Genomic DNA, 55,057 nt, shown 5'->3' on the forward strand with positions numbered 1-55,057 from the left:
GAACGCAGTGGCTCCAGCAGGTTGCTCTCTTCATCGATAGCACTTTCCAGCGATAAATTTTTGCTGGAGAGCGGATGTAAGCGGCGCGTATCACTGTAGCGACGAATCAGCGTGTTGCGGTCAGCATCAAGGAACAGCAACTGCGGCGAGAAGGCGTCAGGCAGGCTGCTCATCGCCTGTTCAAAAATTTCCGGTGATTCCGGCATATTACGCACATCAATACTGACGGCGGCAGAGGTCTGACGATCGGCGAGTGTCTGCGCCAGTTGCGGCAGCAGCACTACCGGCAGGTTATCGACACAATAGAAGCCCATATCTTCCAGGGCGCGCAGGGCCACGGATTTGCCTGAACCCGAACGACCACTTACGATCATCAGGACCATGAACCGTTTCTCCCCATAACGACAAAAAAGGTGTTCTTCCCGTTACGCATCGTCGCTTTCGCCTTCTGTCTGCGTGATTATCTGATACAGCTCTTCATCGTTCTGCGCACTGCGCAGGCGACGGCAAATGGTTTTATCCGCCAGCCGTTTGGCCACCAGCGAGAGCGTATGCAGATGCGTTTTGGTTTGATCGGCCGGCACCAGTAGTGCAAACAGCAGATCGACAGGCTGATTATCGATAGCGTCGAAAGCAATGGGCGTTTCGAGTTGTACAAAAACGCCGACGGCGCGCAGCGTGTCCTCTTCCAGCTTACCGTGGGGGATGGCTATACCGTTACCAATACCGGTACTGCCCATCTTCTCACGCGTAAGAATGGCTTCGAAAACGACCTGTGGCGGCAGGCCAAGCTGTTTTGCCGCCAGTTCACTGATGATTTCCAGAGCACGTTTTTTGCTCTGGCAGTGAACGCCGCTACGTGTACATTCCTGGTTAAGGACATTGCTCAGTTGAAGAGCGGAATCGTTATTCATCATAATTTCACCTAAGCGCCGTCAGAGCCACGCACCCTACCGGGTTGCGGTAGGGTGCAACGCGCCAAACGAACGCCCGGACAATTAGTGTTGTTTCAGTTTATCTTTATGTTTCGTGAGCTGCCGCGACAGTTTATCGATCAAACCGTCGATGGCAGCGTACATATCCTGTCCTTCCGCGCTGGCATGCAACTCGCCTCCATTAACATGCAGGGTTGCATCCGAGGTATGGATCACTTTCTCCACTTTCAACACAATATAGACCTGATTAATCCTTTCGAAATACTGCTCAAGCTTGGCAAATTTGCTGTTCACAAATTCACGTAAGGCATCAGTGATTTCGACGTTTTGTCCTGTGATGTTAAGCTGCATAGTGTCTTCCTTATCGGTTGGGTCACACCAGCTGTTTACGCTGGTTAGACGGCGGAATGGATAAAGACTCTCGATACTTCGCAACGGTACGCCGCGCTACCATAATTCCTTGATCGGAAAGGAGCGTCGTCAGCTTACTGTCGCTCAGTGGTTTTGCAGGGTTTTCTGCGGCGATTAATTTCTTAACCAGTGCGCGAATGGCTGTTGACGAGGCTTCGCCGCCGCCTTCCGTATTCACATGGCTGGAGAAGAAATACTTCAGTTCAAAAATGCCGCGAGGACTGTGCAGGTACTTCTGCGTTGTCACACGGGAAATCGTGGACTCGTGCATTTCGACGGCCTGAGCGATATCCGCCAGCACCATCGGTTTCATAAACTCTTCGCCCTGTTCAAAGAATGCCTGCTGCTGCTCGACGATGCAGCGGCTGACGCGCAATAGCGTGTCATTACGGCTTTCAAGGCTTTTGATCAGCCACTTCGCTTCCTGCAAATTACTGCGGATAAACTGGGTGTCGGCGTCATTGCGCGCGCCGCCGCCCATTGAAGCGTAGTGCTGGTTGATTTGCAGACGCGGAATGCTGTCGGAGTTCAGTTCTACCGTCCAGCGCCCGTTGTGCTTACGCACCAGCACATCCGGGATGACATATTCTGGTTCACCGGTCTGGATCGACTGGCCGGGGCGCGGATCCAGCGACTGGATCAGATTTACTGCTTCTTTCAGCACATCCTCTTTAAGACGTGTGACGCGCATGAGAGAGCGGAAATCATGGTTAGCGAGCAGATCAAGGTGATCGCTGATAATCAGGCGAGCCTCTTCACACCAGGGCGTATCTTTCGCGAATTGGGACAGTTGGATCAACAGGCAGTCGCGCAGATCGCGCGCAGCGACGCCAACCGGATCGAAACGCTGAACGCGCTTTAATACCGCTTCAACTTCATCGAGACCGATTTCTTCATCGCCCATGCTTTCCAGCACATCCTCAAGCGACACGGTAAGGTAGCCGGTCTCATCGACAGCATCGACAATAGAGGTTGCGATTGCGCGATCGGTATCGGAAAACGGCGTTAACTCTACCTGCCACATCAGGTAATCCTGAAGAGACTGTGTCGTTTCACCCTGATAAATCGGCAGTTCGTCATCAATATAATCGTGGCTGCTGCCGGAAGGCGTTCCGGCGGTATAAATCTCATCCCAGCTGGCGTCCAGCGGCAGCTCTTCAGGCATCTCTTTCTGTTCGAGCGCGTCTACAGTATCCAGGCCTTCATTTTCCTGGGTTTGTTGGCTATCCACTTCTTCATGAAGATCGGCTTGTTCCAGCAATGGGTTACTCTCCAGCGCTTGCTGAAGTTCCTGCTGAAGTTCTAACGTAGACAGCTGCAACAGACGGATAGCCTGTTGCAGTTGCGGCGTCATAGCTAGCTGTTGGCTAAGCCTTAATTGCAAACCTTGCTTCATATTCAGAGCAGCACTCTCCGCCAAAATACCTCAATAAACTCTACCCTATCAGAGTCTGAAGTCTTCCCCAAGATATACGCGCTTAACGTGTTCGTCTTCAAGGATTTGCTGCGGTGTACCATGAGCAATTAAATGCCCCTGGCTGACGATATAAGCACGTTCACACACCGCCAGCGTTTCGCGAACATTGTGATCAGTAATTAACACGCCTAACCCACTGTCACGTAAGTGTTCAATGATGCGTTTGATGTCGATAACCGAAATAGGATCGACGCCCGCAAAGGGTTCATCCAGCAAGATAAATTTAGGATTTGCCGCCAGTGCGCGCGCAATTTCAACGCGGCGACGTTCACCACCGGAAAGGGACTGTCCCATATTGTCGCGCAGATGCTCAATATGGAACTCTTCCATCAACTCGTTAGCGCGATCCTCGCGCTGTTCGGAAGTCAGATCGTCACGGATCTGAAGCACCGCCATCAGGTTGTCGTACACGCTCAAACGACGAAAAATAGACGCTTCCTGCGGCAAATAACCGATGCCGCGACGTGCGCGCGCATGCAGTGGCAGTAAGCTGATATCGTCGTCATCAATAATGATATTGCCCGCGTCACGCGGAACAATCCCGACCACCATATAGAAGGTGGTCGTTTTCCCTGCGCCGTTAGGGCCAAGTAGCCCAACAATTTCGCCAGAGTTAACGGTCAGGCTGACGTCTTCAACCACGCGGCGACCCTTATAGGCTTTCGCGAGATTCTTTGCAGTTAATGTTGCCATAACGAATTAGTTACTCTTCTTAGGAGCCGGGGTTTGGGTGTTGCCCTTGTCCTGCAACTGCGACGGCACCAGTACGGTGGTGACGCGTTTACCTTTGTCGCTGAACGCCTGCATTTTCTGCTCTTTCACCAGGTAGGTGATCTTGTCGCCTGTGATGTTGCTGTCCAGCTGCTCGAGATAGGCCTTACCGGTCAGCACGACAAAATCTTTTTCCAGCTCGTAGTGCATCTGTAAAGCGTGGCCTTTCACCGGTTTGCCGTTGTCCTGCATCTGATAAAACGTAGCCGGGTTGCCATAACCATCAATGATCTCTTTGCCTTGCTGGCCGCCCGGACGCGTCACCACCACTTTATCGGCGTTGATTTTAATGGTTCCCTGCGTCACCACGACATTGCCGGTGAAGGTGACAATATTGCCCTGCATATCCAGCGACTGCTGATCGGAGTCGATATGGATCGGCTGTTCGGTATCACCGGTCACGGCAAAAGCCGGAAGCGCAGCGGCAAAAAGCGTACTGGCAAGAACCAGGTTAAGGCTGAGTTTGTTTGTTTTGAATTTCATAGGAGCTTCTAACCTTTTCAATCAGCTCGGCGTTTTTGCTGCGTAAGTTGCCGCGCATTTTCAGGCCGGTGGAATTAAATGTTGTTCCGTACAATGTTACCTGATCATCGGAAGTAACATCCTGCGTTACCAGATTGATCTGGGCGTTATCCGTGGTGATTTTTCGTAGCTGTGCATCTGCTGTCAATGCGTTGACCTCAACATGTCCGTAAAGGTAAAGCATTCTGTCGCTTGTTAATTTCGCTTTATCTGACTTAATTGACCAGGTCGGTATTTTGTTCTGGTCAAAGGTTGTCAGCACCGGTTTCGCGTACCAACTCACGCCATCGACGGAGTAGTATTCGACATTTTGCGCAATCAAGCGGTAGTTGAGCGCACCTTCCGGGCTATAAACCACCGTGTCGGTGTGTTTGCTGGTGTAGGTTGGCGCTTTGTCGTCAGTTGTGGTTTGTTCAGGTTCATCCTGAGAGGTCAGGTTAATACCAATCAGTACCAAAGCGACCAGCGCCAGTAGAATAATGACCCAACGTCTGGTTTTACTCATATCGATTGCCCTTTGGCCTCATCCAGCTTGCCCTGCGCCAGCAGCAACAAATCACACACTTCACGGACTGCGCCGCGGCCTCCATTGATGCGCGTAACATAATCGGCACGCGGAAGCAGCAAGGGATGCGCATCGGCGACGGCAATGCTTAGACCAATTTCGGCCATCACCGGCCAGTCAATTAAATCATCACCCACATAGGCAACCTGCTCCGGCGTTAGCGCCAGCCTGGCCAGTAATTCATGGTAGGCCAGTAGTTTATCCGACTGTCCCTGATACAGGTGCTTAATCTTCAGGGTTTCACAACGATCTTCTACCAGTTTAGCTTTTCGACCGGTAATAATGGCGATCTCAATGCCGGAAGTTAATGCACAGCGGATCCCGTAGCCATCGCGAACGTTAAACGCTTTTAGCTCTTCCCCATTGTTGCCCATATAGATGAGGCCATCGGATAGCACGCCGTCCACATCGAGGATCAGCAGGCGAATTTTTTCCGCTTTACTCATGACTTGCGCGCTAACCGGCCCATAACAGGTTGGAAGCGACGCGCCAGCATTACTCATTCTGATGTCCTTCTTTACACTACGCCAGCGCGCAGCAAATCATGCATATGTAACACACCCAGCAACTGGTCGCCATCGGCAACCATCACCGAGGTAATGTGGCGGGACTGCATCAGGTTCAGCGCATCAACCGCAAGCGTATTAGGCCGTACGCGAATGCCGCCCGGTGTCATCACGTCAGCAATACCCATGTTGCGTACATCTCCGCCCATATCAAACACGCGACGTAAGTCGCCGTCGGTAAAAATGCCTTCGATCTTCATCAGATCGTCGCAGATCACCGTCATACCTAAATTTTTGCGTGTGATCTCCAGCAGCGCATCGCGCAAACTGGCGGCCTTGCTGACATGCGGGATCTCATCGCCGGTGTGCATGATATCGTTGACGCGCAACAACAGCTTGCGTCCCAGCGCGCCGCCAGGGTGAGAAAGGGCGAAATCCTCTGCGGTAAACCCACGCGCTTTCAATAGCGCAACCGCCAGCGCATCACCCATGACCAACGCGGCTGTGGTACTGGAAGTCGGCGCCAGGCCAAGCGGGCAGGCTTCTTTAGGCACCTTCACGCAGAGATGAATATCCGCCGCGCGCGCCATACTGCTTTCCGGGCGGCTGGTCATACAGATCAGCGAAACTTTTAGCCGTTTCAGTACCGGGATCAGCGCCAGTATTTCGTTTGATTCGCCAGAGTTAGACAGGGCGATCACCACATCCTGCGGGCTGACCATACCCAGATCGCCATGAGCCGCCTCGCCGGGATGGACAAAAAAGGAAGGGGTGCCCGTGCTGGCGAATGTGGCCGCCATTTTTCTGCCGATATGGCCGGATTTTCCCATCCCCATCACCACTACTTTGCCGGCGCAATAGAACATTTTCTCGCACGCCTGAGCGAAGTCATGGTTGATGTATTGATCAAGCTGTGCGAGGCCTTCACGTTCAATCTCGAGGACGTCTTTGCCTGCTTGTTGAAAGTCAAAACCCGGCTGCAAATCTATTTGCGACATAATGCGTATCCGATTATCCAGTCAAAAGCGGCGACAGCCAGTACAGCATCGCCAGCCATACGATAAACCCGCTAAACAGCAGCGCGCCCACGCCCTTACTGATCTGCTTACGTTTCCAGCAGGTAAGGGCAAAAATGGCGCTGACCAGTAGCATCACGCCATAATCACGCGTAAAAGCCATCGGGTTAAACGTGCCCGGCGCAATCAGCGCGGGCAAGCCAAGCACGATAGCAATATTAAAAATGTTGGAGCCAATGATATTGCCTATCGCAATATCGTCTTCCCCCTTGCGTGCTCCCGCAATGGCTGTTGCCAGTTCCGGAAGCCCGGTGCCGATGGCAATAACCGTCAGGCCAATGGTGAGTTCGCTGATCGCAAAATAGTTCGCCACCACGGTGGCGTTATCCACCACCATGCGTGTTGCCATCGGCATAATAATCAGCGCGACGCCCAGCCACAGGCAGGCGACAGAGAGCGTGCCATCGCGTGGCAATTCAGCCAGTTGCTCGCGTGTCAGGCTATCATTGCCCTGACGCTCGGCGTGGCGGGCAATTTTAACAATGAACACCAGCCATAGCACGGCTAATAACAGTAAAATAATGCCATCTACGCGCGTTAGCTGCCCATCGTAAAGCACAGCGCCAGCCAGCAAGCTGGCTAACAAGGTTAGCGGTAATTCTCGACGCAGAATATCGGAATGCACGGTAAAAGGGTGCAGCAGCGCCGCGACGCCGAGAATCAATAAGATATTGGTAATGTTGGAGCCGATGGCGGTACCGATAGCCAGATCAAGCTGGCCATGAAAGGAGGCTGCAACCGAGGTGATAATTTCTGGTAATGACGTGCCGATACTGACAACGGTCATCCCGATGATTAAAGGGGGTACGCCTAATGCCCGGCAAAGTATCGAAGCTGCGAACACCAGACGATCGGCGCTGTAGACCACCAGGAGTAAACCAATTATCAATAGCGCCGTGGCTAAAAGCATCTAACGTCCTTTCTTAAGGTATAATTCTGCCGGTTTGCAGGCCGCCATGTCGTGCGAAACCGGACGTTACGCATAGCGTAATGATTCCTAATTTTGACTTTATGCGGCTCAAAAGTAAAACAAATGCCAGCTTTCGCTAACCTCCGCGGGTAATATTCTGTAAAAATATTGGGTTTTAGATGTTAGCAAGCGTCATGCTTATATCCGATAAGGTCGAAAGGAAAAGAAAATGAGCCAGACTGTGGCGAATCTGGTCGATGTCCGTGGCGTGAGTTTTTCCCGCGGCAATCGATCCATCTTCGACAATATTTCACTGACGGTACCGCGCGGTAAGATCACCGCGATCATGGGGCCGTCGGGGATCGGCAAAACAACGCTGCTGCGCTTGATTGGCGGCCAGATCCCGCCAGACAAAGGCGAGATATTGTTTGATGGCGAGAACGTGCCGGCAATGAGCCGTTCGCGTCTTTTTACCGTACGTAAACGAATGAGCATGCTGTTCCAGTCTGGCGCGCTGTTCACGGATATGAACGTTTTTGACAACGTTGCTTATCCCTTGCGTGAGCATACGCATCTGCCCGCGCCGCTATTGCACAGCACGGTGATGATGAAGCTGGAAGCCGTCGGTTTGCGCGGCGCCGCATGGCTGATGCCTTCGGAGCTCTCTGGTGGCATGGCGCGACGTGCTGCGCTGGCGCGCGCTATCGCGCTGGAGCCGGATCTGATCATGTTCGATGAGCCGTTTGTTGGTCAGGATCCAATCACTATGGGCGTGCTGGTAAAATTAATTTCTGAACTCAATAGCGCGCTTGGCGTCACATGCATCGTGGTTTCTCATGATGTGCCTGAAGTGCTGAGCATTGCTGATTATGCCTACATCGTGGCTGACCGTAAGATCATTGCCCACGGTAGTGCGCAGGGGTTACAGGAAAATAGCGATCCTCGCGTGCGTCAGTTCCTTGATGGCATTGCCGATGGCCCGGTGCCGTTCCGCTATCCGGCTGGTGATTACCAGCTCGATTTATTAGATTCAGGGAGTTAAGACGCTCATGCTGTTAAATGCACTGGCGGCGCTAGGACATCGCGGCATCAAAACGATCGCCACATTTGGGCGTGCCGGTTTGATGTTGTTCAACGCGGTGATTGGCAAGCCAGAATTCCGTAAGCATGCGCCGTTGCTGGTTCGCCAGCTTTATAACGTCGGCGTGTTATCCATGCTCATCATTATTGTCTCCGGCGTGTTTATTGGTATGGTGCTCGGCCTGCAGGGTTATCTGGTGCTGACGACTTACAGCGCAGAAACGAGCCTTGGCATGCTGGTGGCGCTGTCGCTGCTGCGTGAATTGGGGCCGGTGGTTGCTGCACTGTTGTTTGCCGGCCGCGCGGGTTCTGCGTTGACGGCCGAGATTGGCCTGATGCGCGCTACTGAGCAGATCTCCAGCCTGGAGATGATGGCGGTTGATCCGTTACGTCGCGTGATTTCTCCCCGTTTTTGGGCTGGTGTTATCTCGCTGCCGCTGCTGACGATCATTTTTGTCGCGGTCGGGATTTGGGGCGGTTCGCTGGTTGGGGTTAACTGGAAAGGTATTGATAGCGGCTTTTTCTGGACGGCGATGCAAAACGCCGTTGAACTGCGGCGGGACCTGGTTAACTGCCTGATAAAAAGCGTGGTCTTTGCTATTACCGTAACCTGGATTGCGTTGTTTAACGGTTACGATGCAATCCCGACTTCTGCCGGGATTAGCCGTGCGACAACGCGCACCGTTGTGCACTCCTCGCTGGCCGTACTCGGTCTTGATTTTGTGCTCACCGCATTGATGTTTGGGAATTGAGTTCATGCAAACGAAAAAAAGTGAAATCTGGGTAGGTGTTTTTCTGGTGCTGGCGCTGCTGGCTGCACTCTTCATCTGCCTGAAGGCGGCGGATGTCACGTCAATGCGTACTGAACCGACCTACCGCGTTTACGCGACATTCGACAATATCGGCGGCCTGAAAGCGCGCTCGCCGGTCCGCATTGGTGGGGTAGTGATTGGTCGCGTTGCTGATATCTCCCTCGATCCTAAAACCTATCTGCCGCGCGTGGCGCTGGATATCGAAGATCGTTACAACCAGATCCCGGATACCAGTTCGCTGGCTATCCGTACGTCGGGTTTGCTGGGGGAACAGTATCTGGCGTTGAATGTCGGGTTTGACGATCCAGAAATGGGAACCTCGATGCTTAAAGATGGCAGCACAATTCAGGACACCAAGTCCGCGATAGTGCTTGAGGATCTCATCGGACAATTCCTTTACAACAGTAAAGGCGGTGACAATAAGAATTCAGGCGATGCGGTAGCGCATGGTGAAGGGAATACTCAAGCCGCACCGTCTGCTGGTCAGACGAATTAAGAGGAGAATCGAGTTATGTTTAAACGCTTATTAATGGTTGCCCTGTTAGTAGTGGCGCCGCTGGGTGCGGCAGTCGCTGCCGATCAAAGCAACCCGTATGCTGCAATGAAAGATGCGGCGCAGAAAACGTTCGATCGCCTCAAAAATGAGCAACCGCAGATCCGCGCTAACCCGGACTACTTGCGTGATGTCGTCGATCAGGAACTGCTGCCGTATGTACAGGTGAAGTATGCTGGTGCGTTGGTGCTGGGTCGTTACTATAAAGAAGCTACGCCGGCGCAGCGCGACGCGTATTTCGCCGCTTTCCGCGAGTATCTGAAACAGGCTTATGGCCAGGCGCTGGCGATGTATCACGGCCAGACTTATCAGATTGCACCGGAACAGCCGCTGGGCGATGCCACGATTGTGCCGATCCGCGTAACCATCATTGATCCGAACGGCCGTCCGCCTGTGCGACTGGATTTCCAGTGGCGTAAAAACACGCAGACCGGAAACTGGCAGGCCTTCGACATGATTGCCGAAGGGGTCAGCATGATCACCACTAAACAGAATGAGTGGAGCGATCTGCTGCGTACGAAAGGTATCGATGGTCTGACTGCGGAATTGCAGTCTATTTCCCGCCAGAAAATTACCCTGGACGAGAAGAAACAATGACGCCGCAGCTCAGCTGGTCGCGCGAGGGTGAAAGCCTGACGTTGCAGGGGGAACTGGACCAGGATGTCCTCAACCCGCTGTATAATGCACGCGTCGAGGCAATGAAAGGTGTAACGTGCATCGATTTACAGGGCGTAACTCGTGTTGATACGGCTGGTGTCGCTTTATTGATTCATCTTATCGCTGAGGGGAAAAAGCAGGGCACCGCTATTTCGTTGGCTGGTATGAGCGATAATGTCACAACGCTCGCAGCACTGTATAACCTGCCCGAGGATGTACTCCCTCGCTAATTTTTTCAAAGCGTTACTATCTAAAGCCCCATCCTTTATATTGATGGGGCTTTTTGCTTGTTTAAGACCGCGTCACTTTCCTCTAAGATGTGTGACTGTTTTCACTATCAGATGATATTTACACCCATGGAAAATCATGAAATCCAGACAGTGCTTATGAACGCACTCTCTCTCCAGGAAGCCCACGTCACTGGCGATGGCAGCCACTTTCAGGTTGTCGCTGTGGGTGAGATTTTTGACGGCATGAGCCGGGTAAAGAAACAACAAACCATCTATGGCCCGCTGATGGAATACATCGCGGATAACCGTATTCATGCCCTGTCGATCAAAGCGTATACACCGCAAGAGTGGGCTCGCGATCGCAAATTAAACGGCTTTTGAGCGTAGGTGGGGCTCGTCCCGCTGCGCGTGTGAATTCTTAACAGAGATCAGATGAATGGATAAGTTTCGTGTACAGGGGCCAACGCGTCTCCAGGGCGAAGTGATAATTTCAGGTGCGAAAAATGCCGCACTGCCGATCCTCTTTGCCGCCCTGCTGGCAGAAGAACCGGTCGAAATCCGCAACGTTCCGAAACTGAAAGATATCGACACCACCATGAAGCTGCTGAGCCAGCTGGGTACGAAGGTGGAGCGTAATGGGTCCGTATGGATCGACGCCAGCAAAGTGAATGTGTTCTGCGCGCCGTACGATCTGGTGAAAACCATGCGTGCCTCTATTTGGGCGCTGGGGCCGCTGGTTGCCCGTTTCGGCCAGGGGCAGGTTTCACTGCCAGGTGGTTGTGCAATCGGCGCGCGTCCGGTTGATTTGCACATTACCGGCCTGGAGCAGTTGGGTGCCGAGATCAAACTGGAAGAGGGTTATGTAAAAGCCTCTGTCAATGGCCGCCTGAAAGGCGCACATATTGTGATGGATAAAGTGAGCGTCGGCGCGACGGTTACGATTATGTCCGCAGCCACGCTGGCGGAAGGTACAACCATCATCGAGAATGCTGCCCGCGAGCCGGAAATTGTCGATACGGCAAACTTCCTCAACACGCTTGGTGCGAAAATCTCCGGTATGGGTACTGACCGCATTACTATCGAAGGCGTACAACGCCTTGGCGGTGGTGTTTATCGCGTGTTGCCCGACCGTATTGAAACGGGGACTTTCCTCGTTGCAGCGGCGATCTCCGGCGGCAAAATTGTCTGTCGTAATGCTCAGCCGGATACGCTGGATGCAGTGCTGGCGAAACTGCGTGATGCAGGGGCTGAAATCGAGGTCGGTGAAGACTGGATTAGCCTCGATATGCACGGCAAACGCCCGAAAGCAGTGAATGTGCGGACTGCGCCGCATCCGGGGTTCCCGACCGACATGCAGGCGCAATTTACGCTGCTGAATCTGGTCGCTGAAGGAACCGGCGTCATCACTGAAACCATTTTCGAAAACCGTTTCATGCACATTCCGGAGCTGATCCGCATGGGCGCGCATGCGGAAATCGAAAGCAATACGGCGATTTGCCACGGCGTAGAAGTTCTCTCCGGCGCTCAGGTAATGGCGACCGATCTGCGTGCTTCCGCAAGCCTGGTGCTCGCGGGGTGTATTGCTGAAGGGACAACCATCGTCGATCGTATCTATCATATCGATCGCGGCTATGAACGCATTGAAGATAAGCTCAGCGCTCTCGGTGCAAACATCGAGCGCGTTAAAGGCGAGTAAGCGACAGTTAGCGACAAAAAAGGGAGCCTCTGCTCCCTTTTTTACTGGCCGGTTTTACTTACTTATCGCCGCGCTTTTTGCGCATCAGCTTTGTTTTATCAATAAAAGCATGCGTGACGGGATCGTAATAGCGCGATGGCCATATTACCCACGGCTCTGTTCCCAGCGCCCTGGCGATAATCAACTCTCCTTTCGGCCAGGAACGGGTCAATGCATTCGCAAGGGTGGATGAGCTTAACCCGTTTTTTCGCGATTCTGCGGCCAGCGATGTCCCTTTTTTACGCAGCCCTGCAATAATATCGGCTTGATGCCAGTCGATAAATTTCGTTTCCATAACATCTCCCTGATAGAAGTTGATACCAATCCTTTTGTGATACTTACTATACTCATACAGGAATTTTTGTTCTAAAAAGTTCATGTATATTTTGTGTTTTAGGATTTTGACAAAGCAATGATGTCAGGTGATTTGAAAGGTTTTGATTTATTTATGGAAACTTACAAGAACTTTCCCGCGACAAAGCGCGGGAATCTGGAAGGATTAACGATCGCGCTGCACCGCGATATGGGCCAGGCCGATCAGTGCCTCTCTCCATGGGGTATCAGGCAGAACCTGTAGAGCAGAAATCGCTTTATCCGCTTCCTCTTCGGCGCGACGACGAGTCCACTCCAGTGAGCCGCAAGCTGCCATTGCTTCCAGTACAGGTTCCAGAAGATGCCGACCATTACCTTGCTCAATGGCTTCGCGAATCATCTGCGCCTGTTCCGGAGTACCGTGATGCATAGCATGCAACAGTGGCAACGTCGGTTTCCCCTCGTTCAGGTCATCACCGGTGTTTTTACCTAATGTCTCGCCATCAGCGCTGTAATCCAGCAAGTCGTCGATCAACTGGAACGCGGTTCCCAGATAACGGCCGTAATCCTGTAACCCTTTTTCCTCTGCTTCGTTGCAGCCGGCCAGCAGACCGGAACACTGCGCCGCCGCTTCAAACAGACGTGCGGTTTTGCTATAGATGACGCGCATGTAGTTTTCTTCGGTGATGTTCGGGTCGTTGACGTTCATCAATTGCAGCACTTCACCTTCGGCAATGACGTTCACGGCTTCTGACATCAGTTCCAGCACCCTCAGCGAACCGAGACTGGTCATCATCTGAAAAGCGCGAGTATAGATAAAATCCCCGACCAGCACGCTGGCTGCATTACCAAATGCGGCATTGGCTGTCGCTTTGCCGCGACGCATGTCAGATTCATCCACAACATCGTCATGCAGAAGTGTCGCAGTGTGAATAAATTCGATCAGCGCTGCGATCGTGATGTGTGAATTGCCTTCATATCCAACGGCGCGCGCCGCCAGTACTGCTATCATTGGGCGGATGCGTTTGCCACCGCCGCTTACGATGTAATAACCCAACTGGTTAATTAACTGAACATCCGAGTTGAGTTGTTGCAGGATCGTCGCATTCACACCCGCCATATCTTGCGCGGTTAACTCATTGATTTTTTCTAAATTCATCGCAAAAGCCGGGCTTTCAGTCCTGTTTACCACATATCAAAATGGGATAACAAAGGGTTACGGGTTAGAATAGTATTGTTGATTGTACTGTAAAAACGCGCCAGATAAACGATACCTTACAAGTTGTGTTTTTTTTCTTCGTTGAGTGACGATCTCTCTTGTCAAAGGCTCGCGATTTGCGTAATATTCGCGCCCTATTGTGAATATTTATAGCGCACTCTGATTGATCAGAATATGTGCGCGGAAGCGGAGTTTTATATGTACGCGGTTTTCCAAAGTGGTGGTAAACAACACCGAGTAAGCGAAGGTCAGACCATTCGCCTGGAAAAGCTGGACATCGCAACTGGCGAATCTGTTGAATTTGCTGAAGTTCTGATGATCGCAAACGGTGAAGAAGTCAAAATCGGCGTTCCTTTCGTTGATGGCGGCCTAATCAAAGCTGAAGTTGTTGCTCACGGTCGTGGCGAGAAAGTTAAAATCGTTAAGTTTCGTCGTCGTAAACACTATCGTAAGCAGCAGGGCCATCGTCAGTGGTTCACTGATGTGAAAATTACTGGCATCAGCGCCTAAGACCTGAGGAGTAGATTTAAATGGCACATAAAAAGGCTGGCGGCTCAACTCGTAACGGTCGCGATTCAGAAGCTAAACGTCTGGGCGTAAAACGCTTTGGCGGAGAAGCAGTTCTGGCAGGTAGCATTATCGTTCGTCAGCGTGGCACCAAGTTCCATGCTGGCCCTAACGTAGGTTGCGGCCGTGACCATACTCTGTTCGCTTTGACTGACGGTAAAGTTAAGTTCGAAGTTAAAGGCCCGAAAAACCGTAAATTTATCAGCATCGTTGCTGAATAAGTTTTTCGCGTCCCGGTAACGGAAGAAAGCCCCGCACAGGTTGCGGGGCTTTTTACATTAGAAGTCCGGTAAAATTTCTGGCAGGGAATACGGGCATGAAACAGCAGGCAGGCATAGGTATCGTCCTGGCGCTCATCACTGCGATGTGCTGGGGGGCGCTACCTATTGCGATGAAGCAGGTGCTGGAAGTGATGGAGCCGCCTACGGTGGTATTTTATCGCTTTTTAATGGCAGGGATCGGCCTCGGCCTGATTCTGGGCTACAAGAGGAAATTTCCTCCACTGCAAATGTTTCGTAAGCCGCGTTGGTTAATTTTGTTGGCTATTGCCACTGGTGGGTTGTTCGGAAACTTTATTCTGTTCAGCTCTTCCCTGCAGTATGTCAGCCCGACGGCCTCGCAGGTGATAGGTCAGCTTTCTCCCGTAGGTATGATGATTGCCAGCGTCTTTATTCTGAAAGAGAAGATGCGTGGTACTCAAGTGATTGGTGCATTGATGCTAATCAGTGGTCTGGTGATGTTTTTCAATACCAGCCTGGTGGAGATTTTTACCCGACTGACCGATTACACCTGGGGTGTTATTTTCGGGGTCGGTGCGGCAATGGTGTGGGTGAGCTACGGCGTCGCGCAAAAAATATTATTGCGTCGACTGGCGTCTCAGCAAATCCTCTTTTTGCTGTACACTTTATGTACGATAGCATTATTGCCGCTGGCAAAGCCCGGTGTACTGTTCCAGTTGAGCGAATGGCAACTCGCTTGCCTGATTTTTTGCGGGCTGAATACGCTGGTTGGGTACGGTGCGCTGGCGGAAGCAATGGCGCGCTGGCAGGCGGCGCAGGTAAGCGCATTGATTACGTTGACGCCGCTGTTTACGTTGTTATTTTCAGATGTGTTATCAATGGCCTGGCCCGATGTTTTCGCCAGACCGATGTTAAACCTGGTCGGTTATCTCGGTGCGTTTGTCGTGGTTGCGGGCGCCATGTTTTCCGCTATTGGCCATCGTCTGCTGGGACGTTGGCGCAGTCGTGAAGTGGTCGTCACTGTGCCCCGCTCAGGCGAATGAGTTACGGAGAGTAAAATGAAGTTTGTTGATGAAGCTACGATCCTTGTCGTGGCGGGCGATGGTGGTAACGGCTGTGTAAGCTTCCGCCGCGAGAAATATATTCCGAAAGGTGGCCCTGACGGCGGCGATGGCGGTGATGGTGGTGATGTCTGGCTGGAAGCGGACGAAAACCTGAACACGCTGATTGACTACCGTTTTGAAAAATCTTTCCGCGCAGAGCGTGGTCAGAACGGTCAGAGCCGTGATTGTACCGGGAAGCGCGGTAAAGACATCACCGTGAAGGTGCCTGTTGGTACGCGTGTTATCGATCAGGGCACTGGCGAAACCATGGGTGATATGACCAAACATGGTCAGCGTCTGATGGTCGCCAAAGGCGGCTGGCACGGTCTGGGCAATACCCGTTTTAAATCATCCGTTAACCGTACTCCGCGTCAGAAAACGATGGGTACACCGGGTGATAAACGCGATCTGCAACTAGAGCTGATGCTGCTGGCGGATGTGGGAATGCTGGGGATGCCGAATGCGGGTAAATCAACCTTTATTCGTGCCGTGTCTGCTGCAAAACCGAAAGTGGCGGATTATCCGTTTACTACTCTGGTTCCGAGCCTGGGCGTTGTCCGTATGGATAACGAGAAGAGCTTTGTGGTTGCTGATATTCCGGGGCTGATTGAAGGGGCTGCCGATGGCGCAGGTCTTGGTATCCGCTTCCTGAAACATCTGGAACGCTGCCGTGTGTTGCTGCATCTGATCGATATCGATCCGATCGATGGTTCCGATCCGGCTGAAAACGCGCGCGTTATCGTCGGTGAACTGGAAAAATACAGCGAAAAGCTGGCTTCTAAGCCGCGCTGGCTGGTGTTCAACAAGATTGACCTGATGGACAAAGCCGAAGCGGAAGAGAAAGCGAAAGCGATCGCTGAAGCACTGGGCTGGAAAGATAAATTCTACCTGATTTCTGCTGCCAGCCAGCAGGGCGTCAAAGAGCTGTGCTGGGACGTGATGACGTTCATCATTGAAAACCCGATCGCGCAGGCACAGGAAGAACAGCAGCCTGAGAAAGTTGAATTTATGTGGGATGATTATCATCGCCAACAACTCGAAGATGCTGAAGCGGTTGCTGAAGATGATGAAGAGTGGGATGACGACTGGGACGAAGACGACGAAGAAGGTGTCGAGTTCATCTACAAGCGTTAATACCTGAAACGCCCCGGTTTAGCGGGGCGCTGTAATCTGTGAAATGCCGGGACAGTGTGAACTACCCGGCATTTTTTATTAGTTGTTCTGGTAGATATCTTTGTACAAACGGCTCTCAAAACGAACCAACGGAATACGACGGTTTCGTTGATCCGCAGGTTCTACCGCATAGCCTGAAAGGTACTGCACAAAAGCCATCCGTTGACCGCTGGCGGTAGTAATAAATCCAGCCAGGTTATACACGCCCTGCAATGACCCGGTTTTCGCAGAAACCTTACCGTCCACGCCTGCTTCATGCAGACCCGCACGGTATTGCAGCGAACCATCATAGCCAGCCAACGGCAGCATCGAGATAAAATTAAGCTCAGTATCATGCTGCGCAATATATTGCAGTACCTGCATCATGGTTGACGGCGCCAGCAGATTATGGCGCGACAGACCTGAACCATCCGCAATAATCGTATTTCCCAAATCAACACCGGCCTGCTGGCGCAGAATCTGACGAACTGCATCTGAGCCCGCTCTCCAGGTGCCGGGCACGCCAAAACGAGCATGTCCGATCATGCGAAAGACGGTATCGGCAATCATATTGTCCGATTTCTTCAGCATGATCTTCAGCAGGTCGTGTAATGGGGCAGATTGCTTACTGGCGATCACCGTGCCTGGCTGGTTTTCCAGCGTTTGTCGCAGCAGTGTGCCAGTGTAAGTGATGCCTGCGGTTTTGAGTTCGTCTTTAATAATGGCACCAGCATAGCTGGCACCGTCCTGGATGGCGAAAGCCAGCGGGAGTGGGTCTGCTCGTTGTGGCAGGCAGCCGGTGAGTGTGAAGCGGTTTAAATCGCCGGGCACAACGTCGAGTTCACAATATTGTGCTTCTGATGAACCACGCGCGAGGGTGCGAACCTGGCTGAACATATTGACCGGGTAGTAAGAGGCGATACGGATATAGGCCAGATCGCCTGGTTTTTGCGCACTATAAAGTGATACAGAGAAGCAGTTGCGATCGATAATCGCCGCAGCCGGGGGAGCGCTAAAGCACTGCGTCATATCATTCCAGGGCCAGCCCGGGGCTTTATCGTGGCTGGCGAAAATGGAAGTATCAATCAGTACGTTACCCTCGATTTTCTGCACGCCTGACTTTTTCAGAGCGTTAATCATATTGCGAACATCCTGGCGTTTTAACGTCGGATCGCCGCCAAATCGTGCAATTAAGTCGCCTTTTAATACCCCATTCTCGACAGAACCTTTGCTTTCCAGCGTGGTTGTAAAGCGAAAGTCCGGCCCGAGTTGCAAAAGTGCCGCCAGTGCGGTGATCACCTTTTGCGTACTTGCGGGAAGCGCCATTTGCTTACCGTGGTAATCAATCTCGGGCGCCTGCGCGCCTACCTTTTGAACCATCAGTGCTAAATTCGCGCCGTCCGGAAGTTGATTAATATATTCGTCAACATTCGCGGCCTGAGCAGTCAGGGCTATACTAGTGGTCAATCCGATGATAAAGCTAGAAAATCGCATAATCTCGCGCTAACAACCTGGAAACAAGCCGTCATACTACGGCGCAACGCCCCGGAAAGTAAACGATGACCCATAGTGAACTTCCGGGTAAAATACGTATCAAATTGAAAAATTGTAGCTGACCTGGGGCTTTGTCCCCGGGTCAGTTTTCTTTTGCTCCTGCCCGGCGAGAAGCCCTGTCCGCGGGGAGACAGAGCAGACGGGGCGGGTTAACGCTCCTTACAGGAATGTTTAAGAGGTATAACAAATGCAAGCTATTCCGATGACCTTACGTGGTGCCGAAAAACTGCGCGAAGAGCTGGAGTTTCTGAAATCCGTTCGCCGCCCTGAAATCATCGCCGCTATTGCGGAAGCCCGCGAACATGGCGATCTAAAAGAGAACGCTGAATACCATGCTGCACGTGAACAGCAGGGTTTTTGCGAAGGCCGAATCAAAGACATTGAAGCGAAGCTCTCCAATGCGCAGGTTATCGATATCACGAAAATGCCGAAAAACGGCCGCGTTATTTTTGGCGCAACGGTTACTGTTTTGAATCTGGATAACGACGAAGAACAGACTTACCGCATTGTGGGTGATGATGAGGCTGACTTTAAACAGAACCTCATCTCTGTAAATTCACCGATCGCGCGTGGCCTGGTAGGCAAAGAGCAAGATGATGTTGTGGTTATCCGCACACCTGGCGGCGAAGTTGAATACGAAATCATCAAAGTGGAATACTTATGATGACAATACAGGTCACGTTTGTTGATCTATTGTAAAGAAAAGAAAAAGGCCGCATCGCGGCCTTTTATCAATACCAGGAGCGTGGCATTTTGCTCGTCTGCTGGCGGAAACCCCTCGTTTTACACAGCTTTTGTGTTCAATTCAGGATATCCTTAGCGTGGCAGCGAAATTTTACGCTCCGCGGTTGGGCGATAAAGCACCAGCGTTTTACCGATGACCTGTACATTGCAGGCGCCGGTTTCGCGAACGATAGCTTCCACAATCAAGGTCTTAGTTTCTCTGTCTTCAGAGGCGATCTTCACCTTGATAAGTTCATGGTGCTCTAACGCTTGTTCAATCTCGGCCAGTACCCCTTCGGTCAAACCATTATTGCCAAGCATAACTACCGGCTTGAGCGGATGTGCCAGACCTTTCAGGTGCTGTTTTTGTTTAGTACTCAGATTCATCGTATATTTTGCTTACGTTGGGATTGAAAACGGGTCATTCTACCGCCATCTCCTGTGTATCGCCAAATTGCGCGTCGAAATTTATCGATGTCGACGATGAACCCGGATGGAAAGTTAAATGACAGGTAAAAAGCGTTCTGCCAGCTCGAGCCGCTGGCTTCAGGAACACTTTAGCGATAAATATGTTCAACAGGCGCAGAAAAAAGGGTTGCGTTCCCGTGCCTGGTTTAAACTTGATGAAATACAGCAAAGTGACAAACTTTTTAAGCCGGGGATGACAGTTGTTGATCTCGGTGCGGCGCCTGGTGGGTGGTCGCAATATGCGGTCACGCAGATTGGCGGCAATGGTCGCATTATCGCTTGCGATCTTTTACCGATGGATCCAATCGTTGGTGTGGACTTCCTTCAGGGCGATTTTCGTGATGAATTAGTCCTGAAAGCATTACTGGAACGTGTTGGCGACAGTAAAGTCCAGGTTGTCATGTCTGATATGGCGCCGAACATGAGCGGAACGCCAGCGGTGGATATTCCCCGCTCGATGTATCTGGTTGAGTTGGCGCTGGATATGTGCCGCGATGTGCTGGCACCAGGCGGAAGTTTTTTAGTTAAGGTGTTTCAGGGCGAAGGTTTCGATGAATATCTCACGGAAATTCGTTCCATGTTTACGAAGGTAAAAGTGCGTAAACCGGACTCTTCGCGTGCGCGTTCACGCGAAGTGTATATTGTAGCGACCGGGCGAAAATGATACCCCGTTGATTTCGGCCTTTGGTTTGAAAGAAACTGGATATGTTGTATCCTGACGCTGTTTTTAACACAGTTGTAATATGAGGTTAATCCCTTGAGTGACATGGCGAAAAACCTAATACTCTGGCTGGTCATTGCCGTTGTGCTGATGTCAGTATTCCAGAGCTTTGGGCCCAGCGAGTCTAATGGCCGCAAGGTGGATTATTCTACCTTCCTGCAAGAGGTCAACCAGGACCAGGTTCGCGAAGCGCGTATCAACGGACGTGAGATCAACGTTACCAAGAAAGATAGTAACCGTTACACGACTTACATCCCGGTCAACGATCCGAAACTGCTTGATAACCTGCTGACGAAAAACGTCAAGGTTGTTGGTGAGCCGCCTGAAGAGCCGAGCCTGCTGGCTAACATCTTCATTTCCTGGTTCCCGATGCTGTTGCTGATTGGTGTCTGGATTTTCTTTATGCGCCAGATGCAGGGCGGCGGTGGCAAAGGCGCCATGTCGTTCGGTAAAAGTAAAGCGCGCATGCTCACGGAAGATCAGATCAAAACGACTTTCGCTGATGTTGCTGGCTGCGACGAAGCGAAAGAAGAAGTTGGTGAACTGGTCGAATATCTGCGTGAGCCGAGCCGGTTCCAGAAGCTGGGCGGTAAGATCCCTAAAGGCGTACTGATGGTCGGTCCTCCGGGCACTGGTAAAACGCTGCTGGCGAAAGCTATTGCGGGGGAAGCGAAGGTTCCATTCTTCACAATTTCCGGTTCTGACTTCGTTGAAATGTTTGTGGGTGTTGGTGCTTCTCGTGTGCGCGACATGTTCGAGCAGGCCAAGAAAGCGGCACCGTGCATTATCTTCATCGATGAAATCGACGCCGTTGGCCGCCAGCGTGGCGCAGGCCTCGGTGGTGGTCACGATGAACGCGAACAAACGCTGAACCAGATGCTGGTTGAGATGGATGGTTTCGAAGGTAACGAAGGTATTATCGTTATCGCTGCAACGAACCGTCCGGATGTGCTCGACCCTGCGTTACTGCGTCCTGGCCGTTTTGACCGTCAGGTTGTGGTTGGTTTGCCGGATGTTCGCGGTCGTGAACAGATCCTGAAAGTCCATATGCGTCGCGTGCCGCTGTCGCCGGATATTGATGCCGCGATTATCGCGCGCGGTACGCCGGGCTTCTCTGGTGCCGATCTGGCGAACCTGGTCAACGAAGCTGCACTGTTTGCCGCTCGCGGTAATAAACGCGTGGTTTCGATGGTCGAGTTCGAAAAAGCGAAAGACAAAATCATGATGGGTGCGGAACGCCGCTCCATGGTGATGACGGAAGCGCAGAAAGAGTCCACGGCCTACCATGAAGCAGGTCATGCGATTATCGGCCGTCTGGTGCCGGAACACGATCCGGTGCATAAAGTGACGATTATCCCGCGCGGTCGTGCATTGGGTGTGACGTTCTTCCTGCCGGAAGGTGATGCGATCAGCGCCAGCCGTCGGAAACTGGAAAGCCAGATCTCAACGCTGTACGGCGGTCGCCTGGCTGAAGAGATTATCTACGGTGTTGAACATGTTTCTACCGGCGCGTCCAACGATATTAAAGTTGCGACCAACCTGGCGCGTAACATGGTTACCCAGTGGGGCTTTTCTGACAAACTCGGTCCGTTGCTCTACGCCGAAGAAGAGGGTGAGGTTTTCCTTGGCCGTTCTGTAGCGAAAGCGAAACATATGTCCGATGAAACTGCGCGTATTATCGACCAGGAAGTGAAAGCGTTGATCGAGCGTAACTACGATCGTGCACGTCAGATCCTGAACGATAACATGGATATTCTGCATGCAATGAAGGATGCTCTGATGAAATATGAGACCATCGATGCACCGCAGATTGATGACCTGATGGCGCGCCGCGAGGTACGTCCGCCGGCAGGTTGGGAAGATCCTGGCGCGAACAACTCTGACAATAATGGTACTCCGCGTGCACCGCGTCCGGTTGATGAACCGCGTACGCCGAACCCGGGCAACACCATGTCTGAGCAACTGGGCGACAAATAAGTTATCCGTTGCTGGACCTGTTCTAACTGAAAAACCCTGGGGCATGCTCCGGGGTTTTCTTTATTGTATTAACCGCAACAACGCAGGGACTTTAAGTCATGAAACTCGACGCCCATGGCACCATACTCGATCTCTCCCACCCGCACGTGATGGGGATCCTCAACGTTACGCCGGACTCATTTTCCGATGGCGGCACGCATAATACGTTAGTTGAGGCAGTCAAACATGCCAATTTGATGATCAACGCCGGGGCGACAATTGTTGATGTTGGTGGGGAGTCCACAAGGCCGGGTGCGGCGGAAGTTAGCGTTGAAGAGGAGCTGGAGCGTGTGATCCCGGTGGTTGAGGCGATAGCCCAGCGTTTTGAGGTCTGGATCTCTGTTGATACGTCGAAGCCTGAAGTGATCCGCGAATCCGCGCGAGCAGGCGCACATATTATTAATGATATCCGCTCGTTGACGGAGCCGGGTGCAATAGACGCTGCCGCTGAGACCGGTTTACCGGTGTGTCTGATGCATATGCAGGGACAACCAAAAACAATGCAAGAAGCGCCGAAGTACGACGATGTGTTTGCTGATGTAAATCGCTTCTTTGTCGAACATATTGCCCGTTGCGAAAAGGCAGGTATCGCAAAAGAGAAATTGATACTCGACCCGGGATTCGGTTTCGGTAAGAATCTCTCGCACAATTATGCGCTGCTGGCCCGCCTGGCGGAATTTCATCACTTTGGGTTGCCGCTGCTGGTTGGGATGTCACGTAAATCCATGGTAGGACAACTGCTCAATGTCGGTCCTTCTGAGCGTTTAAGTGGGAGTCTTGCGTGTGCGGTGATTGCGGCAATGCAGGGCGCGCAGATTATTCGTGTTCACGATGTAAAAGAAACGGTAGAAGCTATGCGGGTGGTTGAAGCCACGCTGTCAGCGAAGGAAAATAAACGCTATGAGTAATCGTAAATATTTTGGCACCGATGGCATTCGTGGCCGAGTAGGCGACGCACCGATCACCCCGGATTTTGTTCTCAAGCTGGGTTGGGCTGCCGGAAAAGTACTGGCACGCCACGGTTCACGGAAGATTATTATTGGTAAGGACACCCGTATTTCCGGTTATATGCTGGAATCCGCTCTTGAAGCCGGGCTGGCGGCAGCGGGGTTGTCCGCCTCCTTTACCGGGCCGATGCCGACACCGGCTGTGGCCTATCTGACCCGCACTTTCCGTGCTGAAGCCGGTATTGTTATTTCCGCATCGCATAACCCGTTTTATGACAACGGTATCAAGTTCTTCTCAATCGATGGCACTAAATTGCCTGATGCGGTTGAAGAGGCGATTGAAGCAGAAATGGAGAAAGAACTGACCTGCGTCGATTCCGCTGAACTGGGTAAAGCAAGCCGCATTGTTGATGCTGCAGGACGTTATATTGAATTCTGCAAAGCCACATTCCCCAATGAACTGAGCCTGAATGAGCTAAAAATCGTCGTTGATTGCGCTAACGGGGCAACTTACCACATCGCACCGAATGTGTTCCGCGAGCTGGGCGCGAAAGTCATCGCCATGGGTTGTGAACCTGATGGCGTAAATATCAATGAAAAATGCGGTGCCACGGATGTCAGTGCATTGCAGCAACGCGTTCTGGCAGAGAAAGCGGATCTTGGCATCGCTTTTGATGGCGATGGCGATCGCGTCATCATGGTGGACCATGAAGGTAACAAAGTGGATGGCGACCAGATCATGTATATCATTGCGCGTGAAGGTTTGCGTCAGGGGCAATTGCGTGGCGGCGCTGTAGGCACGCTGATGAGCAATATGGGGCTGGAGCTGGCGCTCAAGCAATTGGGCATTCCTTTTGCTCGTGCCAAAGTAGGCGATCGCTATGTCCTCGAAAAAATGCAGGAAAAAGGCTGGCGCATTGGTGCAGAGAACTCCGGGCATGTGATCCTGCTGGATAAAACGACGACCGGAGATGGTATCGTTGCTGGTTTGCAGGTTGTGGCGGCAATGGTACGCAACCATATGTCACTGCACGATTTATGTAGCGGTATGAAGATGTTCCCGCAGGTGCTTGTCAACGTGCGCTTTACGGCTGGCAAAGGTGATCCCCTGGAAGATGAGCATGTAAAAACGACGACATCTGAGGTGGAAGCTACCCTGGGTAACCGTGGACGCGTGCTGTTGCGTAAGTCGGGGACCGAGCCGTTAATCCGTGTGATGGTGGAAGGCGAAGACGAAGCTCAGGTGACGGAGATGGCAAATCGCATTGCCGACGCGGTGAAAGCCGTATAATGGTGTGATAAGTGCTTAAAAAGGCGGCTATTGCTGCCTTTTAACGGGACAGAAGTTGTAGTTTTGCTGTTTTTTTCCGCACTTGATAAAATGCACTGAAATTGCCCTTGCGAAGGTCATTCGCTTTGGTTAGTATTCACACCCGCTTCAGTGGGAAAGCAGAAAACGCCCCACTTTTATTGGTTGAAGCATTTGCTGCGGCAATACCGCAAGGAACAGGTTGATTATGTACGAAGCTCTTTTAGTTGTTTTCCTTATTGTGGCACTGGCGCTTGTTGCCATGATTATGCTGCAACAAGGTAAAGGCGCTGATATGGGAGCCTCCTTTGGCGCTGGCGCGTCTGGCACGTTGTTCGGTTCAAGTGGTTCTGGCAACTTCATGACTCGCACGACTGGTATACTGGCAACCCTGTTTTTTATCATCAGCCTTGTGCTGGGTAACGTTAACAGCAATAAAACCAATAAAGGAAGCGAGTGGGAAAATCTGAGCGCACCGGCGAAGAGTGAACAAACTCAGCCTGCAGCGCCGGCGCAGCCGACAAGCGATATCCCGCATTAAGTAAGTCGTGCCGAGGTGGTGGAATTGGTAGACACGCTACCTTGAGGTGGTAGTGCCCGATTGGGCTTACGGGTTCAAGTCCCGTCCTCGGTACCAATATTCCGGAAAAAAGACATCGTAAGATGTCTTTTTTTTCGTCTGTAATCCGGAAAGAGAGACAATAAAAAAGACGCCATCAGGCGTCTTTTTTAATCCGTCAGCGATTATTTCTTCTCGCTGTTCTCCTGATTCTCTACCTGCGGCAGACCATTGCCGGAAGTGGTGGAGATCAATCCGGTTTGCACGTAATTGAAGAGTTTCTCGCGGGTATCAGTGATATCCAGGTTGCGCATAGTTAACTGCCCAATACGGTCATCCGGAGAGAACACAGACTCGCCTTTTTCCATCGTCAGGCGTTCTGCTTTGTAAGTCAGATTGTCGGATACGGTATTGAGGATCGAGTAATCATTGCCGCGACGCAGCTCCAGCGTTACCTCACCCGTGATCGCACTGGCCACCCAACGTTGTAAAGAGTCACGCAGCATCAGCGCTTGCGGATCGAACCAACGGCCCTGATACAGCAGACGACCCAATTGACGGCCATGAGCGTGATACTGCTCGATGGTATCTTCATTGTGAATACCGGTTAACAGACGTTCATATGCGATATGCAGTAGAGCCATCCCCGGTGCTTCGTAAATACCACGGCTTTTCGCTTCGATGATACGGTTTTCAATCTGGTCACTCATGCCCAGACCATGACGTCCGCCAATGCGGTTCGCTTCGAGCATCAGTTCAACGTCATCGGCAAAGGTTTTACCATTCAACGCTACCGGATGACCACGTTCAAAACGGACAGTCACTTCTTCGGCCTGAATTTTGACGCTCTCGTCCCAGAATTTAACGCCCATGATTGGGTTGACGATTTTAACGCTGGAGTTAAGGAATTCGAGATCCTTCGCTTCATGCGTCGCGCCCAGCATGTTGGAATCGGTTGAGTACGCTTTTTCTGCTGACATTTTGTAATCAAAACCGGAGGCAGTCATGAATTCAGACATTTCCTGACGACCGCCCAGTTCATCGATAAAATCAGTATCAAGCCATGGCTTGTAGATTTTCAGCTCCGCGTTGGTCAGCAGCCCGTAGCGATAGAAACGCTCAATATCGTTTCCTTTGTAGGTGCTGCCATCACCCCAGATATTCACGCCATCTTCTTTCATTGCTGCAACCAGCATGGTACCGGTAACTGCGCGGCCGAGCGGGGTGGTGTTGAAATAGGTCAAACCGCCCGTGGTATTGTGGAACGCGCCGCACTGAATGGCTGCGATGCCTTCAGCGACCAGTTGCTTGCGGCAGTCGATCAGGCGGGCATTTTCCGCACCATATTCCTTCGCGCGACGGGGAATCGCGTCATAGTCATCCTCATCCGGTTGACCCAGATTTGCGGTGTATGCATATGGAACCGCGCCTTTCTGGCGCATCCACAGCAGCGCTGCACTGGTGTCCAGGCCGCCGGAGAAAGCGATACCAATACGTTGACCTGTAGGAAGATGCTTGAGAATCGTCGTCATAAAAAAATCCCTGCTTGATAGACAGATGGTGAGAGGCTTAACAGCCACGCCATACTATTTGCCACTCATTTTGAAAATCTCAGTGAATGGTTATGCAAAATAAATGAGTTTTCATTTAATCATTTTTTGGCGATGACCGGAAGAGAAGAGTGCAATTTTCATCGGAATTATTGGTATAAGACATCTTTTATACAGGCATAATTTGCCGCAATAAAATGCATAGTCGGAAGTGTACAGGATGCACATAACATACGGTTGACAGATAGTTATATTTATCAATATAATGTAGGCCGATTTTACGTCCCGTCTTCGGTACCAAATCCCAGCATTATTTGCAAATTCGCGCTCAACCGGGTAGAATTTGCCACGTTTCAGGCGCGGGGTGGAGCAGCCTGGTAGCTCGTCGGGCTCATAACCCGAAGGTCGTCGGTTCAAATCCGGCCCCCGCAACCACTTTCCCTAAGTGTTTTTTTTCAAATATACTATGAAGACTTAACGCCTTCGTAGCTGGATTTGAGAAAAATACTCACGGAAGGTTCTCCAGGCCGCAGTTGCGGCTATAGGGTTCAGTTATTTAAAGCCCCGATTTATCGGGGTTTTTTGTTATCTGAGTACGAAATAACTGGGCTATACGCCCTTTTTTTATGTCTTGGGGGTGGACTTGTCCACATTAGAGCAAAAATTAACAGAGATGATTACGGCGCCGGTTGAAGCACTGGGCTATGAACTGGTCGGTATCGAATTTGTGCGTGGTCGCACATCTACGCTGCGCATCTATATTGATAGTGAAGATGGCATCAATGTTGATGATTGCGCTGATGTCAGCCACCAGGTCAGTGCGGTACTGGATGTTGAAGATCCGATTACCGTTGCTTACAACCTGGAAGTTTCCTCACCAGGTCTTGAGCGTCCTTTGTTTACGGCTGAGCACTATGCGCGCTTTAAGGGCGACGAAGTCTCGCTGGTGCTACGTATGGCGGTACAGAACCGCCGTAAATGGCAGGGCATCATTAAAGATGTCGATGGCGAGATGATCACCGTTACGGTCGAAGGTAAAGATGAAGTGTTCGCATTGAGTAATATTCAGAAAGCGAACCTGGTCCCCCACTTTTAACAGTCTGGATTGAGGTGAAAGGCCCCCGATGAACAAAGAAATTTTGGCTGTTGTTGAAGCTGTTTCTAACGAAAAGTCGCTTCCGCGTGAAAAAATCTTTGAAGCGCTGGAAAGTGCTTTAGCTACAGCAACCAAGAAAAAATATGAACAAGAAATCGATGTACGCGTAAGCATCGATCGTAAAAGTGGTGATTTCGATACTTTCCGTCGCTGGATGGTTGTTGAAGAGGTAACTCAACCGACGCGTGAAATCACGCTTGAAGCGGCACGCTACGAAGACGAAAGTCTGAATGTCGGCGACTACGTCGAAGATCAGATTGAATCCGTGACCTTTGACCGTATCACCACGCAAACTGCGAAGCAGGTTATCGTACAGAAAGTGCGTGAAGCTGAGCGCGCTATGGTGGTCGATCAGTTCCGTGAACACGAAGGCGAAATCATCACTGGCGTGGTGAAGAAAGTTAACCGCGATAACATCACTCTTGACCTCGGTAACAACGCTGAAGCCGTGATCCTGCGTGAGGATATGCTGCCGCGTGAAAACTTCCGTCCGGGCGACCGAATCCGTGGCGTACTGTATGCAGTGCGTCCTGAAGCGCGCGGCGCTCAACTGTTCGTCACGCGTTCCAAACCGGAAATGCTGATCGAATTGTTCCGCATCGAAGTGCCGGAAATCGGCGAAGAAGTGATTGAGATTAAAGCTGCAGCCCGCGATCCGGGTTCACGCGCCAAAATCGCTGTGAAGACCAACGATAAGCGTATCGATCCGGTCGGCGCTTGCGTTGGTATGCGTGGCGCGCGCGTTCAGGCGGTTTCAACCGAGCTGGGCGGCGAGCGTATCGATATCGTGCTGTGGGATGACAATCCGGCTCAGTTCGTGATCAACGCAATGGCGCCGGCAGATGTTGCTTCTATCGTTGTGGATGAAGACAAGCACACCATGGATATCGCCGTTGAGGCGGGTAACCTGGCGCAAGCTATCGGCCGTAATGGTCAGAACGTGCGTCTTGCGTCTCAGCTGAGCGGCTGGGAACTCAACGTTATGACCGTTGAAGATCTGCAGTCCAAGCATCAGGCTGAAGCGCATGCGGCAATTGATACCTTCACCCGTTACTTGGATATTGACGAAGATTTCGCTACCGTCCTGGTCGAAGAAGGTTTCTCTACGCTGGAAGAACTGGCCTATGTGCCAATTAAAGAGCTGCTGGAAATCGACGGTCTGGATGAAGACACCGTTGAAGCCCTGCGCGACCGTGCGAAAAATGCCCTGACTACTCTGGCATTGGCGCAGGAAGAGAGTCTCGGCAATAAAGAGCCGGCTGAAGACCTGCTGAATCTGGAAGGTCTGGATCGTGCATTGGCTTTCAAACTGGCTGCTCGTGGTGTTTGTACGCTTGAAGACCTCGCCGAGCAAGGCGTGGATGACCTGAGTGATATCGAAGGGTTAACCGACGAGAAAGCAGGTGAGCTCATCATGGCCGCACGTAATATTTGCTGGTTTGGTGACGAAGCGTAATAAACTGTAGCAGGAAGGAACAGCATGACAGATGTAACCGTAAAAACGCTGGCCGCTGAGATTCAGACCTCTGTGGACCGCCTGGTACAGCAATTTGCTGATGCAGGGATCCGCAAGTCCGCTGAAGACTCAGTGACGGCACAAGAAAAGCAGACGCTCCTGGCGCACCTGAACCGTGAACATGGTTCGTCGCCTGATAAGCTGACGCTGCAGCGCAAAACGCGCAGCACATTAAGTATCCAGGGCACCGGTGGTAAAAGTAAATCGGTGCAGATCGAAGTCCGTAAAAAACGCACCTTTGTAAAACGCGATCCACAAGAGGCTGAACGTCTCGCTGCGGAAGAAGAGGCGATGCGTGAAGCGGAAGAGAAGGCCCGTCGTGAAGCAGAGGAAGCCGCTGAGCGCGAAGCCGAGGAAAAAGCGAAGCGTGAGGCCGAAAGTCGCCTGAAACGTGAAGCTGAAGAAAAAGCTAAACGCGAACATGCTGAAAATGCAAAACGCGAGGCTGCGGAAAATAGCAAAGTGAGCAACCAACAATCTGACGAAATGACCAGGGCAGCCCAGACGGAGAAAGCCCGTCGCGAAGCTGAAGCGCAAGAACTCAAGCGCAAAGCGGAAGAAGAGGCTCGCCGCAAACTGGAAGAAAATGCGCGCCGCGTAGCGGAAGAAGCTCGTCGTATGGCGGAACAAAATGAAAATGGCTGGGTAGCCAGCAGCGATGAAGAAGAGACTGTCGGTGATTATCACGTGACCACCTCTCAGCACGCTCGTCAGGCGGAAGATGATAGCGATCGCGAAGTTGAAGGCGGTCGTGGTCGTGGTCGTACCGCTAAAGCTCCGCGTCCGAAAAAAGGTAACAAGCACGCTGAAAGCAAAGCCGACCGTGAAGAAGCGCGTGCAGCCGTACGCGGCGGTAAAGGCAACAGACAGCGTAAAGGTTCCACTCTGCAGCAGGGCTTCCAGAAGCCGGCGCAGGCGGTTAACCGTGACGTGGTAATCGGTGAAACCCTCACCGTTGGCGAACTGGCGAACAAGATGGCCGTTAAAGGCTCTCAGGTCATCAAAGCTATGATGAAACTGGGTGCGATGGCCACCATCAACCAGGTTATCGATCAGGAAACCGCGCAGCTCGTTGCTGAAGAAATGGGCCACAAAGTTATCCTGCGTCGTGAAAACGAGCTGGAAGAAGCGGTAATGAGCGACCGTGATACTGGTGCAGCGGCTGAACCGCGCGCGCCGGTCGTGACCATCATGGGTCACGTTGACCATGGTAAAACCTCTCTGCTGGACTACATTCGTTCGACGAAAGTAGCCTCCGGCGAAGCGGGCGGCATTACTCAGCACATTGGTGCATACCACGTCGAAACCGACAACGGCATGATCACCTTCCTGGATACCCCAGGTCACGCCGCGTTTACCGCAATGCGTGCCCGTGGTGCTCAGGCAACGGATATCGTTGTTCTGGTTGTTGCTGCCGATGACGGCGTCATGCCGCAAACCATCGAAGCTATCCAGCATGCGAAAGCAGCGCAGGTGCCGGTGGTGGTTGCAGTGAACAAGATTGATAAACCTGAAGCCGATCCAGATCGCGTTAAAAACGAGCTGGCTCAGTACGGCATCATCCCGGAAGAGTGGGGCGGCGAAAGCCAGTTCGTACACGTTTCCGCGAAAGCTGGTACAGGTATCGACGACCTGCTGGATGCAATCCTGCTGCAGGCCGAAGTCCTGGAGCTGAAAGCTGTCCGTAAAGGTATGGCGAGCGGTGTAGTTATCGAATCCTTCCTGGATAAAGGTCGTGGTCCGGTGGCTTCCGTTCTGGTTCGCGAAGGTACACTGCATAAAGGCGATATCGTTCTGTGCGGCTTCGAATACGGTCGTGTGCGTGCGATGCGTGACGAGCTGGGCCGTGAAGTCACTGAAGCGGGTCCGTCTATTCCGGTGGAAATCCTCGGTCTTTCCGGCGTTCCGGCTGCGGGTGATGAAGCAACCGTTGTGCGTGACGAGAAGAAAGCGCGTGAAGTTGCGCTGTATCGTCAGGGCAAATTCCGTGAAGTTAAACTGGCGCGTCAGCAGAAATCCAAACTGGAAAACATGTTTGCCAACATGACTGAAGGCGAAGTTCATGAAGTGAACATCGTACTGAAGGCTGACGTTCAGGGCTCTGTGGAAGCGATCTCCGATTCTCTGCTGAAACTCTCTACTGAAGAAGTGAAAGTGAAGATCGTGGGTTCCGGCGTAGGTGGTATCACCGAAACCGACGCGACTCTGGCTGCTGCGTCCAACGCTATTCTGGTTGGCTTTAACGTTCGTGCTGATGCTTCTGCGCGTCGTGTGATCGAAGCTGAAGGCCTGGATCTGCGTTACTACTCGGTCATCTATAACCTGATCGACGAAGTGAAAGCAGCGATGAGCGGTATGCTCTCTCCAGAACTGAAACAGCAGATCATCGGTCTGGCGGAAGTTCGTGATGTGTTCAAATCACCGAAATTCGGCGCGATCGCAGGCTGTATGGTTACTGAAGGCGTGGTTAAACGTCACAACCCGATCCGCGTCCTGCGCGACAACGTGGTTATCTATGAAGGCGAACTGGAATCCCTGCGTCGCTTCAAAGATGACGTGAACGAAGTCCGTAACGGCATGGAATGTGGTATTGGCGTGAAGAACTACAACGATGTGCGCACTGGCGATATGATCGAAGTGTTCGAGATTATCGAAATTCAGCGCACAATCGAGTAATCCGCATCGCCTTTCGGGCTGCTGCGTTGGTGGCATGTTTTGTACCCCAGTTAGAGAGGTATCTGTGCTCCTGGGGGGCACGAAGTTGCCGCACTGCTGTAACCCGCAATTCATCGTGGATACAAATATTGTAGGCCGGGTAAGCGAAGCGCCACCCGGCAGTATATCAAAAGGGGCTACGGCCCCTTTTTAGTCTGGAGAATTATTATGGCGAAAGAATTCGGTCGCCCGCAGCGCGTAGCCCAGGAACTGCAAAAAGAAATTGCGATTATCCTGCAGCGTGAAATCAAAGATCCGCGACTGGGGATGATGACCACTGTATCCGGTGTTGAAGTTTCCCGCGATCTGGCTTATGCCAAAGTGTTTGTTACCTTCCTTAACGACAAAGATGAAGCTTATGTTAAAGCGGGCATCAAAGCGCTACAGGACGCTTCCGGTTTTATTCGTACCCTGCTGGGTAAAGCGATGCGTCTGCGTATCGTGCCGGAATTGACCTTCTTCTACGACAATTCGCTGGTGGAAGGGATGCGTATGTCCAACCTGGTGACCAGCGTGGTGAAGCACGATGACGAACGTCGTGTGAATCCGGACGACAGCAAGGAGGACTGATGAGTCGTCCTCGTCGTCGTGGTCGCGACGTGCATGGCGTGCTGCTGCTTGATAAACAGCAGGGCGCGTCGAGCAATGATGTGCTGCAAAAGGTCAAACGCCTCTACAATGCTAACCGTGCCGGGCATACCGGGGCGCTGGATCCGCTGGCGACCGGTATGTTGCCGATTTGTCTGGGTGAAGCGACAAAGTTTTCCCAGTATCTGCTGGATTCTGATAAACGCTATCGGGTCATTGCGCGGCTGGGCCAGCGAACTGATACTTCTGATGCGGACGGGCAAATTGTCGAAGAGCGTCCGGTAATCTTTACCGACGAGCAATTGGCTGTGGCGCTGGAGAGTTTCCGTGGTGATACGCAGCAAGTGCCGTCAATGTATTCCGCGCTGAAATATCAGGGAAAGAAACTCTACGAGTATGCACGCCAGGGTATTGAAGTGCCGCGTGAAGCCCGGCCTATAACCGTTTATGAGCTGCTATTTATTCGTCATGAAGGTAATGAGCTGGAGCTGGAAATCCACTGTTCTAAAGGGACTTACATCCGCACCATTATTGACGATCTGGGTGAGAAGCTGGGTTGTGGCGCGCATGTTATCTATCTGCGTCGTCTGGCGGTGAGCAAATACCCGGTTGAGCGGATGGTCACCCTGGAGCACCTGCACGAGCTGGTTGCCCAGGCTGAGCAGCAGAATATTCCGGCAGCGCAGCTACTGGATCCGCTGTTGATGCCGATGGACAGTCCGGCATCCGATTTTCCTGTCGTCAATATTCCTTCTGTCGTGGCCGCGTATTTCAAAAACGGTCAGCCGGTACGTGCATCAGCCGCGCCCAAAGAGGGCCTGGTACGCGTGACGGAAGGTGATGAAGGTAAATTTATCGGTATGGGTGAGATGGATGATGATGGCCGTGTGGCGCCGCGTCGTCTGGTTGTAGAGTATCCTGCTGTATAACGGGCTTACCTTGCGAGAACCTGTCACTACGAGTAGAATATTGCCGCTTAACGTTGGGCCATGTATTTAACATTGCCCGGCGCTAAACCCTGGAGCGCTGAATTAGAGATCGGCGCCCTTTCATTTATAAATACTTTGGAGTTTTAAAATGTCTCTAAGTACTGAAGCTACAGCTAAAATCGTTTCTGAGTTTGGTCGTGATGCAAACGACACCGGTTCTACCGATGTCCAGGTTGCTCTGCTGACTGCACAGATCAACCACCTGCAGGGTCACTTTGCAGAGCACAAAAAAGATCACCACAGCCGTCGTGGTCTGCTGCGCATGGTTTCTCAGCGTCGTAAACTGCTCGACTACCTGAAACGCAAAGATGTTGCACGCTACACCTCGCTGATCGAGCGTTTGGGTCTGCGTCGCTAAGTCTGGCGAGTTTCAAGAAGGGGCCTTTATGGCCCCTTTTTTCAACCAGGCGGCAGCAATTGGCAGTAAACTAATGTATTGTTGCCATGTATGTCTTCACTGCAGAGGTTCGCGCGGCTAATGAGAGGCTTTATCCGCAATGGGGCGGGTTAGGGTTGTCATTAGTCGCGAGGATGCATGAAGATTCGGTTTAATTGTCAGCACGCCTTTGGTGTGCTGACATTCATTAAGAAAGGACAGAATTTTGCTGAATCCGATCGTTCGTAAATTCCAGTACGGTCAACATACCGTTACGCTGGAAACCGGCATGATGGCGCGTCAGGCCACCGCTGCCGTAATGGTAAGTATGGATGACACCGCGGTATTTGTGACCGTTGTTGGCCAGAAAAAAGCGAAACCAGGTCAGGACTTTTTCCCGTTGACCGTTAACTATCAGGAGCGTACCTACGCTGCTGGTAAAATCCCCGGTGGTTTCTTCCGTCGTGAAGGCCGTCCGAGCGAAGGTGAAACCCTGATTGCGCGTCTGATTGACCGCCCGGTTCGCCCGCTGTTCCCGGAAGGCTTCGTTAATGAAGTTCAGGTTATTGCCACCGTCGTTTCCGTTAACCCGCAGGTTAACCCGGATATCGTCGCGATGATCGGTGCCTCCGCAGCCCTGTCTCTGTCCGGTATCCCGTTCAATGGTCCGATCGGCGCTGCTCGCGTGGGCTATATCAACGACCAGTACGTGCTGAACCCGACCCAGGAAGAGCTGAAAGCGAGCAAGCTGGACCTGGTTGTTGCCGGTACTGAAGCGGCTGTTCTGATGGTGGAATCCGAAGCAGAACTGCTGAGCGAAGATCAAATGCTGGGCGCTGTGGTATTTGGCCACGAGCAGCAGCAAGTTGTTATCCAGAACATCAACGATCTGGTGAAAGAAGCCGGTAAACCGCGTTGGGACTGGCAGCCGGAAGCGGTAAACGAAGCGCTGAACGCGCGCGTTGCTGCTTTGGCAGAATCTCGTCTGAGCGATGCCTACCGCATCACCGACAAACAGGAACGTTACGCTCAGGTTGATGTGATCAAATCTGAAACTATCGCGACTCTGACAGCCGAAGACGAAACGCTGGACGCTAACGAGCTGGGCGAAATCCTGCACGCTATCGAGAAAAATGTCGTCCGTAGCCGCGTACTGGCTGGCGAACCGCGCATCGATGGCCGCGAAAAAGATATGATCCGTGGTCTGGACGTTCGTACCGGTGTTCTGCCGCGTACTCACGGTTCTGCACTGTTCACCCGTGGTGAAACTCAGGCGCTGGTAACGGCAACGCTGGGCACTGCGCGTGATGCTCAGATCATCGACGAGCTGATGGGCGAGCGCACTGACTCTTTCCTGTTCCACTATAACTTCCCTCCGTACTCCGTAGGGGAAACCGGGATGGTTGGTTCGCCGAAGCGTCGTGAAATCGGTCACGGTCGTCTGGCAAAACGCGGCGTGCTGGCAGTAATGCCGGATGCGGAAAAATTCCCGTACACCGTTCGTGTGGTTTCTGAAATCACCGAATCCAACGGTTCTTCTTCCATGGCTTCCGTGTGTGGCGCTTCTCTGGCGCTGATGGATGCGGGCGTGCCGGTGAAAGCAGCCGTTGCAGGTATCGCAATGGGTCTGGTGAAAGAAGGCGACAACTTTGTTGTTCTGTCTGACATCCTTGGCGATGAAGATCACCTGGGCGATATGGACTTCAAAGTAGCGGGTTCCCGCGACGGTATCTCTGCACTGCAGATGGATATCAAAATTGAAGGTATCACCAAAGAGATCATGCAGGTCGCGCTGAACCAGGCTAAAGGTGCACGTCTGCATATCCTGAGCGTGATGGAGCAGGCGATTAACGCGCCGCGTGGCGATATCTCTGAGTTCGCACCGCGTATCCACACCATTAAGATCAACCCGGACAAAATCAAAGACGTTATCGGTAAAGGCGGTTCTGTTATCCGTGCATTGACCGAAGAAACGGGCACCACTATTGAAATCGAAGACGACGGTACCGTGAAAATCGCGGCCACCGACGGTGAAAAAGCGAAATTCGCTATTCGCCGTATCGAAGAAATCACCGCTGAGATCGAAGTGGGCCGTATCTACAATGGTAAAGTGACCCGTATCGTTGACTTTGGTGCGTTTGTTGCCATCGGCGGCGGTAAAGAAGGTCTGGTACACATCTCTCAGATCGCTGATAAGCGCGTTGAGAAAGTGACCGATTATCTGCAGATGGGCCAGGAAGTTCCGGTGAAAGTTCTGGAGGTTGATCGCCAGGGCCGTATTCGTCTGAGTATCAAAGAAGCGACTGAACAAACTCAGCCTGCTGAAGCGTTAGAAGCGCCGCAAGCAGAGCAGGGCGAGTAAGGTTGCCTTTGCCCTCCGACATCAGGCGGAGGGCTTATTTGCAGGCAGGACGCCATGTTTGCAGCCGGGGGACAGGACGTTCATCCAATTGTTGTCTTCGGGAGTGGGAAATGAAGCCTTTTTTGCGCTGGTGTTTCGTTGCGACAGCTTTAACGCTGGCAGGATGCAGCAACTCTGCCTGGCGTAAGAGCGAAGTCCTCGCGGTGCCATTGCAACCGACTTTGCAGCAAGAAGTGATTCTGGCACGCATGGAACAAATTCTTGCCAGTCGGGCTTTAACCGATGACGAACGCGCACAGCTTTTATATGAGCGCGGAGTGTTGTATGATAGTCTCGGTCTGAGGGCCTTAGCGCGGAATGATTTCTCACAAGCGCTGGCAATTCGACCGGATATGCCCGAAGTATTCAACTACTTAGGCATTTATTTAACGCAGGCAGGCAATTTTGATGCTGCCTATGAAGCGTTTGATTCTGTACTTGAGCTTGATCCAACTTACAACTACGCGCACTTAAATCGCGGGATCGCATTGTATTACGGCGGTCGCGATAAGTTAGCGCAAGATGATCTGCTGGCGTTTTATCAAGACGATCCTAATGATCCTTTCCGTAGCCTGTGGCTTTACATCGTTGAGCGAAAGCTTGATGAGAAGCAGGCAAAAGAAGCACTGAAACAGCGCTTCGAAAAATCGGATAAGGAACAATGGGGATGGAATATTGTCGAGTTCTACCTCGGTGACATTAGCGAAGCAACGCTGATGGATCGCCTGAAGGCAGACGCAACGGATAACACCTCGCTCGCTGAGCATCTCAGTGAAACCAACTTCTATTTAGGTAAGTATTACCTAAGTCTGGGGGATAAGGACAGCGCCACGGCACTGTTCAAACTAACGGTTGCCAACAACGTCCATAATTTTGTTGAGCACCGTTACGCATTGTTGGAATTAGCGCTCTTGGGCCAGGAGCACGATGACCTGGCAGAATCGGACCAGCAATAGCTGACGAACATATCAGCCCGTAATCTCTTTTGATTGCCATCATCTTCGCGGGTGAGGGCTTCATTGTTCGTTAATTAACCTACTTTGAGCCGGTTCACACTTTTCAATGAAAATTGCTAATCATTTTCACGATGAGTTATGTAGACTGGCCGCCAATGACATAGAGGCACTTGTACTACATGGCTGAATTCGAAACCACTTTTGCAGATCTGGGGCTGAAGGCTCCTATCCTTGAAGCCCTGAACGATCTCGGTTACGAAAAACCATCTCCGATCCAGGCTGAGTGCATTCCGCACCTGCTGTCTGGTCGTGACGTACTGGGCATGGCCCAGACTGGTAGCGGTAAAACCGCAGCGTTTTCCCTTCCGCTGCTTCATAACATCGATCCGGACCTGCGTGCGCCGCAGATCCTTGTGCTTGCTCCGACCCGCGAACTGGCGGTTCAGGTAGCTGAAGCAATGACCGATTTTTCTAAACATATGCATGGCGTAAACGTGGTTGCTCTGTACGGCGGCCAGCGTTATGACGTGCAATTACGTGCCCTGCGCCAGGGGCCGCAGATCGTCGTCGGTACGCCGGGGCGTCTGCTGGATCACCTGAAACGCGGTACGCTGGATCTCTCTAAACTGAGCGGTCTGGTTCTGGATGAAGCCGACGAAATGCTGCGCATGGGCTTTATCGAAGACGTTGAAACGATTATGGCGCAGATCCCGGAAGGTCATCAGACCGCGCTGTTCTCTGCAACCATGCCGGAAGCGATCCGTCGCATTACCCGCCGCTTTATGAAAGAGCCGCAGGAAGTGCGCATTCAGTCCAGCGTAACCACTCGCCCGGACATCAGCCAGAGCTACTGGACGGTGTACGGCATGCGCAAAAACGAAGCGCTGGTTCGTTTCCTCGAATCGGAAGATTTTGATGCGGCGATCATCTTCGTTCGTACCAAAAACGCGACGCTGGAAGTGGCTGAAGCCCTGGAGCGCAGCGGCTATAACAGCGCTGCGCTGAACGGCGACATGAACCAGGCGCTGCGTGAGCAGACCCTGGAACGCCTGAAAGATGGTCGTCTTGATATCCTGATCGCAACAGACGTTGCGGCGCGTGGTCTGGACGTTGAGCGTATCAGCCTGGTCGTTAACTACGACATTCCGATGGATTCTGAATCCTACGTTCACCGTATCGGCCGTACCGGTCGTGCGGGTCGCGCTGGCCGCGCACTGCTGTTCGTTGAGAACCGCGAGCGTCGTCTACTGCGCAACATCGAACGTACCATGAAGCTGACCATTCCGGAAGTCGAGCTGCCGAACGCAGAACTGCTTGGCAAACGCCGTCTGGAAAAATTCGCCGCGAAAGTACAGCAGCAGCTGGAAAGCAGCGATCTGGATCAATACCGCGCGCTGCTGGCAAAAATCCAGCCTTCTTCTGAAGAAGAGATGGACATTGAAACGCTGGCCGCTGCGCTGCTGAAAATGGCACAGGGCGAACGTCCGCTGATTCTGCCGCCGGATGCGCCGATGCGTCCTAAGCGTGAATTCCGCGAGCGTGATGACCGTTTCGAACGCCGTGGCGATCGCAATGACCGCAGCCCGCGTGGCGAGCGTTCCGAGCGCGGTGGTGAAGATCGCCCGCGTCGTGAACGTCGTGACGTTGGTGAAATGGAACTGTACCGCATTGAAGTGGGCCGTGATGACGGTGTTGAAGTTCGTCATATCGTCGGCGCGATTGCTAATGAAGGCGATATCAGCAGCCGTTATATTGGTAACATCAAGCTGTTTGGTTCCCACTCCACCATTGAGCTGCCGAAAGGTATGCCGGGTGAAGTTCTGCAGCACTTCACGCGTACGCGTATTCTCAACAAACCGATGAATATGCAGTTGCTGGGCGATGCACAGCCGCGCGAGCGTAACGAACGTCGCGGTGGCGGTGCCGGTGCCGGTGAGCGCCGTGGTGGCTTCGGTGGCGAACGTCGTGAAGGCGGTCGTGGCGAAGGCCGTCGTTTCAGCGGTGAGCGTCAGGAAGGCCGTAGTTTTGCTGGCGAACGTCGTGCGCCGCGCCGCGATCGTGACGAAAGCTCCAGCCGTCGTCGCAACGACGCATAATTTTCCTTACGATCTGTAAAGAAAAAGATACAGCCCCGGTCAAAACGATCGGGGCTTTTTTTATCTGAAATGTACTCTTGTACTGGTACAATGCGGCGGCCTGAATCCAGGCTTTGAATCCACAGGAGAATATTTCAGATGTCGACACTGACAACCACACAGGCTTCCCCTTCGCTGTTCGGCGGGGTGGTAATTATCGGCGGCACCATCATTGGCGCAGGCATGTTCTCATTGCCCGTAGTGATGTCCGGCGCGTGGTTCTTTTGGTCACTGCTGGCACTGTTGTTTACCTGGTTCTGTATGCTGCACTCGGGTTTAATGATCCTTGAGGCCAACCTTAACTATCACAGCGGGGCAAGTTTCGACACCATCACCAAAGATCTGCTGGGAAAAAGCTGGAATCTGGTGAATGGCGTCTCGATTGCCTTCGTGCTCTATATTCTGACTTACGCTTACATTTCAGCGAGCGGCTCCATTCTGCATCACACCTTTGCCGAAATGTCGCTGGACGTGTCGCCGCGTCTGGCGGGATTGTGTTTTGCGTTGGGTGTTGCTTTTATCGTTTGGCTCTCCACGCACGCAGTCAGCCGCATGACGGCGATTGTGCTGGGGGCGAAAGTGATCACTTTTTTCCTCACCTTTGGCAGCCTGCTCGGGCACGTGCAGCCCGCGACGTTATTTAATGTGGCGCAAAGCGACGCATCCTATACGCCCTATTTGCTGATGACGCTGCCGTTTTGTCTTGCCTCATTTGGCTATCACGGCAACGTTCCAAGCCTGATGAAATACTACGGCAAAGATCCGCGCACCATCACCCGTTGCCTGGTCTACGGCACGTTACTGGCGCTGGGGCTGTATGTTGTCTGGCTGCTGGTGACGATGGGCAATATCCCGCGTCCGGCATTTATTGAGATTGCAGCGAAGGGCGGCAACATTGATGTACTGGTGCAGGCGCTCAGCGGTGTGTTGAACAGCCGTAGCCTGGATCTGCTGTTAGTGATTTTCTCAAACTTTGCGGTTGCCAGCTCATTCCTGGGTGTGACTTTGGGGCTGTTCGATTATCTGGCGGATCTGTTTAGGTTTGATGATTCACCGGCTGGACGTTTCAAAACGGCTTTGCTGACGTTCGTACCGCCGATTGTCGGTGGTTTACTGTGGCCGAATGGTTTTCTGTATGCCATTGGCTATGCGGGGCTGGCGGCGACGATTTGGGCGGCAATTGTTCCTGCGCTGCTGGCGAATGCGTCACGTAAACGCTTTGGCAGCCCGGCATTTCGCGTCTGGGGCGGCAAGCCAATGATTATCCTGATTCTGCTGTTTGGCGTCGGTAACGCCGCAGTACACCTGCTTTCCAGCTTTAATCTGCTGCCGGTTTATCAGTAATTTCAGTCCGGGTGGCGTTGCGCTTACCCGGCCTGCAAATCTACCGTGCCGGATAAGGCGCACGCCGTCATCCGGCACGACAAAAACTACCCGAGCAGTGCTTCTTTCACCTGCATCGCCAGTTCAAACGAATAGAGCCGCGCCTGGTGATCGAAAATTTGCCCGTTAACCATAATCTCGTCCGCGTCGGTTTCCCGCAGGATCGACTCCAGCCCGTGGCGCACCTTCGCTTTATCCCCGACCAGCGACATGCTCAGCGCTTGCTGTACACCGTACTGCTCCGACGGTGACCAGAACTGATCCATATTGGCGATCGGCGGTGGCAACTGCGCTGTTTCACCCCGACGCAGTTTCACAAACGCCTGCTGCATGGAGGTAAAGAGGAATTCCGCATCGCGGTTGCTGTCGGCGACAACAATGTTGATGCACACCATCGCATAAGGTTTCTCCAGCCGCGCGGAAGGTTTGAAATTCGTGCGATAGAGATGCAGCGCCTGGAACAACATATCCGGCGCAAAGTGCGAGGCAAAAGCAAACGGCAGGCCGAGTTGTGCGGCCAGTTGCGCACTGTACAGGCTGGAACCCAGCAACCAGACCGGGATCTGCTCGCCGTAACCCGGCACCGGACGGACATGCGGGTTCGGATCGCGGGCGTCAAACCAGTCCACCAGTTCGGCAACATCGCGCGGGAAGTTATCGATATCGCCGCTCATATGGCGACGTAACGCCATCATGGTGCGCTGATCGCTACCCGGCGCGCGGCCGAGACCCAGATCAATGCGTCCCGGATAGAGCGTATTCAGCGTGCCAAACTGCTCGGCAATCACCAGCGGCGAATGGTTCGGCAGCATCACGCCGCCGGAACCCAGGTGCAGGGTTTGCGTATTGGCGGCAAGGTAGCCAATCAGCACCGACGTCGCGGCGCTGGCGATGCCAGTCATATTGTGGTGTTCGGCCAGCCAGTAACGGTGATAGCCACGCTTCTCAGCCAATTTCGCCAGATCCAGCGAATGGGTAAACGCCTCGCGGGCAGAGGAGCCTTGTGGGATCGGCGCGAGATCCAGCACCGAAAAGGGAATTGTTTTCTCAGACATAGAAACTCACTTTGCTACAGCATCGTCATCAGATTGAAGGTCTTCTTCCAGCCTGGCCCAGAGTGGCGGGACAGGCCAGAAAAGCTGTAACTTTTATAGTGCATTAACCTTTGCTGAAAGCTGTTAACAAAGTGAGCTTTATTAAAGTTCTAACTGCAAGCCGGGCAGCCTGCGCCAGTAGCCATTACAGTCGCTGTGAGCGGCGAGCGGCAGCGGCGCGCTGCCCGTTTCATTCGCTTTAAACGCGTCGAGCATGGCGAACGTTTCCGGTCCCATCGGCGACAGCCGCACGATATCGACAACCCCGTTCATTGAGGTCAGTTCATTACCAAGGTTATAGACATAGCCGCTCATCGTCTGGATGCCATTGAGAACAAATACTTGCTGGTTCTCCTGCGACACCATGCCGCGCCCGTTCGGGTATTTAATGCAGCAGGTTTCGCACTCATCTTTTGGTCTGTCTTCCGAGCGAGCGGTAAAGCAGCGGGCGGAATACGCCAGCGGCAGGTGGCCGTAGCTCAACACTTCTACCTCAAACTGCCGACGAATGCCCAGCGTTTCACACTGTTCGAGCAGATTGACCAGCCAGTCCCGGGAAAGCTCGACCGGCATACACCAGCGCACCATGCCTTGCTTGAGCAGCAGACGCAGCGTCACGGCGTTATAGCAGTTAAGGGCATGCCCGGCGACGAACGGCAGTTTACGGTCGGCGCACATGTTCACTACGCCCAGATCGCTGGCTTCCAGCAGAAATTCGCCGTTATCAACATAGCGCTTCAGTTCATTTAATTCTGAAGAGGCTTGCACCAGCGCCAGCGTGGAGAGCACCACCTGTTTGCCGCTACTGGCGAGCGCTTTTGCCATATCCAGCCAGTCGCCCACTTTGGTCGCGCGACGCTTGCTGCACACCGCCTCGCCAAGATAAATCACATCAGCGCTGCTGGTAGCCGCCTGGCGGTAAAAATCTTCCAGCGTCTCTTTTGGCCAGTAATAAAGGACCGGCCCTAATGAATATTTCATTGTCTACCTACTGCCATTTACGGTGATATGCGCCGAGCGTGGTTTGTGTGCCTTCCGACATGGCTCCTAACGTCTCCATCCATGCGGATTGCGGGACAAAGTCCTGCGGCGCGGCTATGCAACGATCAATAGCCTGACGCCACACCTTCGCCACCTGGCTGACGTACGCCGGGCTGCGCTGGCGGCCTTCGATTTTTACCGAGGCGATATTTGCTGCCAACAATTCCGGCAACAGCTCCAGCGTATTCAGGCTGGTAGGCTCTTCCAGCGCATGATAACGCTCGCCATCCACCAGATAACGCCCTTTGCACAGCGTGGGATAACCCGCGTTTTCACCCTCCTGATAGCGGTCGATCAACACGTCATTCAGGCGGGATTCCAGCCCTTGTGGCGTTTGCTGCCAGCGGACAAAACGCGCGGGCGAACAGGCGCCAACGGTATTGGGCGATTCGCCGGTGAGATAGGAGGAGAGGTAGCAACGGCCTTCGGCCATAATGCACAGGCTGCCGAAAGCGAAGACCTCCAGCGGAACGGGCGTTACGCGCGCCAGTTGTTTCACCTGATGAATGGATAAAACGCGCGGCAGTACCACACGTGCGACATCAAAGTGACGATAATAAAAGCGAATTGCTTCTTCGTTAGTGGCGGAGGCCTGCACGGAGACATGACGCTCAATATGCGGATAACGCTCGGCGGCGTATTCCAGCATCGCCAGATCGGCGAGGATCAGCGCATCGGCACCAATCTGTGCGGCCATATCCACGGCCCGCTCCCAGCGCTGGTAACCATCCGGGTGCGCAAAAGTATTAATGGCGATATGCAGTTTGCGGCGGTGCTGATGAACAAAACTCACCGCCTCCTGGAGTTTTTTCTCCGTAAAGTTGAGTCCGGCGAAATGGCGGGCGTTCGTATCATCTTTCAGGCCGATATAAACCGCATCGGCACCGTTTTCGATAGCCGCCTTCAATGCCGGAAGGTTTCCGGCAGGGCAGAGCAACTCCATAGTGTATCCTGCAATCAGCGGGCCAGATGGCCCGGACGTACCCCGCAGGGTCGCCAAATTGTTAACGAACTGGGATTTTAGTTAACCTGCTGGCGACAATTTTTGATTTGAGGCAGTTAAATGCGTATTGATGGAGCCATAACCGCCGTCTATTTATTGCCTGATTGTTGATTTGCGCCGCTATACCATTACGGGAATGTGGCAAAATAGCCGCAATTATCATTTCTGGGAGTTAAGCCCGTGTTGGATTCATTGCGCTCACGTCTTGTTCACTTCGGCCCGGCATTACTAAGTGTTCCGGTTAAGCTCACACCTTTCGCCATCAAGCGTCAGGTGCTGGAGCAGGTGCTGCGATGGCAATTCCAGCAGGCGCTGGCGGACGGAGAGCTTGAGTTTCTCGAAGGGCGCTGGTTAAGTATTCAGGTACGGGATATCGGCCTGACGTGGTATACCTCTGTTGAGAATGGTCAGTTGATTGTTCGTGAGTCAGCTGATGCTGATGTCAGCTTCAGTGCGGACGCCAGCGATTTGCTAATGATTGCCGCGCGCAAGCAGGATCCGGACACGCTCTTTTTCCAGCGTCGGCTGGCGATTGAAGGCGATACGGAGCTTGGGCTGTACGTAAAAAATCTGATGGACGCCATTGAACTGGAGCAGATGCCAAAACCCCTGCGGGTGATGCTGCTGCAACTGGCGGATTTTGTTGAGGCCGGCCTGCAAGCGCCGCCCGCAACGACACAACCTTCTATAGGTGAGCCATGCTGATTAGAGTTGAAATTCCCATTGATGCACCCGGTATCGACGCGTTATTGCGTCGTAGTTTTGGTGGTGAAGGCGAAGCCACGCTGGTGCACAATCTGCGTGAGGATGGTTTGATCACGCTGGGATTTGTCGCAACCGATGATGAAGGTCAGGTTGTGGGCTATGTGGCCTTTAGCCCGGTTACGGTTGCCGGTGAAGAGCTGCAATGGGTTGGGCTTGCGCCGCTGGCAGTCGATGAGCAGTATCGCGGCCAGGGCATTGCGCGCCAGCTTGTCTATGAAGGGCTGGATTCGCTGAATGAGTTTGGTTATGCCGCAGTCGTCACGTTGGGCGATCCGGCGTTCTATAGCCGTCTGGGGTTTAAAAATGCCTCGCAGTACGATCTGCGTTGCCGCTGGCCGCAAACGGATGAGGCGTTTTTAGTTCACCCTCTTGCTGATGATGCGCTGAATGGCGTCAGTGGGCTGGTGGAATACAGCGATCACTTCAATCGCCTTTAACGACGGTTGCTTGCAGGCTTTCTCGTAGCGCCTCGAACGTGCCATCTCCGGCGACGAGGCGCTCTTTCTGGCGTTTGGTTAACTGCTTGATGCGATACTCCAGCCGTAACGCCAGCGATCTTTCTCCTACCTGAGCTGAAAAAACCAGCGCCAGTGCGCCTTTTCCCCGCAGCGCTTTTGCCCCTTTCCCGTTTTGATGCTGCGTAAAGCGACGCGCCACATCGGTGGTAATGCCGGTATACAGCATGTTGTCGGCGGTGCGGATAAGATAAAGAAACCAGAGCGTCATGGCATTATTCATTGTGTTAATGTGAACGAAAAAATAACACGAGGAAGAGAAAAAATGGAGACGCTTGCAGCCATTAACCGCTGGCTGGCGAAACAGCATGTTGTCAGTTGGTGCGTGGCGAACCGGGGCGAATTGTGGTGTGCTAATGCGTTTTACATTTACGATGCGCAGAAAGTGGCGTTTTATATCCTCAGTGAAGATCATACGCGCCACTCGCAGATGACAGGGCTTCGGGCGAAGGTGGCGGGAACCGTCAACGGCCAGCCGAAAACCGTAGCGCTGATTCGCGGCGTGCAATTTACCGGCGAGATCCGTCGTCTGGAAGGGGAGGAAAGCGAGGTGCCGCGTGCGCAGTACAACCGTCGCTTTCCTGTTGCGCGCATGTTGTCAGCCCCTATGTGGGAGATTCGCCTTCACGAATTGAAATTCACTGACAACACGCTGGGTTTTGGTAAAAAATTACACTGGATCCGCGACTCAGGCACCCAGTAAACGCAATGCCTCGCGGTTAAACGCAGGCAAATCTTCGGGGGTGCGGCTGGTCACCAGTTGATCCTTATCGATCACCACTTCCTGGTCATAGAACTCACCCCCGGCGTTTTTCACATCGACGACAATAGGTTTCACCGCTGTCAGCTTGCGTCCGCGGATGGCGTCCGCGCTGATCAGCAACTGCGGGCCGTGACAAATGGCGAAGACGGGTTTACCGCTGCTGATAAAATCGCGGGTGAAGGTAACAAACCGGTCGTCGCCGCGCAAATGATCGGGTGAGTGGCCGCCCGGTAGCAGCAGGGCGTCAAAATCCACTGGCCGCACCTCATCAATGGCTTTATCAATCACCACTTCAGCTTCGCCTTGTTTGCCGTGGATGGTTTTCCCCGCCTGTTTCTCTATAGTGATCACCTCATGGCCGGCCTGACGAAATTCCTGTGCCGGAGAGGTGAATTCTGAATCTTCAAACTCGTCGGTGATCAAGACTGCAATTTTCTTGCTCATAATTCCTCCGTTGTTTTGGCTTCAGCGCTCGTTGTTATCCATACTGATAACCCATCAGACTACTAAGCCTGGTTTAGCTGGCGGGTATTGCAAGACAGATTCATCTGCAAAAGGAGAGTAAATGCCACGCGTAATGATCACTGGTGCAACGGGTCTGGTTGGCGGACACCTGCTGCGATTACTGAGTAACGATGCGCGGGTCGGCACTCTTGTTGCGCCAACTCGCCGCCCATTATTGGGCTTCTCCGACGTGGAGAACCCGCACGATCCGCAGTTAAGCGATGCGCTGGCGCAGGTAACAGGAGCTGTGGATACGGTTTTTTGCTGCCTTGGTAGCACGCGGCGTGAAGCAGGAAGTGAAGAGGCATTCATACATGCGGACTATACGCTGGTGGTCGATACGGCATTAACCGGGTTGCGGCTTGGCGCCAGGCAGATGCTGGTGGTCAGCTCGATGGGCGCAAACGCGCGTTCACCATTTTTCTATAACCGGGTAAAAGGCGAGATGGAAAAAGCGCTCATCGCGCAGGAGTGGCCCCGGCTGGTTATTGCCCGTCCGTCGATGCTGCTGGGGGAGCGCGAAAAGCAGCGCTTCAGTGAATCTCTGCTCGCACCGCTGTTTCGTCTGCTGCCGGGCAACTGGAAGTCGATCCGCGCGCAGGATGTCGCCCGCGCGCTGCTGACATTGTCCTTCACGCCCGCGGAAAATCGCGTCGAGGTCGTCGCCTCTGCGCAGTTACGCGCGATTGCTGCAGGCTCGCAATTGGCAAAATAGTTTTCCCGGCGTACTATTCCCCGGCTTATCACCTATTTCCCCGGGGAATGTTATGACTGGTCAGTCTTCACCTCAGGCGGCAACACCCATTCAGTGGTGGAAACCCGCGCTATTCTTTCTTGTGGTTATCGTTGGTCTTTGGTACGTGAAATGGCAGCCTTATTACGGTAAAGCCTTCACTGCTGCCGAGACGCACAGCATTGGTAAATCTATTCTTGCTCAGGCCGATTCCAGCCCGATTCAGGCGGCGTGGGATTATGCGCTGGTCTATTTTCTTGCCGTCTGGAAAGCGGCCGTACTGGGCGTAGTGCTGGGCTCGTTGATTCAGGTTTTGATTCCGCGCGACTGGTTACTGCGCACGCTGGGGCAAAAACGCTTTAGCGGCACGCTGTTTGGTACGCTGTTCTCTCTGCCTGGCATGATGTGCACCTGCTGTGCCGCGCCGGTGGCGGCGGGCATGCGCCGTCAGCGCGTCTCAATGGGCGGCGCACTGGCATTCTGGATGGGCAACCCGCTGCTTAACCCGGCTACGCTGGTGTTTATGGGCTTTGTTCTTGGCTGGCATTTTGCCGCAATCCGTCTGGTTGCAGGTCTGGTGACGGTGCTGGGCGTTGCGATGCTGGTACAGGCGCTGGTCAAAGAGGGCCCGCAGCAGGCTGAAGCAGTGGATATTACGCTTACGGAGCCGCAGGGCAGCTTTATGGCGCGCTGGGGCAAAGCCTTATGGCAACTCTTCTGGAGCACCATTCCGGTCTATATTCTCGCTGTTCTGGTGCTGGGTGCGGCGCGTGTCTGGTTATTCCCGCATGCGGATGGCGCGATCGATAACACGCTGTTGTGGGTGATTGCGATGGCGATTGTCGGCTGCCTGTTTGTGATCCCGACGGCAGCCGAGATCCCGATTGTGCAGACCATGATGTTGGCGGGTATGGGAATGGCGCCTGCGCTGGCGCTGTTGATCACGCTACCGGCGGTAAGCCTGCCGTCGCTGATCATGCTGCGTAAATCGTTTCCATTAAAAGCGTTGTGGCTGACCGGCGGGCTGGTGGTGCTGTGCGGGGCGATCACTGGCGCTATTGCGTTATTCTGAGTTTTGACAGAGTAAAAAAAGCCCGGCGAATTTGCCGGGCTTTTTTGTTATTTCAGCAGGGTAAATGCCGTAGTTACGTGTTTCACACCGCTGACGCGGCTGGCGATATCTGCCGCTGCCTGGCCTTCACGCTGGGTGACCAGACCCATCAGGAACACTTCGCCATTTTCGGTGGTCACTTTCACGTTAGAGGATTTCACCTGATCGCTGCCCAATAGTTGCGAGCGGACTTTAGTGGTTATCCAGGTATCTGAAGACGCCGTACCGAGGCCGATCGGCTGACCCTGGCGAATTTCGTTGAATACTTCGGTTGCACCCTCAACGCCCACGGCAATCTGTTTCGCTCTGGAAGAGAGCTCGGTATTCGGGGCCTGCCCGGTCAGCAGAACTTTCCCCTGATACGCGGTAACGTTGACACGCGCTTCTTTTTTAAGCTGCTCATCTTTGGACAACGCGCTGTTGACGCGCAGTTCCAGCGTGCTGTCATCCACCTGGGTGCCAACGGTTCGCGGATCCGTCGCGGCTTTAGTGCCAACGGCGGCAGAACCGACCACGACTGCGCCAACACAACCTTGTAACAGCAGCGCGGAAATAAGGACTGCGAGGGGCGTGAATGCCTTCATGTGTACTCCTTAATCATCCTGGTGAGGAAAAAGCGTGTTATCAATCAGATCGCATAAGCAATTCACTGTCAGCATGTGCATTTCCTGGATGCGCGCGCTGCGATGGGAAGGAATACGGATTTCGACATCCTGCGGCCCCAGCAGACCCGCCAGCTCGCCACCGTCGTAGCCGGTCAGCGCTATGATGGACATATCACGCGTTACTGCCGCTTCCACGGCTTTAACGATATCGCGACTGTTGCCGCGCGTGGAGATGGCCAGCAGGATATCCCCGCTGTGGCCGAGCGCGCGAACCTGCTTGGCGTAAATCTCATCATGCAGACGATCATTTGCTATCGCGGTTAAGACCACATTATCGGTATTAAGTGCAATGGCAGGTAAACTGGGACGTTCTGTTTCAAAACGGTTGATCATGCTGGCAGCAAAATGCTGTGCATTGGCGGCAGAAGTGCCGTTGCCACAACAGAGGATTTTGTTGCCGTTAAGCAGGGAGTGAACCATCGTCATGGCTGCGCGGGAAATGGCATCAGGCAACGCTTCCGCCGCCGCAATTTGGGTTTGAATGCTTTCCGTAAAGCAGGCTTTAATTCGTTCGAGCACAGTAATCCCTATCATTTTGCAATTATGAGTGGTCGTTAAAGGCGTTTTGTATCCACTCAACGTCATTTTCGGTGCAGGCTACCACATCAAACCGGCAATCCACAGTATCAAAACTCCCATTGTGCCGGGCGAGCCACAAACGGGCTGCTTGCAGGAGCCTGACCTGTTTCGCGCGTGTGACACTGCTCGCAGCGCCGCCAAAACGTGACGATCTGCGATAGCGCACTTCAATAAAGACGGTGGTAGTTTTGTGCCGCATTATCAGATCTATTTCGCCGCCGCGCTCGCGCACATTGGCGGCTAAAAAATGCAGTCCTTTGCTTTCCAGCCAGCGACGCGCTTTGGCTTCCCACACGTCGCCGGTCTGTTTACGGGTTAACTGGCCGGGACGATTTGTCCCTGCTGGTATTTGAGCCATGACAACTTCCTGTTGATCACGCAATCCTGGGTGGCGGTTAAATCACCGGTATTTCCGTTCAGTTCAAACCCCGGAACCTGGCGCATCTGCGAGAAGTTATTCGCCAGCGACCAGGCATCCGCGCCCATGGCATACAGGCGCGCCAGTGAGTAGTCATTGTTAACGCTTTTCAGCGCCTGCTGCATTAACGATGGGTTCGCGCCTGCCAGCATCGGGATTTCGTTAAATTGCAGGCCTTCCATCTCCAGACGGAAATCCGGGCCTGCGCCGCCCTGCGCGCTGCGGGAGCTGGCATAGAGCATCACGTTGCTCTGGCTGCCGGTGCGCAGGGTAATCATCGGTTTAATCAGCGCGATCTCATCCTGCGTCGCCACGATATAAACCGAATCCACGCTGCCGCTGCCGCTGATTTGCGCGTCGGTCGGCGGAGCCGGAATGTTCAGACCGCCAATAGTCACGCCCTGCTGCTGCGGCAGGCTGGCAACCACCGGGCTGCCGGTCATAGCAATACCGGAACCGCCATTCAGGCCCATCCGCAGTTCGGCGGTGGAACCAAATTTCTGCTCCAGCACCACGCCGCCGCCGAGTTTCAGCCACTCTTCGGCAAAGGCTTTACTGATTCGTTCGCCCAGATTGCTACGCGGCACCAACAGTAGCGGCGCATGACGGCCCTGTTCATGGATGTGGCGCGCGGCATCGTGTGCTTCATCTTCCGGCGAGAGTGCGAAGTAGCAGATATTTGCACGGTTTTCGACGCTTTCCGGCTGGTTGAGCGCCAGCACGTTCAGCGTGGTGTGGCTGCGCATCAACTCTTCAACATTGTTTTTCAGCAGCGGGCCGACCACGATACTCGCGCCATCTTGCTGCACCTGATTGAGGATCTGATCCATCGGCTGCGCGCTGGTATCGTAAATTTTCAGTTCAGCGCCCGGGTTTGCTGGCGTACCGGCAACGGCTGGCGCGGCAACCGGCTGCGTCGCATTGGCATCGGCTGGTTGAGGCGGCGTTACCGCTGCGGGATCCTGCTCTGCTGTGGTGTTGGATTGCGTGTCTGTTTCGCTCTGCGCGGCGCTATCCGGTGCCTGCACCTGCTGTGCATCCGGCGCAGCAGCGCTGGTTAAATCATTAACGCTGGTCTGCGATGGGCTAACCACCGCAGCATTGGCTGCCTGCGCCACCTGCTGCGGAACGGCCGGGCCGGAAACGGTGGAAACACCGTTTTTAGCGGCTTCAAACCCCTGCTGAATCGCCCGGCCAAAAACAGCGGCCTGGCCATTTAATGGCAGCAGCAGCGCGATTTTATTGGCCGATGCCGGTTTGAAGTTTTGCAGATTCGACAGTTGGGTCGGCAGCATTTTCGCCGCCGGGTTTTGCGGGTAGCGGGTCTGCCAGTCGGTGATGCCCGCTTTCAGCATGTTGGGATCGTTGCGGTTATCAAACCAGACGCGTTGCAGATCGAGCCAGCCCTGCAGGGTGACTTCATCGGCGTTGATCACCAGCGCTCTGGCTTGATCCTGCGTCATCGAAGCCAGCGCCTGCCAGGTGGCATCGATGTTTTTCTGCTTCTCTTCGGGTTTCGTTAACAGTGGCTCCTGGGCAATCAGAGCGCGCAGCAATGTCAGGGACGGCTTGCCTTGCGCGGCTTCAATCCCTAACTGCCAGTAACGCGCCTGCTGATTTTGCTCCAGATCGGCAGGATCGATCTTACTCAGCAGCGCCTGTGCGCCGGCGAAATCTTTCTGCACCAGTTTCATTTCGGCGGCGAGCAGAGAATATTCTTTACGCTGATTGTCGTTCAGATTCTGCGGTAGTTGGCTGAAGAGTTCGCTTGCCTGCTGGGTTTTACCCTCTTTAAGCAGTGCACGAATGGCGAGTAATTGCCAGTTGGTCTTGCTATCATCTGTGCTTTGCTGCATCTGTTGCAGGTAATAGCCAGAATCAGCTTGCGCCGAGCCCTGCAGATGCGTGGTGCTCTGGTCTGTCGACTGGGTACCGCATCCTGCAAACAGCAGGGCGGCCAGCACCACAGGCACGCAGCGCGTGGCTTTCGAACGTAGAAATCTTGACGGTAGCATACTGTATCCAGTGATAATTTTTACGCAATGCTCAATATTAAATCGGCAATACGGATGAAACAATGAAACAACACGAATCGGCGGAGAATTCTCAGGGTCAGCTTTATATTGTACCTACTCCCATTGGGAATTTGGCTGATATTACGCAACGCGCCCTCAACGTGTTGCAGGCCGTTGATTTAATTGCGGCGGAAGATACCCGCCACACCGGTTTATTGCTTCAACATTTTGCCATTAATGCCCGCCTGTTCGCCCTGCACGACCATAACGAGCAGCAGAAAGCGGAAACGCTGGTGGCAAAGCTGAAAGAGGGACAGAACATTGCGCTGGTCTCGGATGCCGGAACGCCGCTGATCAACGATCCGGGCTATCACCTGGTGCGCACCTGCCGTGAAGCGGGCATTCGCGTTGTACCTTTGCCCGGCCCGTGCGCTGCGATTGCCGCGTTGAGCGCCGCCGGGCTGCCGTCGGATCGTTTTTGTTACGAAGGGTTTCTGCCTGCCAAATCGAAAGGGCGTCGCGATACGTTAAAAGCGCTGGAAACGGAAAGCCGCACGCTGATTTTCTATGAATCCACCCACCGTTTACTGGAAAGCCTGGAGGATATGGTCGCAGTGTGGGGCGAGAGCCGCTATGTCGTGCTGGCCCGCGAGCTGACCAAAACCTGGGAAACCATTCAGGGCGCGCCAGTAGGCGAACTGCTGGCATGGGTGAAAGAGGATGAAAACCGCCGTAAAGGTGAGATGGTGCTGATTGTCGAAGGCCATAAAGCGCAGGAAGATGAGTTGCCCGCCGATGCGCTGCGTACGCTGGCGCTGTTGCAGGCTGAACTGCCGCTGAAGAAAGCTGCAGCCCTTGCCGCGGAGATCCACGGCGTGAAGAAAAACGCGTTGTACAAGTACGCGCTGGATCAGCAATAACCCGATCAATACAGGCGCTGGAAAGTCGCGTCAGCGACCACAGCGCCGTAGACACGCTTTTTACACCACCGCCAGTTCCTTCTCCATTTTGCGAAACGCGGCTCTGTCCTTGTCGCTGATGCTGTCATCGGTGATCACCGCATCGATTTTCTCCATCGGCAGCACCTGATTAAAACCGCGACGGTTGAATTTGCTGGCATCCACGACTGCAACGACTTTATGCGCGGCGGCGGCCATCACGCTGCTAATGGAGTAGCCTTCATTAAAGGTGGTGATGCCGTTCGTCGCATCAATGCCATCCGCACCGACGAACATTAAATCTGCGCTGATGCCCTGCAAAGAGCGTTCAGCAATAGTGCCGTGCATGGAGTGCGTTTTATGCCGTACGGTACCGCCGCAAACCACAAGGGTGATGTCTTTGTTTTCCGACAGGGCAAATGCAGCGGGAAGGCTGTTGGTAATAACGGTAATGTTGGTTCTTTTCGTCAGAGCCTCAGCAATCAGCATGGTGGTGCTGCCGCTGTCGAGGATCACCGTCATACCCTCTTCGATCATGCTGGCGGCGGCCTGGGCGATACGTTTTTTCGGATCGCTCGCCAGTCGGTAGCGTTCTTCCAGCACCACTTCCTGATTTTCGTTATCCAGCACCGTTGCGCCGGGTTTCGCGGCGCCGCCGTGAAAGCGTGTTACCAGGCCTTTCTCTTCCAGCAGACGCAGATCTGCGCGGATGGTGACTTCAGAAATGCCAAAGCTGTTCGAAAGGTCAATCACCAGCACACTTCCCTGTGAGTTAACCAGTTCGACGATCTTATTCCTTCGTTCAAATGAGTTCATATTAATTTTGCCTGATAATTAACTTCCTCTAGTGTAATCGAAGGATTGTGAAAGTTGAACGCTAACTTTCGAAAGGAAATGTGAGCCAGCGCAGGTTGCTGGCTCTCTCGCTTAATCGAGCCGTAACAGGATTTTGCCCTGCATCGGCGCACCGTTAAGGTTCTGTACTGCACGGGCGTAACTGTCCGGATCGCCGCGATGGGCGATCAACGGCTCCAGCATCAGTTTTTTCTCTGTCAGCAGACGTGTAGCCGTTGTCCACTCTTCCCCCGGCCACGGGCCGGAGTAGTTCATCCAGCTGCCAATCAGGGTCATCTCTTTGCGCAGAATTTGGCCGAACACGGGCGCGGTTAACGTCAGGTCGTGATGCAGGGTACCGATCAATGCCAGCTGGGCGCGCGGCCCGGCGATTTCGATTGCCAGTGAGACGGTTTGCGGTGTTCCTGCCGTTTCCAGTACCAACTGGTCGAAACGCGCCTCTTCCAGGCCTGCGGTAATCGCCCTTACATCCTGCTTGCTGCTATTGAAGGTGAAGGTTGCGCCGAGTTCGTTTGCCAGTTGCAGCTTGTCGGGGTTGATATCGATAGCGGTAACGCTTTTGGCACCAAGCGCCCGTGCGCACTGCATGGCCAGCAGGCCAATGGTACCGGCACCGACAATGATCACGTTTTTGTTTTCACAACCGCCAGCAAGGTGGAAGGCATGCAGGCCGACGGTGATGGGTTCAATAAATGCGCCATCTTCAATCGTCATATCCTTCGGCAACGCGATCAGATTCGCCCGTTTCACTACGATGTATTCGGCATTACCGCCATCGCTGCGCGAGCCGACAAACTGGTAGCGCTTGCACAAGGAGAAGTACTCGCGGCGGCACTCCGGGCAATCAAAGCAGGGCAGCAGCGGCACGCATGCCACTGCATCCCCGGCGTGTAAATCGTTGATTGCCGCGCCACAGGCTTCGACATAGCCGCTGAATTCATGTCCCAGGGTAATTGGGTAAAAATGCGCGCCACCAGCAAAGATACGCGGGATGTCAGAACCGCACAGGCCGGAGCTGACAACCCTGACTTTGACATCATCATCGTGCTGCAACTGAGGTTCCGGGCGTTCTTCAACGCAGACGTGGCCCTCAGCATGGATAACCACTGATTTCATAATACTCTCCAGGAACAACAAAGGGGGAGCAGGGCTCCCCGGGGATCA

61 protein-coding genes and 2 tRNA genes (2 of these 63 running past the window's edge) are annotated in these 55,057 nt (G+C 53.2%); 36 read left to right on the top strand and 27 right to left on the bottom strand.

The features are described from left to right. The 10 genes from rapZ to DK872_RS10075 all read right to left on the bottom strand — a co-directional run. A protein-coding gene (gene rapZ, locus DK872_RS10030) for an RNase adapter RapZ (protein WP_007369894.1) crosses the window boundary here: on the bottom strand, positions 1–383 show its start. 472 nt of this gene lie to the left of the window's left edge; only the first 383 of its 855 coding nucleotides appear in the window; it begins with the start codon at positions 381–383; its stop codon lies off the left edge, out of view. A gap of 42 nt (positions 384–425) precedes the next feature. Continuing rightward, positions 426–917, bottom strand: a complete 492-nt coding sequence (gene ptsN / locus DK872_RS10035; RefSeq protein WP_007369895.1) for a PTS IIA-like nitrogen regulatory protein PtsN — start codon at positions 915–917, stop codon at positions 426–428. An 81-nt stretch (positions 918–998) separates the two neighbouring features. Beyond that, complete coding sequence (gene hpf, locus DK872_RS10040; protein WP_007369896.1) at positions 999–1,286, bottom strand: ribosome hibernation promoting factor; 288 nt, start codon at positions 1,284–1,286, stop codon at positions 999–1,001. Positions 1,287–1,308: 22 nt separating this feature from the next. After that, entirely contained in the window at positions 1,309–2,742 is a 1,434-nt protein-coding gene (rpoN, locus tag DK872_RS10045; protein WP_035887975.1) for an RNA polymerase factor sigma-54, read from the bottom strand. 48 nt (positions 2,743–2,790) lie between these two features. After that, a complete protein-coding gene (lptB, locus tag DK872_RS10050; RefSeq protein ID WP_007369898.1) occupies positions 2,791–3,516 on the bottom strand; it encodes an LPS export ABC transporter ATP-binding protein in 726 nt (241 codons plus the stop codon). Positions 3,517–3,522: 6 nt separating this feature from the next. Beyond that, the gene (lptA, locus tag DK872_RS10055; RefSeq protein ID WP_007369899.1) at positions 3,523–4,077 is read right to left on the bottom strand and encodes a lipopolysaccharide ABC transporter substrate-binding protein LptA; all 555 of its coding nucleotides are present in this window, start codon (positions 4,075–4,077) and stop codon (positions 3,523–3,525) included. Then, the gene (lptC, locus tag DK872_RS10060; RefSeq protein WP_007369900.1) at positions 4,046–4,621 is read right to left on the bottom strand and encodes an LPS export ABC transporter periplasmic protein LptC; all 576 of its coding nucleotides are present in this window, start codon (positions 4,619–4,621) and stop codon (positions 4,046–4,048) included. The genes lptA and lptC overlap by 32 nt, the downstream gene beginning before the upstream one ends. Further along, entirely contained in the window at positions 4,618–5,184 is a 567-nt protein-coding gene (kdsC, locus tag DK872_RS10065; RefSeq protein ID WP_007369901.1) for a 3-deoxy-manno-octulosonate-8-phosphatase KdsC, read from the bottom strand. Before kdsC ends, lptC begins: the two co-directional genes overlap by 4 nt. A 14-nt stretch (positions 5,185–5,198) precedes the next feature. Then, the gene (gene kdsD / locus DK872_RS10070) at positions 5,199–6,185 is read right to left on the bottom strand and encodes an arabinose-5-phosphate isomerase KdsD (RefSeq protein WP_007369902.1); all 987 of its coding nucleotides are present in this window, start codon (positions 6,183–6,185) and stop codon (positions 5,199–5,201) included. Positions 6,186–6,198: 13 nt separating this feature from the next. Further along, on the bottom strand, positions 6,199–7,173 hold the full coding sequence (locus DK872_RS10075) for a calcium/sodium antiporter (RefSeq protein ID WP_007369903.1): 975 nt from the start codon (positions 7,171–7,173) through the stop codon (positions 6,199–6,201). A 229-nt stretch (positions 7,174–7,402) separates the two neighbouring features. Here DK872_RS10075 and mlaF point away from each other — a divergent pair, with 229 nt between their 5' ends. From mlaF to murA, 7 genes are all read left to right on the top strand, one after another. Beyond that, positions 7,403–8,215, top strand: a complete 813-nt coding sequence (gene mlaF, locus DK872_RS10080; protein ID WP_043956383.1) for a phospholipid ABC transporter ATP-binding protein MlaF — start codon at positions 7,403–7,405, stop codon at positions 8,213–8,215. A gap of 7 nt (positions 8,216–8,222) precedes the next feature. After that, on the top strand, positions 8,223–9,005 hold the full coding sequence (mlaE, locus tag DK872_RS10085; protein WP_007369905.1) for a lipid asymmetry maintenance ABC transporter permease subunit MlaE: 783 nt from the start codon (positions 8,223–8,225) through the stop codon (positions 9,003–9,005). Between the two features lie 4 nt (positions 9,006–9,009). Next, the gene (gene mlaD / locus DK872_RS10090) at positions 9,010–9,561 is read left to right on the top strand and encodes an outer membrane lipid asymmetry maintenance protein MlaD (protein WP_007369906.1); all 552 of its coding nucleotides are present in this window, start codon (positions 9,010–9,012) and stop codon (positions 9,559–9,561) included. Between the two features lie 15 nt (positions 9,562–9,576). After that, positions 9,577–10,215 carry a phospholipid-binding protein MlaC gene (mlaC, locus tag DK872_RS10095; RefSeq protein WP_007369907.1) on the top strand — a complete coding sequence of 213 codons (639 nt, stop codon included), beginning with the start codon at positions 9,577–9,579 and terminating at the stop codon, positions 10,213–10,215. After that, complete coding sequence (gene mlaB / locus DK872_RS10100; protein WP_007369908.1) at positions 10,212–10,505, top strand: lipid asymmetry maintenance protein MlaB; 294 nt, start codon at positions 10,212–10,214, stop codon at positions 10,503–10,505. Before mlaC ends, mlaB begins: the two co-directional genes overlap by 4 nt. Before the next feature lie 126 nt (positions 10,506–10,631). Next, on the top strand, positions 10,632–10,886 hold the full coding sequence (ibaG, locus tag DK872_RS10105) for a BolA family iron metabolism protein IbaG (protein ID WP_007369909.1): 255 nt from the start codon (positions 10,632–10,634) through the stop codon (positions 10,884–10,886). A 55-nt stretch (positions 10,887–10,941) separates the two neighbouring features. Continuing rightward, positions 10,942–12,201: a UDP-N-acetylglucosamine 1-carboxyvinyltransferase gene (gene murA, locus DK872_RS10110; protein ID WP_161518318.1), complete on the top strand. Its 1,260-nt coding sequence runs from the start codon at positions 10,942–10,944 to the stop codon at positions 12,199–12,201. Between the two features lie 58 nt (positions 12,202–12,259). Here the strand turns inward: murA and sfsB are convergent, their stop codons facing one another. Together sfsB and ispB are read right to left on the bottom strand one after the other, a co-directional pair. After that, on the bottom strand, positions 12,260–12,535 hold the full coding sequence (sfsB, locus tag DK872_RS10115) for a DNA-binding transcriptional regulator SfsB (RefSeq protein WP_007369911.1): 276 nt from the start codon (positions 12,533–12,535) through the stop codon (positions 12,260–12,262). 204 nt (positions 12,536–12,739) lie between these two features. Continuing rightward, positions 12,740–13,711: an octaprenyl diphosphate synthase gene (gene ispB / locus DK872_RS10120; RefSeq protein WP_007369912.1), complete on the bottom strand. Its 972-nt coding sequence runs from the start codon at positions 13,709–13,711 to the stop codon at positions 12,740–12,742. Between the two features lie 258 nt (positions 13,712–13,969). Here ispB and rplU point away from each other — a divergent pair, with 258 nt between their 5' ends. The 4 genes from rplU (at position 13,970) to cgtA (ending at position 16,814) form a co-directional block, all read left to right on the top strand. Continuing rightward, entirely contained in the window at positions 13,970–14,281 is a 312-nt protein-coding gene (gene rplU, locus DK872_RS10125; RefSeq protein ID WP_007369913.1) for a 50S ribosomal protein L21, read from the top strand. 20 nt (positions 14,282–14,301) lie between these two features. Beyond that, positions 14,302–14,559: a 50S ribosomal protein L27 gene (rpmA, locus tag DK872_RS10130; protein WP_035887967.1), complete on the top strand. Its 258-nt coding sequence runs from the start codon at positions 14,302–14,304 to the stop codon at positions 14,557–14,559. 95 nt (positions 14,560–14,654) lie between these two features. Continuing rightward, complete coding sequence (locus tag DK872_RS10135) at positions 14,655–15,620, top strand: DMT family transporter (protein ID WP_007369915.1); 966 nt, start codon at positions 14,655–14,657, stop codon at positions 15,618–15,620. Positions 15,621–15,635: 15 nt separating this feature from the next. Then, complete coding sequence (cgtA, locus tag DK872_RS10140) at positions 15,636–16,814, top strand: Obg family GTPase CgtA (RefSeq protein WP_007369916.1); 1,179 nt, start codon at positions 15,636–15,638, stop codon at positions 16,812–16,814. A gap of 78 nt (positions 16,815–16,892) precedes the next feature. Here the strand turns inward: cgtA and dacB are convergent, their stop codons facing one another. After that, positions 16,893–18,326, bottom strand: a complete 1,434-nt coding sequence (gene dacB / locus DK872_RS10145; RefSeq protein ID WP_071921597.1) for a serine-type D-Ala-D-Ala carboxypeptidase — start codon at positions 18,324–18,326, stop codon at positions 16,893–16,895. A gap of 247 nt (positions 18,327–18,573) precedes the next feature. On the opposite strand from dacB, the gene greA reads away from it, so the two are divergent. Next, positions 18,574–19,050 carry a transcription elongation factor GreA gene (gene greA, locus DK872_RS10150; RefSeq protein ID WP_035887959.1) on the top strand — a complete coding sequence of 159 codons (477 nt, stop codon included), beginning with the start codon at positions 18,574–18,576 and terminating at the stop codon, positions 19,048–19,050. A gap of 152 nt (positions 19,051–19,202) precedes the next feature. On the opposite strand, the gene yhbY is transcribed toward greA, so the two are convergent. Next, positions 19,203–19,496 (bottom strand): ribosome assembly RNA-binding protein YhbY, encoded by a 294-nt coding sequence (yhbY, locus tag DK872_RS10155; protein WP_007369919.1) that lies wholly within the window; start codon positions 19,494–19,496, stop codon positions 19,203–19,205. Between the two features lie 118 nt (positions 19,497–19,614). Between yhbY and rlmE the strand changes: the two genes are divergently transcribed. The 6 genes from rlmE to DK872_RS10185 all read left to right on the top strand — a co-directional run bounded on the left by rlmE (position 19,615) and on the right by DK872_RS10185 (position 25,207). Beyond that, positions 19,615–20,241 (top strand): 23S rRNA (uridine(2552)-2'-O)-methyltransferase RlmE, encoded by a 627-nt coding sequence (rlmE, locus tag DK872_RS10160; protein ID WP_007369920.1) that lies wholly within the window; start codon positions 19,615–19,617, stop codon positions 20,239–20,241. Between the two features lie 102 nt (positions 20,242–20,343). After that, a complete protein-coding gene (gene ftsH, locus DK872_RS10165; protein ID WP_007369921.1) occupies positions 20,344–22,275 on the top strand; it encodes an ATP-dependent zinc metalloprotease FtsH in 1,932 nt (643 codons plus the stop codon). Positions 22,276–22,373: 98 nt separating this feature from the next. After that, entirely contained in the window at positions 22,374–23,222 is an 849-nt protein-coding gene (gene folP / locus DK872_RS10170; protein ID WP_107147037.1) for a dihydropteroate synthase, read from the top strand. Beyond that, positions 23,215–24,552 carry a phosphoglucosamine mutase gene (gene glmM, locus DK872_RS10175; RefSeq protein ID WP_007369923.1) on the top strand — a complete coding sequence of 446 codons (1,338 nt, stop codon included), beginning with the start codon at positions 23,215–23,217 and terminating at the stop codon, positions 24,550–24,552. Before folP ends, glmM begins: the two co-directional genes overlap by 8 nt. A 226-nt stretch (positions 24,553–24,778) precedes the next feature. Next, the gene (gene secG / locus DK872_RS10180; protein ID WP_007369924.1) at positions 24,779–25,111 is read left to right on the top strand and encodes a preprotein translocase subunit SecG; all 333 of its coding nucleotides are present in this window, start codon (positions 24,779–24,781) and stop codon (positions 25,109–25,111) included. A gap of 9 nt (positions 25,112–25,120) precedes the next feature. Beyond that, positions 25,121–25,207, top strand: a tRNA-Leu gene (locus tag DK872_RS10185). 107 nt (positions 25,208–25,314) lie between these two features. Here DK872_RS10185 and argG read toward each other — a convergent pair. Next, positions 25,315–26,661, bottom strand: coding sequence for an argininosuccinate synthase (argG, locus tag DK872_RS10190; protein ID WP_007369925.1), 1,347 nt, complete (start codon positions 26,659–26,661; stop codon positions 25,315–25,317). A gap of 376 nt (positions 26,662–27,037) precedes the next feature. Here argG and DK872_RS10195 point away from each other — a divergent pair. The 12 genes from DK872_RS10195 (at position 27,038) to mtr (ending at position 40,855) form a co-directional block, all read left to right on the top strand. Continuing rightward, positions 27,038–27,114, top strand: a tRNA-Met gene (locus DK872_RS10195). Between the two features lie 208 nt (positions 27,115–27,322). Then, positions 27,323–27,775, top strand: coding sequence for a ribosome maturation factor RimP (rimP, locus tag DK872_RS10200; RefSeq protein ID WP_017457352.1), 453 nt, complete (start codon positions 27,323–27,325; stop codon positions 27,773–27,775). Positions 27,776–27,803: 28 nt separating this feature from the next. After that, the gene (gene nusA, locus DK872_RS10205) at positions 27,804–29,291 is read left to right on the top strand and encodes a transcription termination factor NusA (RefSeq protein WP_007369927.1); all 1,488 of its coding nucleotides are present in this window, start codon (positions 27,804–27,806) and stop codon (positions 29,289–29,291) included. Between the two features lie 24 nt (positions 29,292–29,315). Beyond that, a complete protein-coding gene (gene infB, locus DK872_RS10210; RefSeq protein WP_007369928.1) occupies positions 29,316–32,027 on the top strand; it encodes a translation initiation factor IF-2 in 2,712 nt (903 codons plus the stop codon). Between the two features lie 207 nt (positions 32,028–32,234). Further along, complete coding sequence (gene rbfA / locus DK872_RS10215; RefSeq protein WP_161518320.1) at positions 32,235–32,636, top strand: 30S ribosome-binding factor RbfA; 402 nt, start codon at positions 32,235–32,237, stop codon at positions 32,634–32,636. After that, positions 32,636–33,583: a tRNA pseudouridine(55) synthase TruB gene (gene truB / locus DK872_RS10220; RefSeq protein ID WP_035887945.1), complete on the top strand. Its 948-nt coding sequence runs from the start codon at positions 32,636–32,638 to the stop codon at positions 33,581–33,583. The genes rbfA and truB overlap by 1 nt, the downstream gene beginning before the upstream one ends. Positions 33,584–33,731: 148 nt before the next feature. Then, on the top strand, positions 33,732–34,001 hold the full coding sequence (rpsO, locus tag DK872_RS10225; protein ID WP_007369931.1) for a 30S ribosomal protein S15: 270 nt from the start codon (positions 33,732–33,734) through the stop codon (positions 33,999–34,001). A gap of 244 nt (positions 34,002–34,245) precedes the next feature. Continuing rightward, a complete protein-coding gene (pnp, locus tag DK872_RS10230; RefSeq protein ID WP_007369932.1) occupies positions 34,246–36,381 on the top strand; it encodes a polyribonucleotide nucleotidyltransferase in 2,136 nt (711 codons plus the stop codon). 110 nt (positions 36,382–36,491) lie between these two features. Then, positions 36,492–37,376 carry a lipoprotein NlpI gene (nlpI, locus tag DK872_RS10235; protein WP_035887942.1) on the top strand — a complete coding sequence of 295 codons (885 nt, stop codon included), beginning with the start codon at positions 36,492–36,494 and terminating at the stop codon, positions 37,374–37,376. 106 nt (positions 37,377–37,482) lie between these two features. Continuing rightward, on the top strand, positions 37,483–37,563 hold the full coding sequence (gene yrbN, locus DK872_RS27980; protein WP_107147034.1) for a protein YrbN: 81 nt from the start codon (positions 37,483–37,485) through the stop codon (positions 37,561–37,563). After that, complete coding sequence (locus tag DK872_RS10245) at positions 37,556–39,472, top strand: DEAD/DEAH family ATP-dependent RNA helicase (protein ID WP_007369934.1); 1,917 nt, start codon at positions 37,556–37,558, stop codon at positions 39,470–39,472. The genes yrbN and DK872_RS10245 overlap by 8 nt, the downstream gene beginning before the upstream one ends. 138 nt (positions 39,473–39,610) lie before the next feature. Then, positions 39,611–40,855: a tryptophan permease gene (gene mtr, locus DK872_RS10250; protein WP_161518322.1), complete on the top strand. Its 1,245-nt coding sequence runs from the start codon at positions 39,611–39,613 to the stop codon at positions 40,853–40,855. Positions 40,856–40,941: 86 nt separating this feature from the next. Here mtr and DK872_RS10255 read toward each other — a convergent pair whose 3' ends face one another. From DK872_RS10255 to DK872_RS10265, 3 genes are all read right to left on the bottom strand, one after another. Then, complete coding sequence (locus tag DK872_RS10255; RefSeq protein WP_007369936.1) at positions 40,942–41,949, bottom strand: LLM class flavin-dependent oxidoreductase; 1,008 nt, start codon at positions 41,947–41,949, stop codon at positions 40,942–40,944. A gap of 141 nt (positions 41,950–42,090) precedes the next feature. Continuing rightward, the gene (locus DK872_RS10260; protein ID WP_071921593.1) at positions 42,091–42,969 is read right to left on the bottom strand and encodes a U32 family peptidase; all 879 of its coding nucleotides are present in this window, start codon (positions 42,967–42,969) and stop codon (positions 42,091–42,093) included. Positions 42,970–42,976: 7 nt separating this feature from the next. Then, the gene (locus DK872_RS10265) at positions 42,977–43,972 is read right to left on the bottom strand and encodes a peptidase U32 family protein (protein ID WP_071921592.1); all 996 of its coding nucleotides are present in this window, start codon (positions 43,970–43,972) and stop codon (positions 42,977–42,979) included. Positions 43,973–44,212: 240 nt separating this feature from the next. Between DK872_RS10265 and DK872_RS10270 the strand changes: the two genes are divergently transcribed. Both DK872_RS10270 and DK872_RS10275 read left to right on the top strand, forming a co-directional pair. Beyond that, positions 44,213–44,737, top strand: a complete 525-nt coding sequence (locus DK872_RS10270) for an SCP2 domain-containing protein (protein WP_035887934.1) — start codon at positions 44,213–44,215, stop codon at positions 44,735–44,737. Then, entirely contained in the window at positions 44,731–45,234 is a 504-nt protein-coding gene (locus DK872_RS10275) for a GNAT family N-acetyltransferase (RefSeq protein WP_007369940.1), read from the top strand. Before DK872_RS10270 ends, DK872_RS10275 begins: the two co-directional genes overlap by 7 nt. On the opposite strand, the gene DK872_RS10280 is transcribed toward DK872_RS10275, so the two are convergent. Continuing rightward, positions 45,221–45,523: a GIY-YIG nuclease family protein gene (locus DK872_RS10280; RefSeq protein WP_007369941.1), complete on the bottom strand. Its 303-nt coding sequence runs from the start codon at positions 45,521–45,523 to the stop codon at positions 45,221–45,223. The genes DK872_RS10275 and DK872_RS10280 overlap by 14 nt on opposite strands. Positions 45,524–45,577: 54 nt before the next feature. On the opposite strand from DK872_RS10280, the gene DK872_RS10285 reads away from it, so the two are divergent. Continuing rightward, positions 45,578–46,015, top strand: coding sequence for a YhbP family protein (locus DK872_RS10285; protein ID WP_161518324.1), 438 nt, complete (start codon positions 45,578–45,580; stop codon positions 46,013–46,015). Here DK872_RS10285 and DK872_RS10290 read toward each other — a convergent pair. After that, positions 46,001–46,519, bottom strand: a complete 519-nt coding sequence (locus DK872_RS10290; protein WP_071921591.1) for a type 1 glutamine amidotransferase domain-containing protein — start codon at positions 46,517–46,519, stop codon at positions 46,001–46,003. The two genes, DK872_RS10285 and DK872_RS10290, sit on opposite strands and share 15 nt — an antisense overlap. A gap of 121 nt (positions 46,520–46,640) precedes the next feature. On the opposite strand from DK872_RS10290, the gene DK872_RS10295 reads away from it, so the two are divergent. Both DK872_RS10295 and DK872_RS10300 read left to right on the top strand, forming a co-directional pair. Further along, on the top strand, positions 46,641–47,294 hold the full coding sequence (locus DK872_RS10295) for an NAD-dependent epimerase/dehydratase family protein (RefSeq protein WP_071921590.1): 654 nt from the start codon (positions 46,641–46,643) through the stop codon (positions 47,292–47,294). A gap of 52 nt (positions 47,295–47,346) precedes the next feature. Then, complete coding sequence (locus DK872_RS10300) at positions 47,347–48,384, top strand: permease (protein ID WP_071921589.1); 1,038 nt, start codon at positions 47,347–47,349, stop codon at positions 48,382–48,384. A gap of 47 nt (positions 48,385–48,431) precedes the next feature. On the opposite strand, the gene dolP is transcribed toward DK872_RS10300, so the two are convergent. From dolP to DK872_RS10320, 4 genes are read right to left on the bottom strand one after another with little or no spacing between them, the layout of a single operon-like run. Then, a complete protein-coding gene (dolP, locus tag DK872_RS10305; protein WP_007369946.1) occupies positions 48,432–49,007 on the bottom strand; it encodes a division/outer membrane stress-associated lipid-binding lipoprotein in 576 nt (191 codons plus the stop codon). A gap of 9 nt (positions 49,008–49,016) precedes the next feature. Continuing rightward, complete coding sequence (gene diaA, locus DK872_RS10310; protein WP_035888033.1) at positions 49,017–49,607, bottom strand: DnaA initiator-associating protein DiaA; 591 nt, start codon at positions 49,605–49,607, stop codon at positions 49,017–49,019. A gap of 22 nt (positions 49,608–49,629) precedes the next feature. Then, positions 49,630–50,025 (bottom strand): YraN family protein, encoded by a 396-nt coding sequence (locus DK872_RS10315; protein WP_007369948.1) that lies wholly within the window; start codon positions 50,023–50,025, stop codon positions 49,630–49,632. Continuing rightward, positions 49,983–52,100, bottom strand: coding sequence for a penicillin-binding protein activator (locus DK872_RS10320; RefSeq protein WP_071921587.1), 2,118 nt, complete (start codon positions 52,098–52,100; stop codon positions 49,983–49,985). The genes DK872_RS10315 and DK872_RS10320 overlap by 43 nt, the downstream gene beginning before the upstream one ends. A gap of 62 nt (positions 52,101–52,162) precedes the next feature. Here DK872_RS10320 and rsmI point away from each other — a divergent pair, with 62 nt between their 5' ends. Continuing rightward, on the top strand, positions 52,163–53,020 hold the full coding sequence (gene rsmI, locus DK872_RS10325) for a 16S rRNA (cytidine(1402)-2'-O)-methyltransferase (protein WP_007369950.1): 858 nt from the start codon (positions 52,163–52,165) through the stop codon (positions 53,018–53,020). A gap of 60 nt (positions 53,021–53,080) precedes the next feature. Here rsmI and DK872_RS10330 read toward each other — a convergent pair whose 3' ends face one another. From DK872_RS10330 to DK872_RS10340, 3 genes are all read right to left on the bottom strand, one after another. Next, a complete protein-coding gene (locus tag DK872_RS10330; RefSeq protein WP_074778522.1) occupies positions 53,081–53,854 on the bottom strand; it encodes a DeoR/GlpR family DNA-binding transcription regulator in 774 nt (257 codons plus the stop codon). 111 nt (positions 53,855–53,965) lie between these two features. Continuing rightward, on the bottom strand, positions 53,966–55,009 hold the full coding sequence (gene gatD / locus DK872_RS10335) for a galactitol-1-phosphate 5-dehydrogenase (RefSeq protein ID WP_035887921.1): 1,044 nt from the start codon (positions 55,007–55,009) through the stop codon (positions 53,966–53,968). 45 nt (positions 55,010–55,054) lie between these two features. Beyond that, positions 55,055–55,057, bottom strand: partial view of a galactitol-specific PTS transporter subunit IIC gene (locus DK872_RS10340; RefSeq protein WP_090397677.1) — the end only. It continues 1,371 nt past the right edge of the window; only the last 3 of its 1,374 coding nucleotides appear in the window; its start codon lies off the right edge, out of view; its stop codon occupies positions 55,055–55,057.

Source organism: Kosakonia sp. MH5 (assembly GCF_009935945.1).
Lineage (GTDB): Bacteria > Pseudomonadota > Gammaproteobacteria > Enterobacterales > Enterobacteriaceae > Kosakonia > Kosakonia radicincitans.

What these genes read in the sequence shown, in the direction of transcription:
- DK872_RS10280 (WP_007369941.1), bottom strand. Translation starts at nt 45,523, where the DNA reads ATGACGCTCTGGTTTCTTTATCTTATCCGCACCGCCGACAACATGCTG.
- DK872_RS10075 (WP_007369903.1), bottom strand. Translation starts at nt 7,173, where the DNA reads ATGCTTTTAGCCACGGCGCTATTGATAATTGGTTTACTCCTGGTGGTC.
- mlaD (WP_007369906.1), top strand. Translation starts at nt 9,010, where the DNA reads ATGCAAACGAAAAAAAGTGAAATCTGGGTAGGTGTTTTTCTGGTGCTG.
- dacB (WP_071921597.1), bottom strand. Translation starts at nt 18,326, where the DNA reads ATGCGATTTTCTAGCTTTATCATCGGATTGACCACTAGTATAGCCCTG.
- DK872_RS10265 (WP_071921592.1), bottom strand. Translation starts at nt 43,972, where the DNA reads ATGGAGTTGCTCTGCCCTGCCGGAAACCTTCCGGCATTGAAGGCGGCT.
- hpf (WP_007369896.1), bottom strand. Translation starts at nt 1,286, where the DNA reads ATGCAGCTTAACATCACAGGACAAAACGTCGAAATCACTGATGCCTTA.
- lptA (WP_007369899.1), bottom strand. Translation starts at nt 4,077, where the DNA reads ATGAAATTCAAAACAAACAAACTCAGCCTTAACCTGGTTCTTGCCAGT.
- DK872_RS10245 (WP_007369934.1), top strand. Translation starts at nt 37,556, where the DNA reads ATGGCTGAATTCGAAACCACTTTTGCAGATCTGGGGCTGAAGGCTCCT.
- nlpI (WP_035887942.1), top strand. Translation starts at nt 36,492, where the DNA reads ATGAAGCCTTTTTTGCGCTGGTGTTTCGTTGCGACAGCTTTAACGCTG.
- rpoN (WP_035887975.1), bottom strand. Translation starts at nt 2,742, where the DNA reads ATGAAGCAAGGTTTGCAATTAAGGCTTAGCCAACAGCTAGCTATGACG.
- DK872_RS10135 (WP_007369915.1), top strand. Translation starts at nt 14,655, where the DNA reads ATGAAACAGCAGGCAGGCATAGGTATCGTCCTGGCGCTCATCACTGCG.
- ftsH (WP_007369921.1), top strand. Translation starts at nt 20,344, where the DNA reads ATGGCGAAAAACCTAATACTCTGGCTGGTCATTGCCGTTGTGCTGATG.
- kdsC (WP_007369901.1), bottom strand. Translation starts at nt 5,184, where the DNA reads ATGAGTAATGCTGGCGCGTCGCTTCCAACCTGTTATGGGCCGGTTAGC.
- mlaE (WP_007369905.1), top strand. Translation starts at nt 8,223, where the DNA reads ATGCTGTTAAATGCACTGGCGGCGCTAGGACATCGCGGCATCAAAACG.
- infB (WP_007369928.1), top strand. Translation starts at nt 29,316, where the DNA reads ATGACAGATGTAACCGTAAAAACGCTGGCCGCTGAGATTCAGACCTCT.
- lptB (WP_007369898.1), bottom strand. Translation starts at nt 3,516, where the DNA reads ATGGCAACATTAACTGCAAAGAATCTCGCGAAAGCCTATAAGGGTCGC.
- DK872_RS10320 (WP_071921587.1), bottom strand. Translation starts at nt 52,100, where the DNA reads ATGCTACCGTCAAGATTTCTACGTTCGAAAGCCACGCGCTGCGTGCCT.
- sfsB (WP_007369911.1), bottom strand. Translation starts at nt 12,535, where the DNA reads ATGGAAACGAAATTTATCGACTGGCATCAAGCCGATATTATTGCAGGG.
- DK872_RS10275 (WP_007369940.1), top strand. Translation starts at nt 44,731, where the DNA reads ATGCTGATTAGAGTTGAAATTCCCATTGATGCACCCGGTATCGACGCG.
- argG (WP_007369925.1), bottom strand. Translation starts at nt 26,661, where the DNA reads ATGACGACGATTCTCAAGCATCTTCCTACAGGTCAACGTATTGGTATC.
- DK872_RS10285 (WP_161518324.1), top strand. Translation starts at nt 45,578, where the DNA reads ATGGAGACGCTTGCAGCCATTAACCGCTGGCTGGCGAAACAGCATGTT.
- rlmE (WP_007369920.1), top strand. Translation starts at nt 19,615, where the DNA reads ATGACAGGTAAAAAGCGTTCTGCCAGCTCGAGCCGCTGGCTTCAGGAA.
- rpsO (WP_007369931.1), top strand. Translation starts at nt 33,732, where the DNA reads ATGTCTCTAAGTACTGAAGCTACAGCTAAAATCGTTTCTGAGTTTGGT.
- truB (WP_035887945.1), top strand. Translation starts at nt 32,636, where the DNA reads ATGAGTCGTCCTCGTCGTCGTGGTCGCGACGTGCATGGCGTGCTGCTG.
- yhbY (WP_007369919.1), bottom strand. Translation starts at nt 19,496, where the DNA reads ATGAATCTGAGTACTAAACAAAAACAGCACCTGAAAGGTCTGGCACAT.
- yrbN (WP_107147034.1), top strand. Translation starts at nt 37,483, where the DNA reads ATGAAAATTGCTAATCATTTTCACGATGAGTTATGTAGACTGGCCGCC.
- murA (WP_161518318.1), top strand. Translation starts at nt 10,942, where the DNA reads ATGGATAAGTTTCGTGTACAGGGGCCAACGCGTCTCCAGGGCGAAGTG.
- gatD (WP_035887921.1), bottom strand. Translation starts at nt 55,009, where the DNA reads ATGAAATCAGTGGTTATCCATGCTGAGGGCCACGTCTGCGTTGAAGAA.
- DK872_RS10315 (WP_007369948.1), bottom strand. Translation starts at nt 50,025, where the DNA reads ATGGCTCAAATACCAGCAGGGACAAATCGTCCCGGCCAGTTAACCCGT.
- DK872_RS10300 (WP_071921589.1), top strand. Translation starts at nt 47,347, where the DNA reads ATGACTGGTCAGTCTTCACCTCAGGCGGCAACACCCATTCAGTGGTGG.
- lptC (WP_007369900.1), bottom strand. Translation starts at nt 4,621, where the DNA reads ATGAGTAAAACCAGACGTTGGGTCATTATTCTACTGGCGCTGGTCGCT.
- DK872_RS10295 (WP_071921590.1), top strand. Translation starts at nt 46,641, where the DNA reads ATGCCACGCGTAATGATCACTGGTGCAACGGGTCTGGTTGGCGGACAC.
- mlaC (WP_007369907.1), top strand. Translation starts at nt 9,577, where the DNA reads ATGTTTAAACGCTTATTAATGGTTGCCCTGTTAGTAGTGGCGCCGCTG.
- greA (WP_035887959.1), top strand. Translation starts at nt 18,574, where the DNA reads ATGCAAGCTATTCCGATGACCTTACGTGGTGCCGAAAAACTGCGCGAA.
- rplU (WP_007369913.1), top strand. Translation starts at nt 13,970, where the DNA reads ATGTACGCGGTTTTCCAAAGTGGTGGTAAACAACACCGAGTAAGCGAA.
- nusA (WP_007369927.1), top strand. Translation starts at nt 27,804, where the DNA reads ATGAACAAAGAAATTTTGGCTGTTGTTGAAGCTGTTTCTAACGAAAAG.
- rpmA (WP_035887967.1), top strand. Translation starts at nt 14,302, where the DNA reads ATGGCACATAAAAAGGCTGGCGGCTCAACTCGTAACGGTCGCGATTCA.
- DK872_RS10260 (WP_071921593.1), bottom strand. Translation starts at nt 42,969, where the DNA reads ATGAAATATTCATTAGGGCCGGTCCTTTATTACTGGCCAAAAGAGACG.
- kdsD (WP_007369902.1), bottom strand. Translation starts at nt 6,185, where the DNA reads ATGTCGCAAATAGATTTGCAGCCGGGTTTTGACTTTCAACAAGCAGGC.
- mlaF (WP_043956383.1), top strand. Translation starts at nt 7,403, where the DNA reads ATGAGCCAGACTGTGGCGAATCTGGTCGATGTCCGTGGCGTGAGTTTT.
- DK872_RS10255 (WP_007369936.1), bottom strand. Translation starts at nt 41,949, where the DNA reads ATGTCTGAGAAAACAATTCCCTTTTCGGTGCTGGATCTCGCGCCGATC.
- mtr (WP_161518322.1), top strand. Translation starts at nt 39,611, where the DNA reads ATGTCGACACTGACAACCACACAGGCTTCCCCTTCGCTGTTCGGCGGG.
- rsmI (WP_007369950.1), top strand. Translation starts at nt 52,163, where the DNA reads ATGAAACAACACGAATCGGCGGAGAATTCTCAGGGTCAGCTTTATATT.
- cgtA (WP_007369916.1), top strand. Translation starts at nt 15,636, where the DNA reads ATGAAGTTTGTTGATGAAGCTACGATCCTTGTCGTGGCGGGCGATGGT.
- ispB (WP_007369912.1), bottom strand. Translation starts at nt 13,711, where the DNA reads ATGAATTTAGAAAAAATCAATGAGTTAACCGCGCAAGATATGGCGGGT.
- ibaG (WP_007369909.1), top strand. Translation starts at nt 10,632, where the DNA reads ATGGAAAATCATGAAATCCAGACAGTGCTTATGAACGCACTCTCTCTC.
- mlaB (WP_007369908.1), top strand. Translation starts at nt 10,212, where the DNA reads ATGACGCCGCAGCTCAGCTGGTCGCGCGAGGGTGAAAGCCTGACGTTG.
- glmM (WP_007369923.1), top strand. Translation starts at nt 23,215, where the DNA reads ATGAGTAATCGTAAATATTTTGGCACCGATGGCATTCGTGGCCGAGTA.
- dolP (WP_007369946.1), bottom strand. Translation starts at nt 49,007, where the DNA reads ATGAAGGCATTCACGCCCCTCGCAGTCCTTATTTCCGCGCTGCTGTTA.
- DK872_RS10290 (WP_071921591.1), bottom strand. Translation starts at nt 46,519, where the DNA reads ATGAGCAAGAAAATTGCAGTCTTGATCACCGACGAGTTTGAAGATTCA.
- secG (WP_007369924.1), top strand. Translation starts at nt 24,779, where the DNA reads ATGTACGAAGCTCTTTTAGTTGTTTTCCTTATTGTGGCACTGGCGCTT.
- ptsN (WP_007369895.1), bottom strand. Translation starts at nt 917, where the DNA reads ATGATGAATAACGATTCCGCTCTTCAACTGAGCAATGTCCTTAACCAG.
- rbfA (WP_161518320.1), top strand. Translation starts at nt 32,235, where the DNA reads ATGGCGAAAGAATTCGGTCGCCCGCAGCGCGTAGCCCAGGAACTGCAA.
- folP (WP_107147037.1), top strand. Translation starts at nt 22,374, where the DNA reads ATGAAACTCGACGCCCATGGCACCATACTCGATCTCTCCCACCCGCAC.
- DK872_RS10330 (WP_074778522.1), bottom strand. Translation starts at nt 53,854, where the DNA reads ATGAACTCATTTGAACGAAGGAATAAGATCGTCGAACTGGTTAACTCA.